At 71.4% G+C, this 55,511-nt stretch carries 58 protein-coding genes and 1 tRNA gene (1 of these 59 running past the window's edge); 13 read left to right on the top strand and 46 right to left on the bottom strand.

What is annotated here, in order from left to right:
• On the top strand, positions 1 to 77 hold the end of the coding sequence (locus tag J2W45_RS00295) for a tropomyosin (protein WP_310128034.1). 835 nt of this gene lie to the left of the window's left edge; only the last 77 of its 912 coding nucleotides appear in the window; the start codon falls outside the window, past its left edge; it ends in the stop codon at positions 75 to 77.
• A 102-nt stretch (positions 78 to 179) separates the two neighbouring features.
• Here the strand turns inward: J2W45_RS00295 and J2W45_RS00290 are convergent, their stop codons facing one another.
• Both J2W45_RS00290 and J2W45_RS00285 read right to left on the bottom strand, forming a co-directional pair.
• Positions 180 to 803, bottom strand: coding sequence for a hypothetical protein (locus J2W45_RS00290; RefSeq protein ID WP_310128033.1), 624 nt, complete (start codon positions 801 to 803; stop codon positions 180 to 182).
• An 8-nt stretch (positions 804 to 811) separates the two neighbouring features.
• A complete protein-coding gene (locus J2W45_RS00285; RefSeq protein ID WP_310128032.1) occupies positions 812 to 1,516 on the bottom strand; it encodes a hypothetical protein in 705 nt (234 codons plus the stop codon).
• A gap of 91 nt (positions 1,517 to 1,607) precedes the next feature.
• On the opposite strand from J2W45_RS00285, the gene J2W45_RS00280 reads away from it, so the two are divergent.
• A complete protein-coding gene (locus tag J2W45_RS00280; protein ID WP_310128031.1) occupies positions 1,608 to 1,778 on the top strand; it encodes a tyrosine-type recombinase/integrase in 171 nt (56 codons plus the stop codon).
• Positions 1,779 to 1,999: 221 nt separating this feature from the next.
• On the opposite strand, the gene J2W45_RS00275 is transcribed toward J2W45_RS00280, so the two are convergent.
• The 4 genes from J2W45_RS00275 to J2W45_RS00260 all read right to left on the bottom strand — a co-directional run bounded on the left by J2W45_RS00275 (position 2,000) and on the right by J2W45_RS00260 (position 6,876).
• Positions 2,000 to 2,076: transfer RNA gene (locus tag J2W45_RS00275), tRNA-Pro, on the bottom strand.
• Between the two features lie 81 nt (positions 2,077 to 2,157).
• Complete coding sequence (locus J2W45_RS00270; RefSeq protein ID WP_310128029.1) at positions 2,158 to 2,589, bottom strand: hypothetical protein; 432 nt, start codon at positions 2,587 to 2,589, stop codon at positions 2,158 to 2,160.
• 274 nt (positions 2,590 to 2,863) lie between these two features.
• Positions 2,864 to 4,498, bottom strand: coding sequence for a chitinase (locus J2W45_RS00265; protein ID WP_310128028.1), 1,635 nt, complete (start codon positions 4,496 to 4,498; stop codon positions 2,864 to 2,866).
• Positions 4,498 to 6,876 carry a glycosyltransferase family 2 protein gene (locus J2W45_RS00260; RefSeq protein WP_310128027.1) on the bottom strand — a complete coding sequence of 793 codons (2,379 nt, stop codon included), beginning with the start codon at positions 6,874 to 6,876 and terminating at the stop codon, positions 4,498 to 4,500. Before J2W45_RS00260 ends, J2W45_RS00265 begins: the two co-directional genes overlap by 1 nt.
• 262 nt (positions 6,877 to 7,138) lie before the next feature.
• On the opposite strand from J2W45_RS00260, the gene J2W45_RS00255 reads away from it, so the two are divergent.
• A complete protein-coding gene (locus tag J2W45_RS00255; RefSeq protein WP_310128025.1) occupies positions 7,139 to 9,091 on the top strand; it encodes a hypothetical protein in 1,953 nt (650 codons plus the stop codon).
• Between the two features lie 24 nt (positions 9,092 to 9,115).
• Here J2W45_RS00255 and der read toward each other — a convergent pair whose 3' ends face one another.
• From der to J2W45_RS00220, 7 genes are all read right to left on the bottom strand, one after another.
• Positions 9,116 to 10,621, bottom strand: coding sequence for a ribosome biogenesis GTPase Der (gene der, locus J2W45_RS00250; protein WP_310128024.1), 1,506 nt, complete (start codon positions 10,619 to 10,621; stop codon positions 9,116 to 9,118).
• Complete coding sequence (gene cmk, locus J2W45_RS00245) at positions 10,614 to 11,285, bottom strand: (d)CMP kinase (protein WP_310128023.1); 672 nt, start codon at positions 11,283 to 11,285, stop codon at positions 10,614 to 10,616. Before cmk ends, der begins: the two co-directional genes overlap by 8 nt.
• A complete protein-coding gene (locus J2W45_RS00240) occupies positions 11,282 to 12,370 on the bottom strand; it encodes a prephenate dehydrogenase (protein ID WP_310128022.1) in 1,089 nt (362 codons plus the stop codon). The genes cmk and J2W45_RS00240 overlap by 4 nt, the downstream gene beginning before the upstream one ends.
• Positions 12,371 to 12,490: 120 nt before the next feature.
• Positions 12,491 to 13,243, bottom strand: coding sequence for a pseudouridine synthase (locus J2W45_RS00235; RefSeq protein WP_310128021.1), 753 nt, complete (start codon positions 13,241 to 13,243; stop codon positions 12,491 to 12,493).
• Positions 13,233 to 13,865: an SMC-Scp complex subunit ScpB gene (gene scpB, locus J2W45_RS00230; RefSeq protein ID WP_310128020.1), complete on the bottom strand. Its 633-nt coding sequence runs from the start codon at positions 13,863 to 13,865 to the stop codon at positions 13,233 to 13,235. The genes J2W45_RS00235 and scpB overlap by 11 nt, the downstream gene beginning before the upstream one ends.
• Positions 13,855 to 14,715 carry a segregation and condensation protein A gene (locus J2W45_RS00225; protein WP_310128019.1) on the bottom strand — a complete coding sequence of 287 codons (861 nt, stop codon included), beginning with the start codon at positions 14,713 to 14,715 and terminating at the stop codon, positions 13,855 to 13,857. Before J2W45_RS00225 ends, scpB begins: the two co-directional genes overlap by 11 nt.
• Complete coding sequence (locus J2W45_RS00220) at positions 14,699 to 15,598, bottom strand: ParA family protein (RefSeq protein ID WP_310128018.1); 900 nt, start codon at positions 15,596 to 15,598, stop codon at positions 14,699 to 14,701. Before J2W45_RS00220 ends, J2W45_RS00225 begins: the two co-directional genes overlap by 17 nt.
• A 115-nt stretch (positions 15,599 to 15,713) precedes the next feature.
• Between J2W45_RS00220 and J2W45_RS00215 the strand changes: the two genes are divergently transcribed.
• Positions 15,714 to 16,238, top strand: a complete 525-nt coding sequence (locus J2W45_RS00215) for a GNAT family N-acetyltransferase (RefSeq protein WP_310134839.1) — start codon at positions 15,714 to 15,716, stop codon at positions 16,236 to 16,238.
• Between the two features lie 64 nt (positions 16,239 to 16,302).
• On the opposite strand, the gene xerD is transcribed toward J2W45_RS00215, so the two are convergent.
• The 8 genes from xerD to tyrS form a co-directional block, all read right to left on the bottom strand.
• Positions 16,303 to 17,208 carry a site-specific tyrosine recombinase XerD gene (gene xerD / locus J2W45_RS00210; protein ID WP_310128017.1) on the bottom strand — a complete coding sequence of 302 codons (906 nt, stop codon included), beginning with the start codon at positions 17,206 to 17,208 and terminating at the stop codon, positions 16,303 to 16,305.
• Positions 17,205 to 17,843, bottom strand: a complete 639-nt coding sequence (locus tag J2W45_RS00205; protein WP_310128016.1) for an NUDIX hydrolase — start codon at positions 17,841 to 17,843, stop codon at positions 17,205 to 17,207. Before J2W45_RS00205 ends, xerD begins: the two co-directional genes overlap by 4 nt.
• A complete protein-coding gene (locus J2W45_RS00200) occupies positions 17,843 to 19,588 on the bottom strand; it encodes a CTP synthase (RefSeq protein ID WP_396427043.1) in 1,746 nt (581 codons plus the stop codon). The genes J2W45_RS00205 and J2W45_RS00200 overlap by 1 nt, the downstream gene beginning before the upstream one ends.
• A gap of 50 nt (positions 19,589 to 19,638) precedes the next feature.
• Positions 19,639 to 21,381, bottom strand: coding sequence for a DNA repair protein RecN (gene recN / locus J2W45_RS00195; protein ID WP_310128014.1), 1,743 nt, complete (start codon positions 21,379 to 21,381; stop codon positions 19,639 to 19,641).
• The gene (locus tag J2W45_RS00190; RefSeq protein ID WP_310134833.1) at positions 21,374 to 22,291 is read right to left on the bottom strand and encodes an NAD kinase; all 918 of its coding nucleotides are present in this window, start codon (positions 22,289 to 22,291) and stop codon (positions 21,374 to 21,376) included. The genes recN and J2W45_RS00190 overlap by 8 nt, the downstream gene beginning before the upstream one ends.
• 97 nt (positions 22,292 to 22,388) lie before the next feature.
• Positions 22,389 to 23,186, bottom strand: coding sequence for a TlyA family RNA methyltransferase (locus J2W45_RS00185; RefSeq protein ID WP_310128013.1), 798 nt, complete (start codon positions 23,184 to 23,186; stop codon positions 22,389 to 22,391).
• A complete protein-coding gene (locus tag J2W45_RS00180) occupies positions 23,176 to 23,331 on the bottom strand; it encodes a hypothetical protein (protein ID WP_310128011.1) in 156 nt (51 codons plus the stop codon). The genes J2W45_RS00185 and J2W45_RS00180 overlap by 11 nt, the downstream gene beginning before the upstream one ends.
• Before the next feature lie 22 nt (positions 23,332 to 23,353).
• Positions 23,354 to 24,664 carry a tyrosine--tRNA ligase gene (gene tyrS, locus J2W45_RS00175; protein WP_310128009.1) on the bottom strand — a complete coding sequence of 437 codons (1,311 nt, stop codon included), beginning with the start codon at positions 24,662 to 24,664 and terminating at the stop codon, positions 23,354 to 23,356.
• A gap of 144 nt (positions 24,665 to 24,808) precedes the next feature.
• Here tyrS and J2W45_RS00170 point away from each other — a divergent pair, with 144 nt between their 5' ends.
• Together J2W45_RS00170 and J2W45_RS00165 are read left to right on the top strand one after the other, a co-directional pair.
• Positions 24,809 to 25,438 carry a DNA-binding protein gene (locus J2W45_RS00170; protein ID WP_310128008.1) on the top strand — a complete coding sequence of 210 codons (630 nt, stop codon included), beginning with the start codon at positions 24,809 to 24,811 and terminating at the stop codon, positions 25,436 to 25,438.
• Positions 25,435 to 26,043, top strand: coding sequence for a hypothetical protein (locus J2W45_RS00165; RefSeq protein WP_310128007.1), 609 nt, complete (start codon positions 25,435 to 25,437; stop codon positions 26,041 to 26,043). The genes J2W45_RS00170 and J2W45_RS00165 overlap by 4 nt, the downstream gene beginning before the upstream one ends.
• A gap of 19 nt (positions 26,044 to 26,062) precedes the next feature.
• On the opposite strand, the gene J2W45_RS00160 is transcribed toward J2W45_RS00165, so the two are convergent.
• From J2W45_RS00160 to J2W45_RS00110, 11 genes are all read right to left on the bottom strand, one after another.
• Entirely contained in the window at positions 26,063 to 26,692 is a 630-nt protein-coding gene (locus J2W45_RS00160) for a DNA-3-methyladenine glycosylase (protein ID WP_310128006.1), read from the bottom strand.
• A 1-nt stretch (position 26,693) separates the two neighbouring features.
• Entirely contained in the window at positions 26,694 to 26,816 is a 123-nt protein-coding gene (locus tag J2W45_RS00155) for a hypothetical protein (RefSeq protein WP_310128004.1), read from the bottom strand.
• Positions 26,816 to 28,282, bottom strand: coding sequence for an argininosuccinate lyase (gene argH / locus J2W45_RS00150; RefSeq protein ID WP_310128003.1), 1,467 nt, complete (start codon positions 28,280 to 28,282; stop codon positions 26,816 to 26,818). The genes J2W45_RS00155 and argH overlap by 1 nt, the downstream gene beginning before the upstream one ends.
• Positions 28,279 to 29,217, bottom strand: a complete 939-nt coding sequence (gene argF / locus J2W45_RS00145) for an ornithine carbamoyltransferase (RefSeq protein WP_310128002.1) — start codon at positions 29,215 to 29,217, stop codon at positions 28,279 to 28,281. Before argF ends, argH begins: the two co-directional genes overlap by 4 nt.
• A 40-nt stretch (positions 29,218 to 29,257) precedes the next feature.
• Positions 29,258 to 30,490, bottom strand: coding sequence for an acetylornithine transaminase (locus J2W45_RS00140; protein WP_396427042.1), 1,233 nt, complete (start codon positions 30,488 to 30,490; stop codon positions 29,258 to 29,260).
• Positions 30,487 to 31,410, bottom strand: coding sequence for an acetylglutamate kinase (argB, locus tag J2W45_RS00135; RefSeq protein ID WP_310128001.1), 924 nt, complete (start codon positions 31,408 to 31,410; stop codon positions 30,487 to 30,489). The genes J2W45_RS00140 and argB overlap by 4 nt, the downstream gene beginning before the upstream one ends.
• 5 nt (positions 31,411 to 31,415) lie before the next feature.
• A complete protein-coding gene (argJ, locus tag J2W45_RS00130) occupies positions 31,416 to 32,570 on the bottom strand; it encodes a bifunctional glutamate N-acetyltransferase/amino-acid acetyltransferase ArgJ (RefSeq protein ID WP_310128000.1) in 1,155 nt (384 codons plus the stop codon).
• Complete coding sequence (locus tag J2W45_RS00125) at positions 32,567 to 33,676, bottom strand: N-acetyl-gamma-glutamyl-phosphate reductase (RefSeq protein ID WP_310127999.1); 1,110 nt, start codon at positions 33,674 to 33,676, stop codon at positions 32,567 to 32,569. The genes argJ and J2W45_RS00125 overlap by 4 nt, the downstream gene beginning before the upstream one ends.
• A 441-nt stretch (positions 33,677 to 34,117) precedes the next feature.
• The gene (gene pheT, locus J2W45_RS00120; protein WP_310127998.1) at positions 34,118 to 36,664 is read right to left on the bottom strand and encodes a phenylalanine--tRNA ligase subunit beta; all 2,547 of its coding nucleotides are present in this window, start codon (positions 36,662 to 36,664) and stop codon (positions 34,118 to 34,120) included.
• Positions 36,664 to 37,704 carry a phenylalanine--tRNA ligase subunit alpha gene (gene pheS, locus J2W45_RS00115; RefSeq protein WP_310127997.1) on the bottom strand — a complete coding sequence of 347 codons (1,041 nt, stop codon included), beginning with the start codon at positions 37,702 to 37,704 and terminating at the stop codon, positions 36,664 to 36,666. Before pheS ends, pheT begins: the two co-directional genes overlap by 1 nt.
• A gap of 94 nt (positions 37,705 to 37,798) precedes the next feature.
• Complete coding sequence (locus J2W45_RS00110; RefSeq protein ID WP_310127996.1) at positions 37,799 to 38,599, bottom strand: TrmH family RNA methyltransferase; 801 nt, start codon at positions 38,597 to 38,599, stop codon at positions 37,799 to 37,801.
• A 75-nt stretch (positions 38,600 to 38,674) separates the two neighbouring features.
• Between J2W45_RS00110 and J2W45_RS00105 the strand changes: the two genes are divergently transcribed.
• Positions 38,675 to 39,007, top strand: a complete 333-nt coding sequence (locus tag J2W45_RS00105) for a hypothetical protein (RefSeq protein WP_310127994.1) — start codon at positions 38,675 to 38,677, stop codon at positions 39,005 to 39,007.
• Positions 39,008 to 39,071: 64 nt separating this feature from the next.
• Here J2W45_RS00105 and rplT read toward each other — a convergent pair whose 3' ends face one another.
• The 3 genes from rplT to infC are packed head-to-tail and all read right to left on the bottom strand — an operon-like array spanning position 39,072 to position 40,351.
• Positions 39,072 to 39,464, bottom strand: coding sequence for a 50S ribosomal protein L20 (gene rplT / locus J2W45_RS00100; protein WP_309857432.1), 393 nt, complete (start codon positions 39,462 to 39,464; stop codon positions 39,072 to 39,074).
• Positions 39,465 to 39,500: 36 nt separating this feature from the next.
• Positions 39,501 to 39,695, bottom strand: coding sequence for a 50S ribosomal protein L35 (rpmI, locus tag J2W45_RS00095; RefSeq protein ID WP_310127992.1), 195 nt, complete (start codon positions 39,693 to 39,695; stop codon positions 39,501 to 39,503).
• Positions 39,695 to 40,351, bottom strand: a complete 657-nt coding sequence (gene infC, locus J2W45_RS00090) for a translation initiation factor IF-3 (RefSeq protein ID WP_310134825.1) — start codon at positions 40,349 to 40,351, stop codon at positions 39,695 to 39,697. The genes rpmI and infC overlap by 1 nt, the downstream gene beginning before the upstream one ends.
• Positions 40,352 to 40,629: 278 nt before the next feature.
• Here infC and J2W45_RS00085 point away from each other — a divergent pair, with 278 nt between their 5' ends.
• Positions 40,630 to 41,004, top strand: coding sequence for a DUF1844 domain-containing protein (locus J2W45_RS00085; protein ID WP_310127990.1), 375 nt, complete (start codon positions 40,630 to 40,632; stop codon positions 41,002 to 41,004).
• Positions 41,005 to 41,006: 2 nt separating this feature from the next.
• A complete protein-coding gene (locus tag J2W45_RS00080; RefSeq protein WP_310127988.1) occupies positions 41,007 to 42,803 on the top strand; it encodes a gamma-glutamyltransferase family protein in 1,797 nt (598 codons plus the stop codon).
• A gap of 10 nt (positions 42,804 to 42,813) precedes the next feature.
• Here the strand turns inward: J2W45_RS00080 and J2W45_RS00075 are convergent, their stop codons facing one another.
• Positions 42,814 to 44,193: a pyridoxal phosphate-dependent decarboxylase family protein gene (locus tag J2W45_RS00075; RefSeq protein WP_310127986.1), complete on the bottom strand. Its 1,380-nt coding sequence runs from the start codon at positions 44,191 to 44,193 to the stop codon at positions 42,814 to 42,816.
• Between the two features lie 43 nt (positions 44,194 to 44,236).
• Positions 44,237 to 45,667 carry an amidase gene (locus tag J2W45_RS00070; RefSeq protein ID WP_310127985.1) on the bottom strand — a complete coding sequence of 477 codons (1,431 nt, stop codon included), beginning with the start codon at positions 45,665 to 45,667 and terminating at the stop codon, positions 44,237 to 44,239.
• Between the two features lie 230 nt (positions 45,668 to 45,897).
• On the opposite strand from J2W45_RS00070, the gene J2W45_RS00065 reads away from it, so the two are divergent.
• A complete protein-coding gene (locus J2W45_RS00065; protein ID WP_310127983.1) occupies positions 45,898 to 46,233 on the top strand; it encodes a DMT family transporter in 336 nt (111 codons plus the stop codon).
• Here J2W45_RS00065 and J2W45_RS00060 read toward each other — a convergent pair.
• The 7 genes from J2W45_RS00060 to J2W45_RS00030 form a co-directional block, all read right to left on the bottom strand.
• Positions 46,230 to 46,460, bottom strand: coding sequence for a hypothetical protein (locus J2W45_RS00060; RefSeq protein ID WP_310127981.1), 231 nt, complete (start codon positions 46,458 to 46,460; stop codon positions 46,230 to 46,232). The genes J2W45_RS00065 and J2W45_RS00060 overlap by 4 nt on opposite strands.
• Positions 46,460 to 47,011, bottom strand: coding sequence for a DUF2781 domain-containing protein (locus J2W45_RS00055; protein ID WP_310127980.1), 552 nt, complete (start codon positions 47,009 to 47,011; stop codon positions 46,460 to 46,462). The genes J2W45_RS00060 and J2W45_RS00055 overlap by 1 nt, the downstream gene beginning before the upstream one ends.
• Positions 47,012 to 47,030: 19 nt before the next feature.
• Entirely contained in the window at positions 47,031 to 47,378 is a 348-nt protein-coding gene (locus J2W45_RS00050; RefSeq protein ID WP_310127979.1) for a hypothetical protein, read from the bottom strand.
• Between the two features lie 23 nt (positions 47,379 to 47,401).
• Positions 47,402 to 48,097, bottom strand: coding sequence for a hypothetical protein (locus J2W45_RS00045; protein WP_310127978.1), 696 nt, complete (start codon positions 48,095 to 48,097; stop codon positions 47,402 to 47,404).
• Positions 48,098 to 48,185: 88 nt separating this feature from the next.
• Complete coding sequence (locus J2W45_RS00040) at positions 48,186 to 48,764, bottom strand: GNAT family N-acetyltransferase (RefSeq protein ID WP_310127977.1); 579 nt, start codon at positions 48,762 to 48,764, stop codon at positions 48,186 to 48,188.
• 63 nt (positions 48,765 to 48,827) lie between these two features.
• Complete coding sequence (locus J2W45_RS00035) at positions 48,828 to 49,520, bottom strand: uracil-DNA glycosylase (RefSeq protein WP_310127976.1); 693 nt, start codon at positions 49,518 to 49,520, stop codon at positions 48,828 to 48,830.
• Positions 49,521 to 49,527: 7 nt separating this feature from the next.
• Positions 49,528 to 50,049: a phosphoribosyltransferase gene (locus J2W45_RS00030; protein WP_310127975.1), complete on the bottom strand. Its 522-nt coding sequence runs from the start codon at positions 50,047 to 50,049 to the stop codon at positions 49,528 to 49,530.
• 42 nt (positions 50,050 to 50,091) lie between these two features.
• Here J2W45_RS00030 and J2W45_RS00025 point away from each other — a divergent pair, with 42 nt between their 5' ends.
• Both J2W45_RS00025 and J2W45_RS00020 read left to right on the top strand, forming a co-directional pair.
• Positions 50,092 to 51,552: an MFS transporter gene (locus tag J2W45_RS00025; RefSeq protein ID WP_310127972.1), complete on the top strand. Its 1,461-nt coding sequence runs from the start codon at positions 50,092 to 50,094 to the stop codon at positions 51,550 to 51,552.
• 2 nt (positions 51,553 to 51,554) lie between these two features.
• Complete coding sequence (locus J2W45_RS00020; protein WP_310127970.1) at positions 51,555 to 52,346, top strand: nucleotidyltransferase domain-containing protein; 792 nt, start codon at positions 51,555 to 51,557, stop codon at positions 52,344 to 52,346.
• Between the two features lie 12 nt (positions 52,347 to 52,358).
• Here J2W45_RS00020 and J2W45_RS00015 read toward each other — a convergent pair whose 3' ends face one another.
• Positions 52,359 to 53,129 carry a potassium channel family protein gene (locus tag J2W45_RS00015; protein WP_310127968.1) on the bottom strand — a complete coding sequence of 257 codons (771 nt, stop codon included), beginning with the start codon at positions 53,127 to 53,129 and terminating at the stop codon, positions 52,359 to 52,361.
• Between the two features lie 9 nt (positions 53,130 to 53,138).
• Complete coding sequence (locus J2W45_RS00010; protein WP_310127967.1) at positions 53,139 to 53,912, bottom strand: SDR family oxidoreductase; 774 nt, start codon at positions 53,910 to 53,912, stop codon at positions 53,139 to 53,141.
• Between the two features lie 140 nt (positions 53,913 to 54,052).
• Here J2W45_RS00010 and J2W45_RS00005 point away from each other — a divergent pair, with 140 nt between their 5' ends.
• Positions 54,053 to 55,375 carry a bifunctional o-acetylhomoserine/o-acetylserine sulfhydrylase gene (locus J2W45_RS00005; protein ID WP_310127966.1) on the top strand — a complete coding sequence of 441 codons (1,323 nt, stop codon included), beginning with the start codon at positions 54,053 to 54,055 and terminating at the stop codon, positions 55,373 to 55,375.
• Positions 55,376 to 55,511 lie beyond the last annotated feature (136 nt).

Raw genomic sequence — 55,511 nt, 5'->3', positions numbered from 1 at the left:
GTAGAGCGGTTTGGACGTTCTTCGGGACGGTGATAGTCACAATCGTCTTGGGCGTTCTTGTGAACCGAATTTCCTAGTTTCAATCGTCACGGCTGCGCCAAACAACTGCATTACCCGGGCGTACACCTTCGGCACCCGCACCCAATATTCGCGCTCTGACATGAGCAGATCCTCTCCGTTCACCACGTCAGGCCACCTCGCAGCTCGCGCGCAGCTCTCTTGAACATCCGCTCCGTGACAGCTTGAGCTTTCACGTCGATGTAGTTCGACAGATCGATGCCGCCCTTCGACTGGACCGTCACAGCTACATGCACAGGCTGTGCCCCGAGACCGGCTTGACGGTTCGCCATCTGCGCTACCTGCAAACGGTTCGCGCCACCATTGATCGCCTTCAACAACATGCGGTTGTTCGACGCCTGACGAAACCGGTTCGAGATAACCTCTTCAAGAGGAGCCAACATTGCCGGGATCGAGTCGATGTGCGAGCTGCCACCAGCAGAGAGGGTCATGCCCTCCGCGGCGTGCATGGTGCCGCCGTCACGGTTACCGTGGACCACACGCGGCGCTGGACCCGTCTGCGTGAAAATCTGGTTCACGTGAATGGTCAGATTTCGGGTAATCGCGTCATACGCAGCCTTCAACGCCGCCGCGTCAGCCATCGCCTGCGGGATACCCGAAGTGCTGAAATCCGCGTGCACATCCTTCGGCACCAACCCGTACTGTGTGGCCAATTTCTCCGCCGCATCACGCGACATGCCCGCAGCGACAGCAGCATTCACGAACTGGTCATGAACGGACTGCATTGTCCCGGTCAACTGCTCACCAGAAGCACCCGCCTTCGTCTGCGCGGAACCAACGCAATACCGGACGCTGCAAGGTCATCCAACGCCTGGCGGTTATCGCGGCCTTTTTGCGTGTTCAGATCCAGGGTTGCGCCGTTCTGCTGTAGCGAAGCCGTTGCGTCAGCAGTCGATTGCTGATATTGGATGTTGGCTTGGGACTGGTCAAGATTGACCCGGCCGATGCCAGCGATCTTCTGAGCGAGCTTGTCGGTTGCGTCAGCCGCCTTGTCAGTCGCCGCCCGCATGGCCCCCAACAGATCAACGTTGGTACCGATCTTCGAATTGGCTGCACTTACAGCGTCAGTGTTCTCCTGCTGAATGATCTTCGCCGCAGCGAGAGCCTTGGACTGCTCGCCCAACTGATCACGCACGTTGACAATGGCCCCAGCCGCTTCCTGTTGTTTCGCGGTCATCGCACCCGTCGAGCCACCCGCATTTCCTAGGCTCTTTTCGGCGGCCGCAAGTTGCGCGTTTACCCGCCTCAGCGCTTCCGCGTTCCCGAGCGAAGCTTCAGTCAGATCGGACGTGGAGATACCCAACTCGTGGGCCGACTTGATGGCCCCGGAGTCGTGCAGATTCTTCACCGCAGTGAGGCGAACGTTCTCCTTGATCGCCCCGTTATCCGCCTGCAACGCTTGGGCGTAATCGGAGGCGGCCTGAGACTGGTCCTGCATCGCAGAAACCGACACAGCAGCGACCGCAGCCAGGGCGGTTCTCCTGACATGGGGAGCGCAGCAACGCGCAGAGGCTGACGCCCTCGGGAGCGTGTGGGAAGACACCGGATACGTGTTCACCTACGAGGACGGCCAACCGTTGAAACCGCAGTACGTCACTCGCCTTTTCGACAAGCTGCGGATTCAGGCGGGACTACCGCGAATGACGTTCCACGGCCTGCGCCATGAACGCGCCTCTCTGCTGCTCGCAAGCGGCGCGTAGCTGGGGTTGGTGTCGAAGATGCTGGGCCATTCGTCGGTGGCTGTCACCGCCGATATCTACGCCCATTTGATCGGCCATGCGGCGCGGGAAGCCTCCGAAAAGGCGAACGCATCGATCCCCCGAGCGGCGAGTGCACACAGACTGCACACAGGGCAGGTCTAATCGCCCCTTAACGCAAGAAATCCCGGTCAGACAATTTCTCGTCTGACCGGGATTTTTATTGGTCGGGCTGACAGGATTTGAACCTGCGACCCCTTGACCCCCAGTCAAGTGCGCTACCAAACTGCGCCACAGCCCGTTACCGTCGATCGCGGCCGGAGCCGCGCGAGGCAACTCGACCATCCTACCGTGTCGCAGGGAGGGCTCGCGCACGCTCCGGTCAGATGTCCTTGGTCGACCAGTGGACGAGGGTGGGGGCGCCCTTCGTGCCGCCGATGTCGCAGATGACCACGACGCTGGCGGCCCCCTCCGGCGGCGGGTCGAGCGGGAAGCCGACGATCGCCCGCCAGGTTCCGTCGGCGTTCTTCGTCGGCGGAGTCTTCGGGTTGTACGGCGCCATCTTCGCGTTCGGCGCTTGCGAGACGTAGACCTCCTGCGCCAGCACGACGCACGCCGTCCAGGCGGTCAGCGCATCCATCGGGTCGTCCGGCGAGGCGGACGCCGGCGCGGGCGTCGCCGTCACGGTCGACGTGACGGTCACGGTCGGCGTCGGCGCGGCTGCGGCGCCGGTACCGGCGGCACAACCCGCCAGTGCGAGCACCGACACGATGGCGGTCGCCCCGACGAGGGCGGCCTTCGACGATCGATTCATGTTCCCCCAGTGTTCTGTTGTGCTGCTCCCCGCAGCAGCGTCAGCTTAGAGTCGGTGTCGCCGCCCCGGGGTCACGAAGCGATAACGCGGGCTCTAGCGTGCCGGCAGGGACGACGCGCACCACCCGAAGGCACGCGCATCCCCGCCGGCACTGCGCCGGGCACGCCGAGGGCGCGCGCGGGCGCCTGGGTGCTCCCGCCCCGCAGCGGGAGTCCAGGTCGAGTCGGCGACGGGACACGATGGGGGGAGTCAGCGTCCCGCCGCCGATCCTGGTTCAGCGGCCGGAGCCGCCGATGATCTGGTCGATCTCGTCCTGCGTGAGCGGAGCCCACGGCGACGAGTCGGGGTCGGCGCTGGCGGCCTCGGGGCTGTCGCCCTGCGTCCACCACTTGGCCTCGAAGGGCACGCCGTCGAAGAGGATGCGCTGGCCCTTGTCGTACGCCGCCGTCCCGCTCCACGTCGGGTACGTCCCGGCGGGCAGCGTCGGCTGCGGGATGGGCGTCTCATCCGGCAGCACCGGGCCCACCAGCTCCCACGGCGTCTCCCACGCGTTCAGCACGGGGTTGTCCGGAACGTCGCCCTTAGTCCACCACTTCGCCTGGTACACGTTGTGGTGCCAGACCACCTTCGCGCCCTTCAGGTACGAGTTCTTGGTGGCCCAGATCGGGTAGGGCGAGGTCGCCGGGTCGTCCGCGGCCGCGGTCGAGGTCGGCTCGGCGGTGGTGACCGCCGACTCCCCCAGCGAGATGTGGCCGTCGAAGCCCTTCGCCAGCACGCCCGCGAACGTCTTCTTGCCCTGCGAGACGCCGCTGCACGCATCCGACACCGCGGTCAGGTCGACGTAGTTGGAACCGCACGTCTTGTCGCGGTTCGCCGACCACATCGACATCCGGCCGAGACCGTTCGACACGGCCCAGCTGTTGAAGGATGCGGCGTCGGCGAGCGAGAAGACCTCGCCCGGCGTGTCGTTCTGGCCGATCATCGGGGTGGCGCCGAGCTTCGCCCACAGGCTGGGGTCGCTCTGGTGCAGCTTCGCCCGGTCGTACAGAACGCCGAGCTGGCGCTGGGCGGCGGAGACGGCGGACTCGGCCGCCTTCGCCATCGACGTCTTCGCGTCCTTGGCGTCGCCGAAGTCCATGGTCATCACGTTGACGCCCGCGATGTCGACCTTCGCCTTGAGCATGGCGGCGATGGCGTCCGTCCCATCCGAGGTCATGCCGGACGGTGCGACGGGCAGCGTCAGCCACACGGCGAGGCCCTTCCCTGCGGCACGGCGCTCCTGCTGCAGGGCGGCGATGGCCTCGGCGCGGCGCTCGGACGCATCCCGGTCGGTGAGGCCGGCGCCCTCCAGGTCGAGGTCGATCGTCCCGATCTTGTAGCGGTCGACGACCGACGCGTACGCCTCCGTCAGCGCCGACGGGTCGTCGCAGCCGACCGCGAGCTCATCGTTCAGCAGGCCGCCGAACGAGACCGCGACCGTGCCGCCCTGCTGCTGCAGCCGGGCGATGCGGCGGTCCAGGTCGAGCGAACCGCGGGCCTCGTCGAGCGAGTAGGCGGCGCCCCAGCTGGGTGCGCACGGGTCCGTCTTCGACGACACGACGAACGAGAGCACAGCATCCTTGGTGGAGGTGCCACCCAGGTTCTCGAACGCGAACCGCGGGGTCGCGGTCACGTCCACGTAGGAGGCGAACCACGGCTTCGCGTCGACGGCGGCGCGGGCGCTCCACCACTGGAAGCCGACGGCTCCGACCGACACCACGACGATGGCGACGAGGGCCGCGCCGATCACGCGCCAGGGCGAGAGGCGCCGACCGCCCGAGGATTCGGGGGCCTGTGCGCGCTCGACGGCGTCCGCGGAGGACGGGGCGGTGGATGCGGCGTCCGGCGACGCCTTCTTCTGCCGGGCCATCAGGCGGCCTGCTTCTCACCGGAGACGGACGAGGACGACGAAGACGACGACGCTGCCTCGGGCGTGGAGCCCGACTCGGCGACCGCGTCGGCCACGTCGCTCTCGGCGACAACGGCGCCGACACCGGCCAGGTGCGGAACCTCCCCGCCCGCGTGACCGTGGTAGAGCACCGAGCGCCAGTTGAGCGACGCCGTGGCGGGAGCGGCCTCCTCGGCCACCCGCTTGCGCGACTTGTCCACGTAGAGCGGCTTCGTCATCCCGAGCCAGATGTCGACGATCGTGTTGCCGATGCCGATGTAGGCGACGATCGCCCAGATGGCGAGGGTGGCGTTGAACGCGGCGAACGCGGCGTTGCCCCAGTTGTGCGCGTTGACGTCGCGCCACAGGGTGAAGAGCGAGAACGCGACGATCGCGAGCGGCGCGATCACGAAGAGCAGCGGCGACGCGGTGCGGTTCTTCACCTTCGGCGTGCGGGCGAACGGGATCTTCTTGCCGGTCAGCGACTGCTGGATCGACTTGAGCACGCCGGCCAGGTTCACGGGCAGCAGGATGAGGTTGAAGCCGTAGATCCGGAAGATGTCGGTGGCCTTGTACCCGCTGTAGCGGAGGTCCGCCGCCTGGCTGATGAAGTACGGCAGCGCGGCGAGCAGCACCATCGGGCTGAGCAGCCGGCCGTCGTACGGGTACGCCAGCAGGAAGATCAGGCCGAAGCTGGCCCAGCTGATCGACGCCATGTAGTTGACGCGCAGCAGCAGCTCGATGCGGGACACGGTCTCACCCCGGCGCTTGCGCTCCTTCACCTGACGCCACAGCTTCGGCAGGATGAGCAGTCCGCCGTTCGCCCAGCGGCGCCGCTGGACGATCAGCGAGCCGAAGTCCGGCGGGGTGGCCGAGTAGCTGAGGCGCTCCGGGTAGTTGGACAGCGTCCAGCCGTGCGTGCCCAGGTCGATGCTCGACTCGGTGTCCTCGATGACCGTGCGGTCCTGGATGTAGCGGCGCACCTCGAAACCGCCGACGAACTCGGTCTCGACGATGTCGTCCAGCGCGCGCTTGCGGATGACCGCGTTCGCGCCCACCCAGAACGTGGCGCCGTAGTACGACTTGCCCTGGTGCAGGATGTGCTGGATGTCGGTGGTCGCCCCGGCCAGGCGCTCGATGCGGGTGCCCGCACCGCGGAACGACGAGTACGGCGTCTGGGTCACGGCGACGCGCGCGTTGTCCGGCTGCTGCAGGAAGTAGGTGAGCCGGAGGCAGTACTCGCGCAGCAGGATGGAGTCGGCATCCAGGGTGAGGAGGAAGTCGCTGTCCGGGATCTCGATGTCGCCCGGGCGGCGCTGGCCGGCGGGGACCGGGGTGAGGATGTGACCCTCCGGCGTCTCCTCGACCCGGTACGTGCCGCCCATCAGGCCGATGTAGGCGTTCAGGTTCATCGCCTTGTTGGCTTCGTGCGAGAGGGACGCCCACTGCTTGCGCTCGAACACGGCGAGGTCGGCGTCGAACGTCCAGGCGAGGCGGCGGTAGAGCTGCGCGACGCGCTTGGCGGTGAGGGTCGCACCCTCGGCGATGGCGGCGGCGACCGCCTCGCCGGTGAGGGCGAGGTCGTCGCCGAGGGCGCGGAGGACCTGGTCGGCGAAGAAGACGTCGACGTGGTCGTCGATGCTGTGCGCGTCCGCCTGCTCGTAGAGCCACTGGGCCGCCCAGCGGTAGTGGTCGGCCAGCTCGAGCGCGGCGTCGTCGGTGGCGTAGACCCCGGCGTCGCCGAGCTCGTAGCGCATGAGCGCGTCGGAGAAGCGGAAGCGCGGCTCGGCGAGCATGGCGCTGATGTCGTGCGCCAGGTCGCGGGTGGCGTCGAGGCGCTCGCGGACCGCGGGATCGGTGGGGTTCGGGTTGTCGTCGAGGAGGAGGACGACGCGCTTCGAGGGGAACTCCTGCAGCGCGGCGGAGAGCAGGGTCATCCGCACGACGGCCGGCTCCTCCGCGTACGACGGCACCAGCACGGTGATGCTGGGCTGGTTCTCGGCGAAGTGGCGGTCGAGCTCGGCCCGCGGCACGCGCACGTGCTTCTGGAACCGCTGCAAGGCGCCCTGCCGGGCGACCAGGTACATCAGCGCCGAGAAGGTGAGGAAGGTGACGACGACCGTGTAGCCGATGGCCTCCATCGTGAAGCGGAAGTTCTGGCTGCCGCTGTCGATGAACTGACGGATGATCGTGGTGACCACGTAGATCGCCCAGAAGAGGACGGTCAGCACGATGGCGACGCGGCTCCAGGTGATCTTCCGGTCGGAGGGCTTCGGGTGGGCCGTCGGGAGCGGTTCGGTGCGCTTCTCGGAGCCGAGCTGGCGCTTTCGGGCAGGGGTGTAGGAGGTGTGAGAACTCATGATCGGGTATGCGTCCTTGAAGTCAGGAGCCCGGCCCTCGGGTGGGCACGGTCGGGTGGCTCCTGGTTGTCCACACTAGTGAGGACAAACCGGGGTACAAATACCCCTCTTGTGGTCGCCCCTTCTTTGGGGGTGCCTTCCCGCGAAGTTGCACACGCCGCGCTGGTGTGTCGCTCTTGCATGGCGACGTTTCCATACATACATACGCATCGAGCCGCGCGGGACCCGGGGAGTGTCGGAGGCCCGGGGCTAGGCTGGCGGCATGCCGTCGCAGCCGTCCCCGCAGCTGTGGCCGCCGGAACTGTGGCGCCCGGAACTGTGGCGGGGCCGGACTGCGCTGGGCCGCGCCGCGCTCGTGCTCGGACTGGTCGTCGGCGTCCCGGTCGCGATCGCACTGGGCCTCGTGCTCGCGGCCCTCGGAGTCGTCGGGGCCGTGCTCGCGGTCGTCGGCTGGCTGATCGGCGCGGCGGCCGCCTGGGTCTGGTTCGCACTGCAGCGGCGGGCGCGCACCCCGTACCCGTTCGCGACTCCCCCGCCGTCGAGCCGCCGCGCCCGGCGTATTGCGCTCAGCGCGCTGTATCTGTCGCTGGTCCCGCGGACCATCGGCGGCACAGCGCGGGTCTCGGGCGTGCTGTTCGCGCCGCTCGCGTTGCTGGCCTCGCTCGTCGGCGTGTTCCGGCCGAAGTGGCGCGCGCGGCCGTACGTCGCGGTGTTCACGCTGCCCGCCATCCTGCGCAAGGTCGTCCGCCTGGGCCGGCGGCGCGGCCTGCTGCGTGACGGCCAGGATGCGCTGCTGCTCAGCTACGACGACTTCCTGGCGCGCGCGTTCCCGCAGATCCGTGACGTGCTCGACTGGTGGAACGACCCGTCGCGCGGCGACGACTACGTGCCGACGCCCGGTCTCCCCGACATCCCCGCCGGACTGCTCGGGCTGCCGCTCGGCCCCTCCCCCGACCCGCTCGGTCAGCCCGGGATCGCCGCGGGCGCGATGCGCCGTCGCTCGGTGCGATCGCTGCGCGAAGTGCTGCTCAGCCAGCGCGAGATCGACGACCTCTGCGACCCGGACCTCGACGACCGGGCGGATGTGGGACTCGTGCGGATCATCGAGGTCGGAGCGCCGGGCTCACGGCGGTGGATGGTGCAGTTCGCGAGCACGAAGTCGTGGCACCCCCGCGCGGGCGCGGCGCCGAACGACCTGACCGCCGACCTGCTCATCGGCGGCGGCGAGGAGCCGACCGTCACCCGGGCGGCGCTCGACACGATGCGGGAGGCGGGCATCCTGCCGGGCGAACCGGTGCTGCTCGCGGGCTTCAGCCTCGGCGGGATGGTCGCCGCCCAGCTGGCGACGACGGCCACCGCGGCCGGCTTCACCGTCACTCATCTGCTGGTCGCGGGGTCGCCGCTCGGCCGCATCCCGGTGCCGGATACGGTGAGCGTGCTGGCGCTGGAGCACGTGCTCGACCCGGTGCCGCGGATCGAAGGTCGCGAGAACCCGCTCAGGGAGGCCGCGGGCGCGCCGTTCCTGACCGTGAAGGGACGCCCGCCGCTGTCGCACGGGTTCCGGATCGGCGAGCTGCACCAGTCGACGGCCTACGCGGACACGGCGGCCGCCGTCGAGGCGGATCCGCCCGACGAGCGGGTGCGCGCGCTCCTGGCGGACGTGGCCGCGGCGTTCTTCACGGGAGCGCAGCGCATCCACGACCACGCCACGGCGCGTGCGGGCGGGCTGCCGCCGCGGCCGTCGGTGCCGCTCTACCTGCACAGCACGGTCGAGGAGGGCATCACCCGCGGCACGCTCAAGCGCACGGTCCGGCGCCTGCCCGGTGTGGTGGCCGTGGATGTGTACCAGTCGCGCAGCGGGTTCGCCACGACGATCCTGTGGAACGCCGACCTGCTCGTGCGCGAACTCGACCCGTGGCTGATCGTCGCGGGACGGACCGCGGTCTACCGGGGACTGCTGTCGCTGCTGGCGCGGCAGCGCGCCGTGGGCATCCACCTCCGGCTGCAGGCCCGCGCGACGCCCGGCATCACCTGGGAGGCGACGGTGCAGCGGCTGACCGACGGGCGCTGGCAGGAGACGGTGGATGTGACCCTCGACGACCGCGCCGACCCGGCCGACGTGGCGCGGCTGTTCCCCGAGGGCACGACGACCGTGGTGGTCATCCACCCGCCGGACGCGTTCGCCCCCATCCTCGACGTCGCCCGCCAGCGCTGAGCGGGGGTGCCGGCGCCACGCCGGTCAGCGCTTGCGCTTCTCGCGCACCCGCATGTTGAGCACGATGGGCGTGCCCTCGAAGCCGTACACCTCGCGCAGCCGGCGGATGATGTACCGCCGGTAGCCCGGGTCGAGGAACCCGGTCGTGAACACCACGAATGTCGGCGGACGGCTCGACGCCTGCGTCCCGAACAGGATGCGCGGCTGCTTGCCGCCGCGGACCGGGTGCGGGTGCGCCGCGGTCAGCTCGGCGAGGAACGCGTTGAACTTGCCGGTCGGGATGCGCGTGTCCCACGACTCGAGCGCCAGCTCCAGCGCGGGAACCAGCTTCTCCAGGTGCCGGCCGGTGCGGGCCGAGATGTTGACGCGCGGCGCCCACGAGACGTGCGCGAGGTCCTGCTCGATCTCGCGCTCCAGGTAGCGGCGGCGCTCGTCGTCGAGGAGGTCCCACTTGTTGAACGCGAGCACCAGGGCGCGACCGGATTCGAGGACCAGGTCGATGATGCGCACGTCCTGCTCGCTGATCGGCTCGCTGACGTCGAGGACGACGACGGCCACCTCGGCCTTCTCCAGCGCGGTGGAGGTGCGGAGCGAGGCGTAGAAGTCGGCGCCCTGCTGCAGATGCACGCGACGGCGGATGCCCGCAGTGTCGACGAAGCGCCAGACCCGCCCGCCCAGCTCGACCTGCTCGTCCACCGGGTCGCGCGTGGTGCCGGCGAGGTCGTTGACGACGACGCGCTCCTCCCCCGCGGTCTTGTTGAGCAGGGACGACTTGCCGACGTTGGGGCGCCCGATGATCGCGACGCGGCGCGGGCCGCCGATCTCGCGCTTGGCGAAGGCGGACTCCTCGGGGAGCACCTTCAGCACCTCGTCCAGCAGGTCGGCCACGCCACGGCCGTGCAGTGCCGACACCGGATGCGGCTCGCCGAGTCCGAGCGACCACAGCTCGGTCGCGAACGGCTCCTGGCGGGCGTCGTCCACTTTGTTGGCGGCGAGGAAGACCGGCTTGTCGGTCTTGCGGAGCAGGCGGACCACGCGCTCGTCGGTGGCGGTCGCGCCGACCGTCGCATCCACCACGAACAGCACGGCGTCGGCGAGGTCGATCGCGACCTCGGCCTGCGCGGCCACGCTGGCGTCGATGCCGCGCGCGTCGGGCTCCCAGCCGCCGGTGTCGACGATCGTGAACCGGCGGCCGTTCCATTCCGCCTGGTACGAGACGCGGTCGCGGGTCACGCCGGGCGTGTCCTCCACGACGGCCTCGCGGCGGCCCAGGATGCGGTTGACGAGCGCAGACTTGCCGACGTTCGGGCGTCCGACGATCGCCAGGACGGGAAGCGCGGGCAGGTAGGTGATGCCCTCGACGTCCTCGCCGGCGATGTCGAGCAGGTCGAGGTCGCTCTCGTCGAGCTCGTACTCCTCGAGGCCGCTGCGGAGCGCGTTCGCGCGCTGGACCGCGAGGTCCTCGTCGAGCGTGGAGAGCCGGGCGACGAGGTCGTCGTCGCCGACGGGCTCGTTTTCGATGTCAGACATGGGCTGCTTTCTGTACGACCTGGATGACCGCGTGGACGGTCTGGTCGAAGTCGAGGTCGGTGGAGTCGACGGTGGTCACACCGTCCGCGGCGTTCATGAAGTCGACGACGCGGGCATCGGCCGCGTCGCGCCTCCGCAGTGCCTCGCCGACGTGGGCGGCGGAATGGTCGGCCAGCTCCGCGGAACGCCTGGCCATTCTAACGGCTTCGTCGGCGGTGAGCAGGATGCGCACGGGCGCATCCGGGCAGACCACGGTCGTGATGTCGCGCCCCTCCACCACTATGCCGTCGCGATCGGTGCCACGGATGATGTCCCGGAAAAGCTCCGTCAGGAACGTCCGCACCTCGGGGACGCGCGCGATAGCGCTCACCACCGACGTCACCTCGGGCGTACGGATGGCCTCCGTGACGTCGTGGTCGCCCACGAACACGTGATAACTCGCCGGGTCGGTACCGATCCGGTAGTCGAAGTCGGGAAGGGCGTCGATCACCGCGGCGGCGTCGGTCGCGTCGATCCCGCGCTCCACGACGTACCAGCTGAGGGCGCGGTACGCCGCGCCGGTGTCGAGGTACGCCCAGCCGAGACGGCCGGCGGCCGCCTTGCTCACGCTCGACTTGCCGCTCCCGGCCGGTCCGTCGACGGCGACGACGATCGTGTCGGTCATCCGGTGATCCTCCATCCTCGTTCGGTCAGGTCGGAGACCGTGCGGTGCGCCACCTCGGGCAGCACCGCGATGTCGGCGAGGCCGAACGGTGCGCCGGGCGAGTGCTCCAGCCGCAGGTCCTCCATGTTCACGCCGAGCTCGCCGAGCTCGTGCAGCAGCCGCGCGAGCTCACCGGGCCGGTCCTCCACCATCACGACGAAGCGCGAATATCTCCGGTCCTGGCCGTGCTTGCCCGGCAGGCGCGAGACGCCGATGTTGCCGCCGGCGATCTCCTCGGCGATCGTCCGCCGCGCCCCGGAGGCGTCGACGTCGCCGAGGGCGACGAGCACGCGGTCGAGGTCGTCGCGGTAGGCGCGCAGGATCTCGACGATCGCGGGCGCGTTGGCGCCGAGGATCTGCACCCACAGCTCGGGCTCGCTCGCGGCGATGCGGGTGACGTCGCGGACGCCCTGACCGGCGAGCGCGAGGGCGGCGTCCGGCGAGTCGGCCAGCCGCTTCGCCATGAGCGACGAGACGATCTGGGGCGCGTGCGAGACGAGCGCGACGGCGGCGTCGTGCTGGTCCGCATCCATCTCGATGGGGGTCGCGCCGAGGTCGAGGATGAGCGCCTCCACGAGGCTCACCGCCGAACGCGGGTTCTCGGGGCGCGCAGCCACGACCCACGGCCGGCCGATGAACAGGTCGGCGCGGCCGGCCGAGGGGCCGCCGCGCTCGCGTCCGGCGAGCGGGTGGCCGCCGACGTAGCGCGCGAGGTCGAGGCCGGACGCCTCCAGCTCGGCGAGCGGCGCGACCTTCACGCTGGCCACATCCGTGACGATCGCCTCGGGATGCTTCGCCAGCTCCTCCGCGATCACCCGGCCGGTGAGGTCGGGCGGGACCGCGACGACGATCAGGGCGGGCTCCACTCCCCCGTCGTCGATTCGGCCCGCGCCGTAGTCCGCCGCCAGCCGCAGGTGGGCGGGCGAGGCGTCGGCGAGCAGCACGTCAACACCCCGGGCGCGCAGCCCGAGTCCGACGGAGGCGCCGAGCAGCCCCGCGCCGACGACGCGGACGGGACCGGCGAGGCGGGCGGTGGAGTCAGTCACCCGTCCACCTTAGAGGCTGCCCCGGACGTCCGTCGGCCGACGGCATCGAGGGGACGCGACACGCCGTTATCCATGTCGGATAGCGGCGCGTTGCGACCCCTCGATCACGGAGAAAGCGCGTCAGCCCTGGCGCGAGATGGTCAGGAGCTGGCCGAGCTCGGCCTTCGTCAGGTCGCGCAGCTGGCCCGCCTTCAGCGTCCCGAGGTGGAGCGGGCCGAACTGCCGCCGTACGAGTTCCAGCACGGGATGCCCGACCTCCGCGAGCATCCGCCGCACGATCCGGTTGCGGCCGGAGTGCAGCGTGATCTCGACCAGCGAGTCGTCGCCGCGCGGGTTCGCCTGCAGCAGCTTGGCGCGGTCGGCCGCGATCGGGCCGTCGTCGAGTTCGACGCCCTTAGTCAGCCGCCCGATGGTCTGCGGCGTGACGACGCCGCGCACGCGCGCGATGTACGTCTTGGTGACGCCGAAGCTGGGGTGCGCCAGCACGTGCGCGAGCTCGCCGTCGTTGGTGAGGATGAGCAGGCCCGAGGTCTCCGCATCCAATCGCCCGACGTTGAACAGGCGCTCCGGGTACCCGGCGGTGAAGCGCGAGAGGTCCGGACGCCCCTGCTCGTCGCGCATCGAGCTCACGACGCCGACCGGCTTGTTGAGCATGACGTAGCGGCGGGTGGTGTCGAGCTGCACGGCGGTGCCGTCGACGGCGACCTTGTCCGTGAGCGGGTCGACGCGCGTCCCGAGCTCCTGCACGACCGTGCCGTTCACGGTCACCCGCCCGGCGACGATCATCTCCTCGGAGACGCGGCGCGACGCGACGCCGGCGGCCGCCATCACCTTCTGCAGGCGCTCGCCCTGCCCCGTGCCCTCAGCGGACATCGCCCTCGAACCCGTCTGCGCCGTCCGCCAGGAGCGGGGAGATCTTCGGCAGCTCGTCGACCGAGTTGATGCCCAGCTGGCTGAGCAGCAGGTCGGTCGTTCCATAGTTGATGGCGCCGGTCTCGCTGTCGGTGAAGAGCTCGGTGATGAGGCCACGGCCGAGCAGCGTGCGCACCACCGAATCCACGTTGACGGCACGGATGGACGCGATCGCGCCGCGGCTGATCGGCTGCTTGTACGCGATCACGGCCAGCGTCTCGAGCGCCGCCTGGGACAGCTTGGTCGGATTCTGCTGCAGCACGTACCCGGAGACGACCGCGTCGTACTCCTCGCGCACGTAGATGCGCCAGCCGCCACCCACCTCGCGCAGCTCGAAGCCGCGCCGGACGCCTCCCGCCTCGCCGTCGAAGTCGGCGACCAGCGCCGCGATGGCGGCGCGCACGCGCTTGACCGGCGCTCCGACCGCGGTGGCGAGCGTGACGACGCTCATCGGCTCGTCCGCCACCATGAGGATGGCCTCCAGCGCGCGTTCGATCTGCGCGTCGTCGACGGGCGCGGGCACCTCGGTGGTGTCCGTCACCTCCGTGCCCTCCGCGATCTCGGCCGTGTTCTCAACCGTCATAGTCGGCTCCCAGATTCGACAGGTTCTCCTCGGACCAGTGCTCCGCCGTCCACCGCAGCGTCAGCTCGCCGAGCGGCTCCAGTTGCTCGAACGCGAGCGCGGCGCGGCGGTACAGCTCCAGCACGGCGAGGAACCGCGCGACGACGACGCCCTTCTGCTCGGCGCCGGCTACCAGCTGGCGGAAGCTCATCGGCTCGCCGTGACGCAGCATCCCGACCACGATCGCCGCCTGCTCCCGGATGCTGACCAGCGGCGCGTGCAGGTGGTCGAGCCCGACGACGGGCACCTCGCGCGGGGTCATCGCGAGAGTGGCCAGCGCCGCGAAGTCGTCGAGGCTCAGCGTCCACACCAGCTCCGGCGTGCGCTGGCGGAACTTGTCCTCCAGCCGCACGAGCCGCGCGTGCCGTGCGCCCTCCGCTTCGAGCCGCTCCGCGAACCACGACGACGCCTCCTTGAAGGCCCGATACTGCAGCAGCCGGGCGAACAGGAGGTCGCGGGCCTCCAGCAGTGCGACATCCTCCGCATCCACCAGCTCGCCCTGCGGCAGCAGTCCGGCCACCTTGAGGTCGAGCAGGGTCGCGGCCACGAGGAGGAACTCGCTGGCCTCGTCCAGGCTCTCCTCCGTATCGAGCGCGCGCAGGTAGGCGATGAACTCGTCGGTCACCCGGCTCAACGAGATCTCGGTGATGTCGAGCTCGTGCTTCGTGATCAGCGACAGGAGCAGGTCGAACGGGCCCTCGAACTCGCCGAGCGAGACGCGGAAGCCCGCGGACTCCGGCTCGGTCGTGCCGGAGCCGGGCGTGCCCGGTTCGGTCGTGCCCGGTTCTGTCGTATCAGGCGACGGCGCCACGGAACACCAGTTCCCGCGCCAGCTGGCGGTACGCCTCCGCCGCCTGGTGCTCGGGCGCGAACTGCGTGATCGGGGTGGCCGCGACCGACGCGTCCGGGAACTTCACCGTGCGCGAGATAACGGTCTCGAGCACGCGGTCGCCGAAGGCGTCGACGACGCGCTCCAGCACCTCGCGCGAGTGCAGCGTGCGGGAGTCGTACATGGTGGCCAGGATGCCATCCAGCTCGATCGCCGGGTTGAGGCGCTCGCGCACCTTGTCGATGGTCTCGATCAGCAGGGCGACGCCGCGCAGTGCGAAGTACTCGCACTCCAGCGGGATGAGGACGCCGTGGCTCGCGGTCAGCGCGTTGACGGTCAGGATGCCCAGCGACGGCTGGCAGTCGACCAGGATGACGTCGTAGTCGTTCGCGACCTTGCGCAGCACGCCGGCGAGGATCTGCTCGCGCGCGACCTCGTTGACAAGGTGCACCTCGGCCGCGGAGAGGTCGATGTTGGCCGGGATGATGTCGAGGCCGGGCGTCGACGTGGACTGGATGGCCTCCTGCACGTCCGCGTGGCGGTTCAGCAGCAGGTCGTAGATCGTCGTGGCGTCGTGCGTGCGCGCGCCGAGCCCGGCGGAGAGGGCGCCCTGCGGGTCGAAGTCGACCGCGAGGACGCGGCGGCCGTACTCGGCGAGCGACGCGCCGAGGTTGATGCTCGTCGTCGTCTTGCCGACGCCGCCCTTCTGGTTGCAGAGGGCGATGATCTTCGCCGGTCCGTGCTGCGCCAGCGGGGCGGGCACCGGGAACGCGCGCTGGGGGCGACCGGTGGGGCCGGGCTTCACGGCGATGGATGCGGCATCCATGCCCGGAAGCTGGGTCTCGACCTCGTCGTTGCGCGTCACCTGGGTGTTCCTCGTCCCTCTCGTGGGCGGTCTTTCAAGGGGACAGTCTATCCGCGCCGTGCCCCGCTTGCGGGGCGTGCGCCCGGCGGTTCGGTACGCTGGCCGCGTGCAGCCGATGCCGTCCGCCCTCGAGACCCCGCGCCTGCGTCTGCGCCCGCGCGAGGGGCGCGACGCCGAATGGAACCTCGCGCTGCTCGCCGAGCATCCCCTCGGCCGCGCGCCGGGATCGCTCGAGGAGGAGCGGGAGCGGCTGGATGCTCAGCGCCGCCGCTTCGACGAACAGGGCTTCGGGCTCTACACGATCGAGCTCCAGGAGACCGGCGAGGCCGTCGGCTACTGCGGGCTGGTCGTCGGCCGGGCCAGCGCCGCCCAGCCCGAGCTGGCCTACGAGCTGCTCCGCGCGCACGTCGGCGGCGGCTACGCGACCGAGGCGGCGTCGGCGGTGGTGGATGCGGCGTTCGACGCCGGCTTCCCGATCCTCTGGGCGACCGTGGCAACCTGGAACGCCCCGTCGTTCGGCGTGCTGCGGAAGCTCGGCTTCACCGCCACACGCCGCGCCGGCGGAGACGCGCGCTCGGTCTACGTCTGGCTGCGCCGCCGCGCACCGCGGCGCACCCACCGCGCGCTGCCGAGCGACTGACTGCCGCGTTCCGTCACGTCTGCGGGTGTTCGCGCAGCCGCAGACGTGACGAACGGCAGCAGACTCACCGGGCGCGGGGGTGGGAGGTCGCGTAGACGTCGCGCAGGGTGTCGGCGGTGACCAGCGTGTAGATCTGCGTCGTCGCGACCGACGAGTGGCCCAGCAGCTCCTGCACCACGCGCACGTCTGCCCCGCCGGCCAGCAGATGCGTGGCGAAGGAGTGCCGCAGCGTGTGCGGCGAGATCTCGACGTCGAGCTTCGCCCGCTCGGCGGCTGCGCGGATGATGAGCCAGACGTTCTGGCGCGAGAGCCGCGCCCCGCGCATCCCGAGGAAGAGGGCGGGTGTGGCCTTCCCCTTCGCCGACAGCACCGGCCGTGCTCGCACGAGGTAGGCGGACACGGCCTCCTGCGCGTAGCTGCCGAGCGGCACGATCCGCTGCTTGCTGCCCTTGCCGGTGAGGCGAACGATGTCGGAGTCGATCACGTCGTCCACGTTGAGGTTCACGGCCTCGCTGACGCGAGCGCCGGTGGCGTACATCAGCTCGAGCAGCGCCTTGTCGCGCAGCGCGGCGACATCGTCGCCGTCCGTCGCCGCCAGCAGCGCCGAGACCTGCTCCACCGAGATCGCCTTGGGCAGCCGGCTGGGGAGCTTCGGCGGGCGGAGGTCGCGGGACGCATCCACCTCGACCCGGCCCTCGTCGAGCAGGAACCGGTGGAAGCCCCGCACCGTCGACAGCATCCGGGCCAGAGAGGATGCGGTGAGCGGCGACTCCTCGCGCGTCCCGAGGTGCACGGCGAAAGCGGACAGGGTGGCGGGCGTCACCTGCCGCACGTCGCCGATGCCCTCCTGGTCCAGCCACGCCGCGTACACCGCGAGGTCGCGGCGGTAGGCGGCGACGGTGTTCGCCGAGAGCCCGCGCTCGATGGCGACGTGCCGGAGGAACCCGTCGACATCGGCCGCGACGGTCATCTGCTCAGCTTGGGATGGCTCGGCCAGGGCTCGGTGGCGGCGCCGAGCGTGCTCCAGTCCTGCTCCCGCGCGGTGCGCGCCGCGAGCAGCGCGATGATGAGCGGCGCGTTGTGCACGCGCCGCTGCAGCACGGCCTCGACCGCCTCGTCGAGCGGGACCCAGCGCACCTCGATGTCGGCCTCCTCCGCCTCGCGGGCGAACGCGGAGCCGGTCGAGCGGATGCCGCGGGCGAGGTAGATCCGGATGGCCTCGTCGTTGCCGCCCGGGCTGGTGAAGACGTCGGCGAGCACGTTCCACTCGTCGGCCTCGAGGTCGGCCTCCTCGCTCAGCTCGCGCTGGGCCGCCGTCAGCGGGTCCTCGGCGTGCTGGTCGAGCAGCCCGGCCGGGATCTCCCAGTCGCGGTGGCGCACCGGGTGCCGGTACTGCCGGATGAGCAGCACCTGACCGTCGTCGCCCATCGCGAGGATGCCGACGGCGCCGGTGTGGTCGACGTACTCGCGCGTGATCTCCTCGCCGTTGTAGCGGAAGACGTCGCGCCGCACGTTCCAGATCTTGCCCTCGAAGGCGGTCTCCGACCGCACGATCTCGGGACGGAACGGCTGGTCGTTCAGGTCGGCGCCGGGCGCGTCGGCCATCAGGCCTCCGCCACCATCTCGGCGTCCGCCTCGGCGACCTCGAACAGCAGGCTCGCCTTCTGGCGGTCGAGCGCCGCGCCGACCAGGCCCGCGAACAGCGGGTGCGCGCGGTTCGGGCGCGAGCGCAGCTCCGGGTGCGCCTGGGTGCCCACGTAGAACGGGTGCACGTCGCGCGGCAGCTCCACGTACTCGACCAGGTGGCCGTCGGGCGAGGTGCCCGAGAACCAGAGGCCGGCGTCGGCGATCTGCTCGCGGTAGTTGTTGTTCACCTCGTAGCGGTGGCGGTGGCGCTCGGACGCCTCGTCCGCGCCGTACAGTTCCGCGACCAGCGAGCCCTCGGCGAGGGTCGCGGGGTAGAGCCCGAGGCGCATGGTGCCGCCCAGGTCGCCGCCCGCGATGATGTCCACCTGCTCCGCCATGGTCGCGATCACCGGGAACTCGGTCTCCGGGTCGAACTCCGACGACGACGCGCCGGCGAGGCCGGCCTCGTGCCGCGCGTACTCGATGACCATGCACTGCAGGCCCAGGCACAGGCCGAGCGCGGGGATGCCGTTCTCACGGGCGAAGCGGAGGGCGCCCACCTTGCCCTCGATGCCGCGCACGCCGAATCCGCCCGGGACGCAGATCGCGTCGACGTCGGACAGCTGCGCGGCGGCGCCTTCCGGCGTCTGGCACTCGTCCGACGGGATCCACTTGAGCTTCACCTTCGTGCGGTGCGCGAAGCCTCCCGCGCGCAGCGCCTCCGTGACGGAGAGGTACGCGTCGGGCAGGTCGATGTACTTGCCGACCAGGCCGATCGTCACCTCGTGCTTGGGGTCGTGCACCGACTCGAGGAGCCGCGCCCAGCCGTCCCAGTCGACGTCGTTCGCCTTGTCGAGGCCGAGCTGGTCGATGATGTAGGCGTCGAGGCCCTGCTCGTGCAGCATGGTCGGGATGTCGTAGATGCTCGGGACGTCGACCGCGTTCACGACGGCCTGCTCGTCCACGTCGCACATCAGCGCGATCTTGCGCTTGTTGCCCTCGGAGACCGGTCGGTCGCTGCGCAGCACCAGCGCGTCCGGCTGGATGCCGATGGAGCGGAGCGCGGCGACCGAGTGCTGCGTCGGCTTGGTCTTCTGCTCGCCCGAGGCGTTCATGAACGGCACGAGCGAGACGTGCACGAAGAAGCAGTTCTTGCGCCCCAGCTCGTGGCGCACCTGGCGCGCCGACTCGATGAACGGCTGCGACTCGATGTCGCCGACCGTGCCGCCGATCTCGGTGATGATCACGTCGGGTGCGGGCTCGCCGTCCGGGCCGGGCTGCGCCTGCAGCCGCATCCGGCGCTTGATCTCGTCGGTGATGTGCGGGATGACCTGCACGGTGTCGCCCAGGTACTCGCCGCGGCGCTCCTTGGCGATGACGTTCGAGTAGATCTGGCCGGTGGTGACGTTGGCGGACTGGCCGAGGTTGATGTCGAGGAAGCGCTCGTAGTGGCCGATGTCGAGGTCGGTCTCGGCGCCGTCGTCGGTCACGAAGACCTCGCCGTGCTGGAACGGGTTCATCGTCCCCGGGTCCACATTGAGGTAGGGGTCGAGCTTCTGCATGACCACCCGCAGACCGCGGGCCGTCAGGAGGTTGCCGAGGGAGGCGGCTGTGAGACCCTTCCCCAACGAAGAAACGACACCACCCGTCACGAAGATGTGCTTGGTAGTGCCGTTAGTTGAACTTTTGCCGTTTGAAGGGCCCGCGTCTGAATAATCCACCACGGGCTCTCAGCTTATCACCTGTGGATGCGCGTCCCGCGCGCCACGGCCGGTCAGCGTCGCGCGGCGGACGCCATCTCGACCAGTTCGCGGGCGTGGGCGAGCCCGCTCTCGGAGTCGGGGAGGCCGGAGAGCAGCCGCGCCATCTCGGCGATCCGCTCGTCGCCGTCCAGACGGCGGACGCTGGAGGCGGTGACCGCGCCGTCGCTGCCCTTGACGACCGTGAGGTGGTTGTTCGCGAAGGCGGCGACCTGGGCGAGGTGCGTCACGACGATCACCTGCGCCGACTCGGCGAGCCGGGCGAGCCGCCGCCCGATCTCGATGGCGGAGGCGCCGCCGACGCCCGCATCCACCTCGTCGAAGATGAACGTCGGCACCGGGTCGCTGCCGGCGATCACGACCTCGATCGCGAGCATCACCCGCGACAGCTCGCCGCCGGAGGCGCCCTTGCCGAGCGCACGCGGCTCGGCCCCCGGATGCGGCTGCAGCAGGATGGCGACCTGGTCGCGTCCCGTCGCGCTGTACGTGCCGAGGTCCTCCGGGTCGCGCTGCGACACCTCCACGACGATGCGCGCATCCGGCATCGCGAGGGCCGACAGCTCGTCGCTGACCGCCTCGGAGAGCCGGACCGCGGCCGCCGTCCGCTGAGCGCTCAGATCAGCCGCCAGCTCCGCCACCAGGGCGGCGTCGTCCTCGACCTCGCGGGTCAGCTCACCGATCCGGTCGGCGTCGCCGTCGAGCTCGAGCAGGCGGAGGCTGCCGGTCTCGAGCGTGCGGATCACGTCGTCGAGCGTCGGGCCGTACCTGCGCACCAGGCCGGCGAGCTCGGAGCGGCGCGCCTGCACGACGTCGAGCTCCTGCGCGCCGTCCGCGTCGAGCGCGGCCAGGTAGGTGGACAGCTGGGCGGCGATGTCCGAGATCAGGTAGTTCGCCTCGGCCACGGACTCCGCCAGCGGCTGCAGGGCGCTGTCGTGCGGCGCGACGCGCTCGAGCTGGCGACGCGCGTTGTCGAGCAGGCCCAGCGCATCCATCCCCTCCGACTCCTCGGCGCTCAGCAGCTCGCGGGCGGCGGAGGCGGCGAGCCGCAGCTCCTCCAGGTTGGTCAGTCGCTCGGCGCGGTCGGCCAGCTCGTCGTCCTCACCGGGCTGCGGGGCGACGGACTCGATCTCGGCCATCGCGGCGCGCAGGTCGTCGGCCTCGCGGGCGCGGCGGTCCTGGTCGGCGATCAGCTCGTCGAGCTCCGCGCGGTTGTCGCGCCAGCGGTTCCAGACCTGCTCGTAGGCGGCGAGCGCCTCGGCGAACGCCGGGCCGGCGAACCGGTCGAGCGCGGCCCGTTGCGCGACGGCGGACCGCAGCCGGATCTGGTCGGACTGCCCGTGCACCACCACCAGCTGCTCGCCGAGCTCGGTCAGCACGGCGACCGGCGCGCTGCGGCCGCCGACGACCGCCCGGGACCGGCCCTCGGCCGAGACCGACCGGCTGAGCACCAGCTCGGCCTCCGCGGCGTCGATCGCATCCACGTCTCCCCCTGCGTCGCGCACGCGCTCGACCACGTCGCCCGACGACGGCACGCGCCAGCGGCCCTCCACCCACGCCTGCGGGCTGCCGAGGCGGACGGCGCCCGAGTCGGCGCGCTCGCCCAGCAGCAGGCCCAGGGCGGACACCACCATGGTCTTGCCCGCGCCGGTCTCGCCGGTGATCGCGGTGAAACCGGACCCCAGCGGAAGGGAGGCGTCGGCGATGACGCCCAGGTCTTTGATCGAGATCTCCTCGATTCCTCCGCGCGCGTCAGTCACGGCCCGCCGGCCCCCTCCAACCGGTAACGGGGAGGTCGAACTTGTGCACCAGCCGGTCGGTGAACGGACCGGGGTGCAGCCGGGCGAGCCGCACCGGGATGGGCGAGCGCCGCACCACGACGCGCGCCCCGCGGGGCAGATCGAAGGGACGACGCCCGTCGCACCAGAGGATGCCCGCTCCCCCGGCGCGGTCGAGCAGTTCGACGGCGAGGGACGAGTCGGCATCCACGACGAGTGGACGCGAGAACAGGGCGTGCGCGCTCAGCGGCACCAGCAGCAGCGCGGCGACGCCCGGCCACACGACCGGGCCGCCTGCGGAGAAGGAGTAGGCGGTCGAGCCGGTGGGCGTCGACATCACGACGCCGTCGCAGCCGAAGCTCGACATCGGCCGGCCGTCGACCTCGATCACGACCTCGAGCATCCGCTCGCGGCTGGCCTTCTCGACCGTCGCCTCGTTGAGGGCCCAGCTCTCGTAGACGACCTCGCGGTCCACCTTGACCCGGGCGGAGAGCGTCATGCGCTCCTCCACCTCGTAGTCCTTCGCGAGCCCGCGGGCCACCGCGGTCTCCAGGTCGTCGCGCTCACTCTCGGCCAGGAAGCCGACATGGCCGAGGTTCACGCCGAGAAGCGGCGCCGAGCATCCCCGCACCAGTTCGGCCGCGCGCAGGATGGTGCCGTCTCCGCCCAGCACGATCACCAGTTCGAGCTCGCTGGCCGGAACGTCGTCACCCAGCACGAGCACCGCATCGAGCGACGGGTCCGCCTCCAGGATGTCCCTGCGCTCGTCCGCGCTCAGCACCGGGACGACGCCCGCGTCGAGCAGCTGCCGGGACACCCGGACACCCGCCTCGAGGGAGTCCTGACGACCGGTGTGCGCGACGACGAGGATGTACCGCGTCGCTGCACCCATCAGTGTCACGTCCCCTCCTCTCGAAAGCCGTCCTCCCATTCTGTCTGTTTTCTCGCCGAGGACGAGGCCGCAGGCCGGGTTTGTGGAGAACGTTCACCTAGCGCGAAAGTCTTGCGATCTCCTCGCGGCGTTCCGACGGGTCGGGGGCGCCGCTGCGCAGCCAGGCCAGGAACTCCCTGTTCCCGTGCCCTCCGGCGATCGGCGAGGCGATGAGCCCGGCCGTCCCGAGGCCCGCGTCGTGGGCCGCCCAGAGCACGTCGGACACCGCGTCCGCCCGCAAGCCGGCGTCCTTCACGACGCCCTCGCGGATGCCCTGCCTGCCCACCTCGAACTGCGGCTTGATCAGCACGACGAAGTCCGCGCCGCGCGCGGCCGTCGCCACGAGCGCGGGAAGCACCTGGGTGAGCGAGATGAACGACAGGTCGGCCACGACCAGGTCCGGACGGGCGTCGTCGCCGGTGAGGGATGCGAGCGCGTCGGCGGTGAGCGACCGGACGTTCACGCCCTCGTACGACCGCAGCCGGTCCTCGCCGGCGAGGACCGGCGAGAGCTGGCCGTGCCCCACATCCACCGCGATCACCCGGGCGGCGCCGCGCTCCAGGAGCACCTGGCTGAAGCCGCCGGTGGACGCTCCCGCGTCGAGCGCGACGCGGCCGGCCGGGTCGATGCCGAAGGCGTCGAGAGCGGCGATCAGCTTGTGGGCCCCGCGGCTCACGTAGTGGTCCGCACCGGCGACCTCGATGCGCTGGTCGTCACCGACCTTGAGCGCCGGCCGCACGGCGGGACGTCCATCCACCGTCACCAGGCCCTCGGCGATGACCGCCGCCGCATGCGAGCGCGAGCGCGCCAGACCGCGTTCCGCGAGCGCCACGTCGAGGCGGCGCTCAGCGGCCATGGCCGTCGTCGCCCTCCAGCGTGCGGCGGAGCTGCTCGTGCAGCTGGGCGTAGGCGTCCGCGCGCGCATCCAGCGGCTGGCCTTCGATCACCTCCAGGCGGTCGACGAGGCCGTCCTCGTCGTCGCCGTGCGGTTCGTCCGTCATGACCCCACCGTACGTCAGCCCGTCACGCGACGAAGACACCCGCGAGCGTCTTCTTCCCGCGTCGCAGCACGACCATGTCGCCCGGGAGCACGTCGCCGCCGATGGGCTGGTCCGCATCCTCGACCTTCGTGTTGTTGACGTACACGCCGCCCTGCGCGACCGCCCGGCGGGCCTCGCTGAGGCTCGACGTCAGCCCGGTGTCGACCAGCGTCTGCGCCACCGTGGCCGAGGGCTCGGTCGTCGTGGTGTTGGGCAGCTCGCGAAGGGCGGCCTCGAGCGTCACCGTGTCGAGGTCGGTCAGCTCGCCCTGCCCGAACAGCGCCTGCGAGGCCGCGATGGCCGCCTCGGTCGCCTCGACGCCGTGCACCAGCGCGGTCACCTCGAACGCCAGGCGGCGCTGCGCCTCGCGCTTGAACGGCTCGTCGGCGACCTTCTGCGCCAGCTCGTCGATCTCGGCGCGCGTCAGGAAGGTGAACACCTTGAGACGGTCGATCACGTCGGCGTCGTCGGTGTTGAGCCAGAACTGGTACATCGCGTACGGGGACGTCAGCGCCGGGTCGAGCCAGACCGCATTGCCCTCGCTCTTGCCGAACTTGGTGCCGTCGCTGTTCGTGATCAGCGGCGTACCGATGGCGTGCACGTGGACGCCCTCGACCTTGCGGATGAGCTCGGTTCCGCTGGTCAGGTTGCCCCACTGGTCGCTGCCGCCGGTCTGCAGCACGCAGCCGTACTGGCGGTACAGCTCCAGGAAGTCCATCCCCTGAAGGATCTGGTAGCTGAACTCGGTGTACGAGATGCCCTCGTCGGAGTTGAGACGCGCGGCGACCGCATCCTTCTTCAGCATGGTGCCGACGCGGAAGTGCTTGCCGATCTCGCGCAGGAAGTCGATCGCCGACATCGGCGCCGTCCAGTCGAGGTTGTTCACCAGCCGCACGGCGCTGTCGCCCTCGTCGGAGAGGAAGCGCGTGACCTGCGCCTGCAGGTAGCCCACCCACTCCGCGACGGTCTCCTTGGTGTTCAGCGTGCGCTCGGCCGTCGGCCGGGGGTCGCCGATGAGGCCGGTGGAGCCGCCGACGAGGCCCAGCGGGCGGTGGCCGGCCAGCTGCAGGCGGCGCATGGTGAGCAGCTGCACCAGGTTCCCGAGGTGGAGGCTCGGGGCCGTCGGGTCGAAACCGCAGTAATAGGTGATCGGCTCCCCGGACAGGAGCTCTTTCAGCGCGGCCTCATCCGTCGACACGTGGATGAGCCCGCGCCAGACGAGCTCATCCCAGACGTCGTCGAAGGACGCGTCGTTGGACTGGGCGGTCAGGCCGGAGAGGGCGGTTTCGGACACCCGTCCAGGCTAGCAGCGGGCCCGGGGGCGGAAAGCGGGGGGGTCCATCGGCAGATCAGGGAATCAGACCTGATCTCCTATACATCGGGCCTCTGGGCCTGATACACTCGGCATCAGGCCAGCAGCCCTGATGAAGGAGACGGGATGTTCGTAATCACCGCCGACCAGGTCGACAGCAGACGACGTGCCGACATCGTCGCGCCGGAGATCGAGACCATCGACGCCCGCTACGCGGCACGCCTGACCCTGCCGCCTGACCGGAACGCCGGCGACGAGCTGCAACTGCTCACGGCCGATGCCGGCGCCGCCCTCGATCTCGTCCTGCACCTCACCCGTGAGGGCGTCTGGAGCGTCGGACTCGGTATCGGCGCCGTCCGCCTCCCCCTCCCGGAGAACACCCGCGAGGCGACCGGCGACGCGTTCATCGCCGCCCGCACCGCCGTCTCCCGCGCCAAGCGGACGCCGGCCCGCTTCGCCGCCGCGGCCGTCGCGGACGAGGAGGCCGCGGCCGACGTGGAGGCGCTCCTCACCCTGCTGCTGACCCTGCGCGAGGGCCGCACCCGCGCCGGGTGGGAGCTCTACGATCTGGTCTCGGCGGGCCTCACGCAGGCGGAAGCCGGTGCACGCCTGGGTATCACGCCGCAGTCGGCGAGCGACCGGGCCCGAGCGGCGGGGCTTCGCGCCGAACTGGCGGCGCTGCCTGCGCTCACTAGGCTGTTGGAACGAGCCGACGCGGCGCAGAGCGCTCCGAAGAGACCGGAGGAGGACGCATGACGATGGCCTGGCCGCCGCTCCCCGTGTTGTTCGCCCAGACGGCGCCGCAGGCGCTCTGGGTGCTCGCCCTCCTCCTGCTCCTCGCGTCGCTCGGCTGCATCGCGGCCACCCTGCGGACGCCGCGACGCCCGTTGGTGTACTCGGCGGCAGGCCTGCTCGCGGCCGCTTTCGTCGTGGTCCTGATCCCGGCGCAGCATGCGCCGCTCGCCGTGCGGCTGCTGATCGGCGTCGTGGCTCTCGCTCTGGCCGTCCTCGGCGGCTGGCCCGTATCCCAGCTGGTGCTCGCTCTCGCGACCCGGAGCTCGGTCGAACCGAGCGCGCACGGCGGCATCCTGGTGCGGGCGATGACCGCGGAGGGCGGGACCACCACCCGCGAAGTCCTCCGCGGCGGCACGACGATCGGCCTGCTGGAGCGGCTCGCCGCCGCCGGGACGATCATGGCGGGCTTCCCGGAGGGGCTGGCCGTGCTGATCGCCATCAAGGGCGTCGGCCGGTTCACCGAGCTGGACGAGGCGGAGGCGCGGGAGCGTTTCATCATCGGCACGCTGACGAGCGTCATCTGGGCGTGCGCCTGCGCCGGTGTGTTCCGGATCGTGGCGGGCTGACCCGCTCCGCTCGACCGCGTCAGTCGTCCGACTTCGGATGCCGCTTGTACGGCGACACGGTCGGGTCGCCCGGCAGCCAGTAGCGCCACGGGAACGCCAGCCCGCCTCCCGCGCCGGAGACTCCCGTGCGGGGGCCGGTCGCGTACTCGGCCTGCTCGGCCGGCAGCAGGAGCTCGAACGGCGGCCGGTACAGGTCGGCCCCGTCGTCCGCGAGGCTCATCCCCGCGGCGACGACCAGCCGCGCCGGTCCCCGGGCGAGATCGCGGTGCGGGATGAGGCGCCCGCTGGCCCCGACGCGCCGGCGCTCGGCGAGGTCCTCCCCCTCGACCACCTCGCCGGCGCGGAGCAGCACGGCGGAGGCCTCCCCCTCCGGGGAGCAGACGATGTTGGCGCAGACGTGCATCCCGTAGGTGAAGTACGTGTAGACGTGCCCGGGCGCGCCGTACATGACGGCGTTGCGCTTCGTGCGACCGCGGAAGGCGTGCGAGCCGGGGTCCAGTCCGTCGCCGATGTACGCCTCCACCTCGGTGATGCGGATCGCGACGGCGCCCTCCGGCGACTCGTGGCGCAGCACGGCGCCGAGCAGCCGCGGCGCGACCTCCAGCGACGACGCCAGGAACTCGTCGCGCTCGGGCCGGTACAGCGTCACGTCAGAAGATCCGGCCGCCCGCGGCGACGGTCACGATCAGGCCGACCACGACCACGACGATCGCCACGACGACGATGGCCGGGATGATCCACGGGCGCTTGCGCTCCGGGGCGAAGCGGGCCATCAGACGAGATCCCGTCGCGAGGCGTGCAGGTGGAGGGCGGCCTTGCGCACGTGCTCGGTGAGGGCGGCGAGCTGCTCCGCGACCCGGTCGGGCGCGGTGCCTCCCACGCCGTCGCGGCTCGCCACCGAGCCCTCGACGGAGAGCACCGAGCGCACCTCCGGTGTCAGCAGCGGCGAGACCGCCGCGAGCTGCTCGTCGGACACCTCGTGCAGCTCCAGCCCGTTCTCCTCCGCGACCCGCACCAGGCTGCCGCTCAGCTCGTGGGCAGTGCGGAACGGGACGTGGCGCTTCACCAGCCACTCGGCGACGTCCGTGGCGAGCGAGAAGCCCTGCGGGGCGAGCTCCGCCATCCGATCGGTGTGGAAGCGCAGCGTCGCGACCATCCCGGTGAACGCGGGCAGCACCGTCTCGAGCGTGCGGACCGAGTCGAACACCGGCTCCTTGTCCTCCTGCAGGTCGCGGTTGTACGCGAGCGGGAGGCCCTTCAGCGTGGTGAGGAGGCCGGTGGCGTTGCCGATCAGCCGGCCCGCCTTGCCGCGGGCGAGCTCCGCGATGTCGGGGTTCTTCTTCTGCGGCATGATCGACGACCCGGTCGAGTACCCGTCGTCGAGGGTGACGAAGCCGAACTCGCGCGTGTTCCAGAGGATGATCTCCTCGGCGAAGCGCGACAGGTCCACGCCGATCTGGGCCGCGACGAAGGCGAACTCGGCCACCACATCCCGTGCCGCGGTGCCGTCGATGGAGTTCTCGGAGCTGCGGGCGAAGCCGAGCTCGCGGGCGACGAGCAGCGGATCGAGCCCGAGCGTCGAGCCGGCCAGCGCTCCCGAGCCGTACGGCGAGACGTTCGCCCGCGCATCCCAGTCGGCGAGACGGTCGAGGTCGCGCACCAGCGGCCAGCAGTGCGCGAGCAGGTGGTGGGCGAGCAGCACGGGCTGCGCGTGCTGCAGGTGCGTCCGGCCCGGCATGACGGCGGTGGGATGCGCGCCCGCCTGGGATGCGATGGCGTCCACCAGGGCGATCAGCTGCTCGGCGATGACGCCGGCGTGGTCGCGGAGGTAGAGGCGGATGAGCGTGGCGATCTGGTCGTTGCGGCTGCGGCCGGCCCGGAGCTTGCCGCCGAGGTCGGCGCCCGCGCGCTCGATCAGGCCGCGCTCCAGGGCGCCGTGCACGTCCTCGTCGGTCTCGAGCGCGGCGAACGCGCCGGAGGCGACGTCGCGGTCGAGGGCGTCGAGGGCGGACAGCATCCCGTCGAGCTCCTCCGGCGTCAGGTAGCCGGCGGCCGCCAGGGCCTTGGCGTGCGCCCGGGAGCCGGCGATGTCGTAGGCGGCCAGCTCCCAGTCGAAGTGGGTCGACTTGCTGAGCGCCGCCAGCTCGGGCGAGGGGCCGCCGGCGAAGCGGCCGCCCCAGAGGGAGCCCTCGCCGGTGCGGCCGACGCCCGACGGCGTCCGTTCGGTGCTGTCGGTCATGCGGCGGCCTCCGTGTTCTTCGCGAGCAGCCAGGCGAGCAGGGCCTTCTGGGCGTGCAGACGGTTCTCGGCCTCGTCCCAGATCACCGACTGCGGGCCGTCGAGCACCTCCGCGCTGACCTCGTAGCCGCGGTAGGCCGGGAGGCAGTGGAGGAAGATCGCGTCGGGGTCCGCCAGCTCCATCAGGCGGGAGTCGACCGTGTAGTCGCCGAAGACGGCGACCCGCTCGGCCTTCTCGTCCTCCTTGCCCATCGACACCCAGGTGTCGGTGACCACGACGTCCGCGCCGGCCCCGGCCTCCGCCGGGTCAGTGAGCACGGTCACGGAGCCGCCGGTGCGCTCGGCGATCGCGCGGGCGTCCGCGACGACCGCGTCGGACGGCGCGTACGCGGCCGGGGCGGCGATGCGGACGTGCATGCCCGCGGTGGCGCCGCCGAGCAGGTAGGAGTGCGCCATGTTGTTGGCGCCGTCGCCGAAGTAGCTCATCGTCAGCCCGGCGAGCTCGCCCTTGTGCTCCTGCACGGTCAGCAGGTCGGCCAGGATCTGGCAGGGGTGGAAGTCGTCCGACAGGGCGTTGACGACCGGGACGCGCGTCCCCGCGGCCATCTCCTCCAGCCCCGCCTGCGCGAAGGTGCGCCACACGATCGCCGCCACCTGACGCTCCAGCACCCGGGCCGTGTCGGCGAGCGACTCCTTGCCGCCGAGCTGGCTCTCGCCGCTCTGGATGATCAGCGGGCTGCCACCCAGATCGGCGATGCCGACGGCGAACGACACACGCGTGCGGGTCGACGTCTTGTCGAAGATCACGGCGACCGTCTGCGGCCCGGCCAGCGGCTTCGCCGAGAAGCGGTCGCGCTTGAGGTCGGCCGCGAGGCGCAGCACCTCGGCCTGCTCGGCGGGCGAGAGATCGTCGTCGCGGAGGAAGTGCCGGGTCATGCTGGCGCCCTTTCGTCAGGGTTCGGGAGGTGCGGGGTGGTCAGAGGGAGGCGAGGGCGCGGCCGAACCGCTCGCGGAAGTCGGCGATCTCGGTGTCGCCGACGATCAGCGGAGGGGCCAGGCGGATGCTCGACTCGTTCGGCGCATTGATGATCAGCCCCTGGGAGAGTGCCGCGTCCGAGAGCCGGTGCGCCTCGCCGTCGGTCAGCCCGATGCCGATCAGCAGCCCGTGCCCGCGCACGTCGCCGATCAGCGGCGAGCCGAAGCCGCGGATGATCTGCTTGAGCTCCTCGCCGCGACGTGCGGCGTTGCCGACGAGGTCGGACCGCTCGATCTCGGTCAGGACCGCGTTGCCGGCGGCGGTCGCCAGCGGGTTGCCGCCGAACGTCGAGCCGTGCTGGCCCTGCGAGAACAGATCGGACGCCCAGCCGAACGTGACGAGCGCGCCGATCGGCACGCCGCCCGCGAGGCCCTTCGCCACCGTGACGGCGTCGGGGACGATTCCGGCGTGCTGGTAGGCGAACCACTCGCCGGTCCGTCCGATGCCGGTCTGGATCTCGTCGATGATCAGCAGCACGCCGTGCTGCTCGGTGAGCTCGCGCGCCCGGCGCAGGAAGCCGTCCGGGAGGTCGAGCACGCCCGCCTCGCCCTTGATCGGCTCCACGAAGAGGGCGGCGACATGGTCGTCGATGGCCGCCTCCAGCGCCGCGATGGTGGAGTCGATGTGCACGACCCCGCCCGGGAGCGGCTCGAAGGCCTCGCGCATCGGCGGCTTGCCAGTGAGGGCGAGCGAACCCATGGTGCGCCCGTGGAAGGCGTTGTGCAGCGCGACCACACGCGTGCGGCGGCCGTGCGGTCCGCGGTTCAGGCGCGCCAGCTTGAAGGCCGCCTCGTTCGCCTCGGCGCCCGAGTTGCCGAACAGCACCCGGCCCTGCGGGCCTGCGCCGGTGATGACGCGCAGGCGCTCGGCCAGCTGGAGCTGCGGCGGTGTCGAGAAGTAGTTGGACACGTGGGCGAGCGTCCCGATCTGGCTGCTCACCGCATCCACCAGGGCAGGATGCGCGTGCCCGAGCGCGTTCACGGCGATGCCCGCGAGGAAGTCGAGGTACTCGGTGCCGTCGATGTCCCACACCCGGCAGCCCTCGCCGCGGACGAGCATCCGCTTCGGCGTCGCCAGTGTGCGCATGATGGCGTCGGTGAACGGGCCCTTCCAGGCCCCGTCGCGCCACTCTTCGGTGTTGATCGTCACGTTCTCCTCCAGTGCCTCGCTCACGCGGGCACCACCTCCGTCCCGATTCCGGACTGCGTGAAGACTTCGAGCAGGATCGAGTGCGGAACCCGTCCGTCGATGATCGCAGCCTTCGCGACCCCGCCGTCGACCGCATCCAGACAGGCGGCCATCTTCGGGATCATCCCCGACTCGAGCGACGGCAGCAGCTCGCGCAGCTCGTCCGCCGCGATCTTGGACAGCAGCGAGTCGCGGTCCGGCCAGTCGCTGTAGAGCCCGGCGACGTCGGTCAGGATCACCAGCTTCGCCGCCCCGAGCGCCACGGCCAGCGCGGCCGCGGCCGCGTCGGCGTTGACGTTGAGCGCCTGGCTCGCGTCGTCGATGTCCGGTGCGATCGACGACACGACCGGGATGCGGCCGGCCGCCAGCTGGGCGAGCACCGCCTCCGGGTCCACGGCCACGACGTCGCCGACCAGGCCGAGGTCGACCTCCTCGCCGTCGATCACCGCCGCGCGCCGGCGGCCCTGGAACAGTCCGGCGTCCTCGCCCGAGAGCCCGGCCGCGAGCGGCCCGTGCTTGTTGATGTTGCCGACGATGTCGCGGTTGATCCGGCCGGTCAGCACCATCCGGACCACCTCCATCGCCTCCGGCGTGGTCACGCGGTAGCCGCCGCGGAACTCGGAGGCGATGCCGAGCCGGTCGAGCATCGCGGAGATCTGCGGCCCACCCCCGTGCACGACCACCGGGCGGAGCCCGGCGTAGCGCAGATAGACCATGTCCTCGGCGAACGTACGCTGGAGCTCCTCGTTCACCATGGCGTTGCCGCCGAACTTCACGACGATGATCCGGTCGTGGAAGGCCTTGAGCCAGGGCAGCGACTCGATCAGGGTCGCCGCCTTCTCCGCTGCGGCGGCGTGCTCCGTCGCCGCCCGTTCCGCGTCCTCGGTCGTCACGTTCTCCGCCATCGCCATCAGCTCGCGTACGCGCTGTTCTCGTGCACGTAGTCGTGCGTGAGGTCGTTGGTCAGGATGGTCGCGGTCTCGTCGCCCGCGTGCAGGTCGATGAGCACGTGCACCTTCCGCGGCGTCAGGTCGACGAGCTCCCGGGGCTGGTCCGGCTGGCCGGCCGTGCACACCTGCACGCCGTTGATCGCGACGTCGATGCCGTACGGGTCGAACTCGGCGTCCGTCGTGCCGACCGCCGCCAGCACGCGGCCCCAGTTCGGGTCGTTGCCGAAGATGGCCGCCTTGAAGAGGTTGCTGCGCGAGACGGCGCGTCCGACGACCACCGCGTCGTCCTCGGAGCGAGCGTTGAGCACCTCGATGGAGATGTCGTGCGAGGCGCCCTCGGCGTCGGCCTGCAGCTGCTCGGCCAGGTCGCGGCAGACGGCGGTGAGGGCCGACGCGAAGTCGGACTCGTCGGGTTCCACGCCGCTCGCGCCGGAGCCCAGCAGCGCGACGGTGTCGTTGGTGGACATGCAGCCGTCGGAGTCCAGGCGGTCGAACGTGACGCGCGTCGCCGAGCGCAGGGCCCGGTCGAGCTGCTCGGAGGTGAGCACGGCGTCGGTGGTGATCACGACGAGCATCGTCGCGAGGCCGGGCGCGAGCATCCCGGCGCCCTTCGCCATGCCGCCGACGGTCCAGCCGTCCGGCGAGCGGTACTCGGACTGCTTGGGGCGCGTGTCGGTCGTCATGATGGCCTCCGCAGCGCCGAGACCGGCGTCCGGGGCCAGCGCTGCGGCGGCGGACGAGACACCGCCGAGCAGTACGTCGAGGGGCAGCTGCTCCCCGATCAGGCCGGTGGAGCAGACCAGCACGTCGCCGGCGGAGACGCCGAGCTCCGTCGCCACGGCCTCCGCGGTGGCGTGCGTCGTCTGGAAGCCCTGCGCTCCGGTGTAGCAGTTCGCGCCTCCGGAGTTGAGGACGATCGCGGACACCACGCCGTCCTGGATCACCTGCTCGCTCCACAGCACCGGGTTGGCCTTGCACCGGTTCGTGGTGAACACGGCGGCGGCGGCGTTCAGCGGGCCGCGGTTCTGCACCAGCGCGAGGTCGCGGGCACCGCTCGACTTCAGGCCGGCGACGACACCGGCCGCGGCGAATCCGGATGCTGCGGTGACGCTCACGGCGCGACTCCGTTCACGGTCAGGCCCGTCGTCTCGTCGAGGCCGAGGGCGATGTTGACGGACTGGATGGCCGCGCCGGCCGTCCCCTTGTACAGGTTGTCGAGGGCGAGCACGGTGACGACGCGACCCGCGGCCGCGTCGAGCGCGACGCCGATCAGCACCGTGTTGGCGCCGAGCACGTCCGCGGTGCGCGGCAGCGTCCCCGCGGGGAGCACGTGCACGAACGGCTCGTCCGCGTACGCCTCCTCCCAGACGGCCTGCACCTGCTCGGCGGTGACGCCCGGCCGGACGCGCGCGGTGGAGGTCGCCAGGATGCCGCGCGACATCGGGACGAGCACCGGGGTGAAGCTGACGGTCGGAGCCCCTGCCCCGGCCTTGCGGAGGTTCTGCTGGATCTCCGGGATATGGCGGTGCGTGCCGCCGACGCCGTACGGGTTGGCGGACCCGAGGATCTCGCTCGCCAGGTACATCGTCTTCAGCGACTTGCCCGCGCCGGACGGGCCGACCGCGAGCACCGCGACGATGTCCTCGTCGTCGATGACTCCGGCGCGGATGCCGGGGGCGAGCGCGAGGGACACGGCGCTGGCGTTGCAGCCCGGGGCCGCGATGCGGCGGACGCCGAGGAGGGCGTCGCGCTGCTTGCCGGTGGAGGCGGTGCTGGCGGCGTGCGTGCCTGCCGCGGGTGCGTCGACGCTGCCTGCTGCTGCGTCCGTGGCGAGCGGCAGCTCGGGCACGCCGTACGCCCAGGCGCCGAAGTGCTCGCCGCTGTAGAACGCCGCCCAGTCGGCCGGGTCTTCGAGGCGGTGGTCGGCGCCGCAGTCCACGACGACCGTGTCGTCGGGCAGCTGCGCGGCGATCTCGCCGGACGCGCCGTGCGGCAGCGCCAGGAACACGACGTCGTGACCGGCGAGGTTCTCCGCCGTGGTCTCGAGCAGCGTCAGGTGCGCGAGCGAGCGCAGGTGCGGCTGGTGGGCGATCAGCGGGTGACCGGCGTTCTGGTGCGCGGTGACCGTGCGGATCTCGAAGTCGGGGTGCCCGGCGAGGATGCGCAGCAGCTCACCGCCCGCGTATCCGGATGCGCCTGCGACAGCGACCGAGAAAGTCATGCTTCTTCCTTTTCGAGTGGACGACAGGTGTCTCGGCGACGGCGGCGCCCACGTCGATCCACAACTCGAGGACCGCCCGGAACGCCGCCTAGCTTCGGCGGTCGCGCAGGCGTCGGCGCAGGGCGCGGGCGGCGAATGCCGCACGCGTCGAAGCGGTGCGCCGGACGGAAAGCATGGGACAACCCTAGCGCTCCCTCCCCGGCCCCCGCCAAATCGGGCCGCCTGGCGGTCGCACGTGCCGCCGGCGCGCCCTGCGGCGGCGCCGCGACTGCTGCCTCCCGGAACGTCTGCGGCTGCTCGCGCACGCGCGGACGTTCCGGACGGCGGCAGTTGCGTCGCGGGGGCTCGGTGGGCGTTGCGGACTGCGCCTGTTCGGAACGTCTGCGGCTGCTCGCGCAGGCGCAGACGTTCCGAACGGCAGCAGTCGCCGCCCGCGGGCGGCTACTCGCGGATGGTGGCGCCGAAGAGGTCGCCCGCGCGGGCGGAGCCGGCCAGCTTCGCCTCGCTCGCCTGCGCCGCCGTGAGGGTGCGGTCGTCGGCGCGGAAGCGGAGGGCGAACGTCAGGCTCTTGCGTCCCTCGGGCAGGCCGGGGCCGCGGTAGTCGTCGACCAGGCGGATGTCCTCGAGCAGGGGTCCTGCGCCCTCGCGGACCGCGCGGAGCACGTCCCCGGCCGGGACGTCGAGCGGCACGACGAGCGACAGGTCCTGCGTCGCCGCCGGGAAGCCGGCGATGACGCCCGCCACGACCTCCGGCGGAGCGACGGAGATCAGCGCGTCGAGGTCGAGCTCGAACACCGCGACGACGCGCGGCAGGTCGAGCTCGTGCGCGAGCGCGGGAAGGAGCTCTCCGGCGTAGCCGACCGGCGTGGACGAGCCGTCCGCGCCGAGTGCCAGCAGCCGGGCGGTGCGCCCAGGGTGCAAAGCCTGGTGGGACGACTGCTCGAGGTCGACGGTGACGCCGACGGCGGCAGCGGTCTGGCGGACCATGTCGAGCGCATCCACGAGGCCGGCGGGCACCGGAGGCGTCTCCGGCTGCTTCTCGACGGCGTCGCCGACGACCAACCCCGCGAGGTGCCGCGGCTGGGCGGGGATGCCGGCGTTCAGCCCGGCGAGGATGTCCGGTCCGGGCAGCGCGGCGCCCGGCGGGAGCGTCTCGCTGCCGATCGAGCCGTCGGAGGGGCGGAACACCGTGCCCAGCTCGTACACGCGGAGGTCGACCAGGCCGCGGGCCAGGTTCCGCTTCGCGATGTCGAGCAGCCCCGGGAGGAGCGAGGTGCGCAGGTACGGGGCGGTCGCGTCGAGGGCGTTGGCCAGGCGGACGGCGGGCACGTGGCCGGACACCTCGGGCAGGCCGAAGCGGTCGTTCTGGGCCTCGCTGACGAACGGGAACGACAGCACCTCGGTGGCGCCGTTGTCCGCGAGCGTCTGCGCGACGGCGCGGCGCAGCCGCTGCTCGCGCGTGAGGCCACGGCCGGGAGGAGCCACCGGCAGGACGGAAGGGATGCGGTCGTACCCGAGGATGCGGGCGACCTCCTCCGCCAGGTCGGACTTGTCGCGCAGGTCCGGACGCCACGTGGGCGGGACCACGAGCAGGCCGCCCTCGGTCTCGGTGACCGTGCCGCCGATCTCGGCGAGCGCACCGCGCACCTCGTCGTCGGAGAAGTCGACGCCGATCAGCGAGGAGATGTAGCCCTCCGGAAGCCGGATGGCGTCCGCCTCCTCCGAGGCGTCGAGGAGCGAGCCGAGCTCGTCGGCGTGGCCGCCCGCGAGCTGCTCGAGCAGCTGCACGACGCGGGCCGCCGCGGCGACGGCCACCTGCGGGTCGACGCCGCGCTCGAACCGCTTGGACGCCTCGCTCGGGAGTTTGTGACGGCGGGCCGTGCGTGCGATGGACACCGGGTCGAAGTTCGCCGCCTCGATCAGCACGTTGCGCGTGCCCTCGCGGATCTCCGTCGAGGCTCCGCCCATGACGCCGGCGAGGCCGATCGCGCCGGAGTCGTCGGCGATCACCAGGTCTTCGGGGTCGAGCTTCCTCGTCTGGTCGTCGAGCGTGACCAGGGTCTCGCCGGGCGTCGCCCGGCGCACCACGATGCCGCCCGACAGCCTGTCCAGGTCGTAGCCGTGGATCGGCTGGCCGAGCTCGAGCATCACGTAGTTGGTGATGTCGACGATCAGCGAGATCGAGCGGATGCCGGCGAGCTTGAGGCGCGCGATCATCCACGCGGGGGTGCGACGGGAGCCGTCGACGTCGCGGACGACGCGGGTGACGAACACGCTCGCCCCCACCCGGCCGCGGATCGGTGCGGTGTCCTCGATCGTCACGCTGAAGCCGCTCGCGTGCGCATCCCCCGTGCTCACCGGTACGGCCTCCGCGGGGTCGCGGAACGCCGCGCCCGTCGCGTGCGAGTACTCGCGTGCGATGCCGCGGATGGAGAACGCGTAGCCGCGATCGGGCGTGACGTTCACCTCGACGGCCGCGTCGTCGAGCCCCAGCAGCGACACCGCGTCGGTGCCGACCTCGGGGTCGAGCCCGAGCGTCGCGAGCCGCAGGATGCCGTCGTGCTCCTCGCCCAGACCGAGCTCGCGCGCCGACGCGATCATGCCGTCGGAGATGTGACCGTAGGTCTTGCGGGCGGCGATCGGGAACGGCCCGGGCAGCACCGCACCCGGGAGCGTCACGACGACCTTGTCGCCCTCGAAGAAGTTGCGGGCTCCGCAGACGATGCCGCGCACGTCGGCGCCGCCGTCGGCCGCGGTCTCACCCTCGGGCGCGACGCGGACCTGGCACCAGCGGATGGTCTTGCCGTTGCTCTGCGGCTCCTCGACGAACTCGAGCACCTGGCCGACGACGATCGGCCCGCTGAGCTCGAAGGTGTGGATGTCCTCCTCCTCGAGCCCGACGGACACGAGGGCGGCATGCACCTCCTCCGGGGTCGTTCCGGGCTCCAGGTCGACGAACTCGCCGAGCCAACTCAGGGGGACGCGCATCAGACCACCATTCCGAACTGCTGGGAGAACCGGACATCGCCCTCGGCCATGTCGCGCATGTCCTTGACGTCGTTCCGGAACATCAGGGCGCGCTCGACGCCCATGCCGAACGCGAAGCCCGAGTACACGTCGGGGTCGATGCCCGCGGAGCGCAGCACGTTCGGGTTGACCATGCCGCAGCCGCCCCACTCGATCCACCGGGCGCCGCCCTTGAACGAGGGATGCCACAAGTCGAGCTCGGCGCTGGGCTCGGTGAACGGGAAGTAGTTGGGGCGCAGGCGCACGCGCGCCTCGTCGCCGAACAGCGACTTCACGAAGTGGTCGAGGGTGCCGCGCAGGTGCGCCATCGTGAGGCCCTTGTCGACCGCGATGCCCTCCGTCTGGTGGAACACGGGCAGGTGGGTCGCGTCGAACTCGTCGGTGCGGAACACGCGGCCCGGCGCGATCCGGTACACCGGCAGCTCGTCGCCCAGCAGGGCGCGCAGCTGCACCGGCGAGGTGTGCGTGCGCATCACCAGGTGCGCATCCGTCGGCTCGACGAAGAAGGTGTCCTGCATCGCGCGCGCCGGGTGGTCGGCGTCGAAGTTGAGCGCGTCGAAGTTGTACCACTCGCTCTCGAGCTCGGGGCCTTCCGCGACCTCCCAGCCCATGCCGACGAAGACGTCGGCGATGCGCTCCTGCAGCAGACTCAGGGGGTGGCGTGCGCCGGGCGTCCAGCGCGAGGGCAGCGCCGTGACGTCGACCGTCTCGGCGGCGAGCTGCGCGGCCTCCTCTGCGGAGGCGATCTCGGCCTCCTTGGCGGCGAACGCCTGGTTGACGCGCGCGCGGGCGCCGCCGACCAGCTTGCCCGCCGCGGCCTTCTGGTCGCCGGGGAGCGAGCGGATGCCCGCGTTCAGGCGGGCGAGCGGCGAGCCTTCCGCCGTGTGGTCGTGGCGCACCGTCTTCAGGGCCGCCGAGTCGCTGGCGGCGTCGATGGCGGCGAGGGCCGCATCCACCGCTGCCGCGACGGCGGATTCGGTGATCTCCGTGGTATCTGACACGGTCACCCAGTCTAGTCGGCGCTCGAACCGCCTCCCGGACCGGTGCAGAACGGTGGATGAGCCGTCTGAGGCCGTCTGCTGTGGAGGGATGCGGTCAGGCGCGCTGCGCGAACGCGGACTCGTAGAGGCAGACCGACGCCGCCGTCGCCAGGTTCATCGACTCGGCGCGGCCGTAGATCGGAACGGTCACGACGCGGTCCACGAGAGCGAGCAGCTCGTCCTCCAGACCGTGCGCCTCGTTGCCGAACACCCAGGCGGTCGGCCGGGCGAGCTCGCCGTCACGGCGGGCGGCGAGGAGGTCCTCCCCCTTGATGTCGGCGGCGAGCACCTGCAGCCCGGCCGAGTGCGCACGGCCGATCACGTCGGCGAGATCGGCGCCCACCGCGACGGGGACGTGGAACAGCGACCCGCTGGTCGAGCGGACCACCTTCGGGTTGTACAGGTCGACGGTGCGACCGGTCAGCACGACGGCGTCCGCACCGGCCGAGTCGGCCGCGCGGATGATGGTCCCGGCGTTGCCCGGGTCCCTGACCTCCTCCAGCACGGCCACCAGCTTGGAGGAGTCGGAGAAGATGTCGCGGATGGACGTCGGGAACTGGCGCGCGACGGCCACGAAGCCCTGGGGCGTGATGGTGTCGGCCATGGCGTCCAGCACGTGCTCGGAGACGAACTCGACCTCCACGTCGGCGTCCTCGGCCGCGCGCGCGATCTCCGGGTACCGCTCCAGCGCCGTCGGCGTCGCGAACAGGTCGACCATGAGATCCGGCCGGAAGGTCAGCGCCTCGGACACGGCCTGCGGCCCTTCGAGCAGGAACAGCCCCGTCTCGGAACGGGCGGAGCGCTTGGCGAGCTTGGCGACGGCCCTGACGCGCGGTGAGCGCGGGTTGTCCAGCATGGCACCAGCATATGGGGCCGGTGATCCGAACGGCGCTGCGTCTCGTGTTAAGGGAAAGCGGATGGAGGCTGAACGATGAGAACACTCGGACGAGCGGCACTGATCGCGGGCGGCGCGGCCCTCGCCCTCGGGCTCGGCACAGCGGCGGCGGTCGCGGCGACCGGCGACGGAGGGGGCGACGACGTACGGGTCGTGCAGCCGACGGGGACGCCGAGTCCCACGGTGGAGGACCGCATCGCGCGGCCGACGCCCAGCGACCCGCCGAGCGCGGTCCCGCTCCCCGGCGACGACCACGGCGCCGACGACCCCGCCACACACGACATCGGCGACGACCACGGCGCCGACGACCCCGCCACACACGACATCGGCGACGACCACGGCTCCGGCGGCCACGGCTCCGACGACTGAGCCCCGGACACACGGAACGGCCCGGTCGACTGCTGTCGACCGGGCCGTTCCGTGTGTCCGGGTGTTACGCCGCGGCGTCCGCCTTCGGGGCCGACGTGTCGGCCGGCAGCGCCTTCTTGGCGGTCTCGACGAGCGCCGCGAAGGTCGCGGGCTCGGTCACGGCCAGGTCGGCGAGGATGCGACGGTCCACCTCGACGCCCGCCAGGCCCAGGCCCTGGATGAAGCGGTTGTAGGTGAGGCCGTTGGCACGGGAGGCCGCGTTGATCCGCTGGATCCACAGACGACGGAAGTCGCCCTTGCGCTTGCGGCGGTCGTTGTACGAGTAGACCAGGGAGTGGGTGACCTGCTCCTTAGCCTTGCGGTAGAGGCGCGACCGCTGCCCGCGGTAGCCCTCGGCGCGCTCGAGGATGACCCGACGCTTCTTGTGGGCGTTGACGGCCCTCTTCACTCTTGCCATTAGTCGATTTCCTTCTTAAAAGTGCGTGTCGAGTCGTTACTTGCCGAGCATCCGGCGGATGACCTTGGCGTCCACCTCGGGGACGACCTGGTCCTGGTTCAGCCGGCGGGTGCGACGGCTGGACTTGAGCTCCAGGTTGTGGCGCATGCCGGACTGCTGCTTCATGACCTTGCCGCTGCCGGTGATCTTGAAGCGCTTCTTGGCGCCGGAGTGGGTCTTCTGCTTGGGCATTACTTCTCCTCGTTCGTCGCCTGGGCGGGCGAACTCTCATCGGACTGAGCAGCATCGGCTGCGTCAGCAACCGCATCCTGGTCGCGCCCCTGGGCGCGGGCCTTCGTTGCGGCACGTTGTGCGTTTGCCTCGGCCTTGGCCTCGGACTTGTTCTTCAGCGGGCTGATGATCATCACCATGTTGCGCCCGTCGATCGTGGGGTTCGACTCCACGGTCCCGAGCTCGGCGACGTCTTTCGCGAAGCGCTGGAGGAGGCGGACGCCCTGCTCCGGACGCGACTGCTCGCGGCCGCGGAAGAGGATCATCGCCTTCACCTTGTCGCCGGACTTCAGGAAGCCCTCGGCGCGCTTGCGCTTGGTCTCGTAGTCGTGCTTGTCGATCTTGAGGCGGAACCGCACCTCTTTGAGGATCGTGTTCGCCTGGTTGCGCCGGGCCTCCTTGGCCTTCTGCGCAGCCTCGTACTTGAACTTGCCGTAGTCCATGATCTTGGCGACCGGCGGCTTGGAGTTGGGCGCGACTTCGACCAGGTCGAGGTCGGCCTCCTGCGCGAGTCGCAGCGCGACCTCGATCTTGACGACACCGACCTGCTCTCCGCTGGGGCCGACGAGTCGAACTTCGGGGACGCGGATACGGTCATTCGTACGGGGATCGCTGATGTCTGTCTCCTCTGATCAAGCGATGGTTCTCGGCCACGGCCCGTCGGTGACGGTCCGGCGAAAGAGGAGGTTCCACGCACCAGCACGCCCGCGATCCGGATCTCGTGAGATCGCATCGCAGACTGGTACAGCACCCTGACTACCCCCGCGTTCACACGCGATGGCGGAGTGCAACGACCCGGTAACCTGTAAAACGGTCAAGCGCGGGTGGGAGGAATCTCCACTTTCGTACCGGGACAGATGTCCCGGAGCCCGAACGATTCTAACAGAGGAAAGCAGTGAGCGACACATCCTTCACCTTCGACGAGTCCGGCAGCGACCAGGACGACGTCGCCGAGGCCACCCGCGACATCGCGGAGGTGCCCGCCGTCGAGGTGATCACCACCACCGCCGTGCACCTGATGAGCGCGGCCGCCGTGAAGTGCGGCCTGGCCGACGACCCGGAGCACCAGACCGATCTGGATGAGGCGCGCAAGCTGATCGACGCCCTCGCCGGCCTCGTCACCGCGAGCGCGCAGCACGTCGGCGACCAGCACGCGCGCAGCCTGCGCGACGGCCTGCGGTCGCTCCAGCTGGCCTTCCGCGAGGCGTCCGCGATCCCCGACGAGATCGGCAAGGGCCCGGGCGAGAAGTACACGGGTCCCGTCGGCTGACCATGGCCTTCACCGCGCCTCCCGCCTTCACCACGCGCCCCACCCTGCAGGGCCGGTTCGGGATGTCCGCCTCGACGCATTGGCTGGCGACCGCGGCCGCCCAGGCGGTGCTGGAGCGCGGCGGGAACGCGTTCGACGCGGCGACGGCCGGCGCGTTCGTGCTGCACGTCGTCGAACCGCACCTCAACGGCCCGGGCGGCGACCTGGTCGCGCTGTTCGCCACGGCGGACGACCCGACGCCGGTCGTGCTCTCCGGCCAGGGACCGGCGCCCGCGGGCGCCACACGCGAGCATTACCTGGCCGAGGGCCTGGAGCTGGTCCCCGGGTCCGGCGCCCTCGCGGCGGCGGTGCCCGGCGCGGTGGATGCGTGGCTGCTGCTGCTGAAGGACCACGGCACGTGGGAGCTGGCGGACGTGCTGGCGTTCGCCATCGAGTACGCCGAGCAGGGCCATCCGGTGCTGGAGCGCGTGTGCGCGACCATCCGGGCCGTCGCCCCGCTGTTCACCGAGCACTGGCCGACCTCCGCCGAGCGGTGGATGCCGGGCGGCCGCATCCCGGAGCCCGGCGAGCTGGTCGTCGACCCGGCGTACGCGCGGGTGCTGCGCGGGCTGATCGCCGCGGGCTCCGCGGACGGCAGCCGCGAGGACCGCATCGAGGCGGCGCGCACCGAGTGGGCGACCGGGACCGTCGCCCGGGCGGCGGCCGCCTTCGCCCGGACGCCGCACCGGCACTCCGACGGGGCCGACCACGCCGGCGTCATCGCCGAGCCGGACTTCGCCGCGTACCGGGCGCACTACGAGGACGCGGTCACGCTCGACTTCCGCGGCGCGACCATCGCCAAGACGGGCGCCTGGGGTCAGGGGCCGGCGCTGCTGGCGACGCTGGCCATCCTGGACGGCTTCGACGACGAGCGGCTCGACCCGTCCACGGAGCTCGGCGCGCACACCATCCTGGAAGCCCAGAAGCTCGCCTACGCGGATCGCGACGCCTACTTCGGCGACGACCGGGTGCCGGTCGAGACGCTGCTCTCCCCCGGCTACGCCGGCGAGCGACGCGCGCTGATCGGCGAGACAGCGTCGGCCGAGTTCCGGCCCGGTCGTGTCCCGGGCGTCGAGCCGTTCCGGCCGCCGCTGCGCACCGAGTACACGCCTCCGAGCGGCGTCGCGAGCGAGGGCGTCGGCGAGCCGACGGTCTCGCGCTCCGGCGAGACGCGCGGCGACACCTGCCACATCGACGTGGTGGACCGGTGGGGCAACATCGTCTCGGCCACGCCGTCCGGAGGCTGGCTGCAGTCCTCGCCGACCATCCCGGAGCTCGGCTTCTGCCTGGGCACGCGCCTGCAGATGACCTGGCTCGAGGAGGGCTCCGCCGCCACGCTCGAGCCCGGTAAGCGGCCGCGCACGACGCTCACGCCCACGCTGGTGCTGCGCGACGGCATCCCCGTGACCGCGCTCGGCTCGCCGGGCGGCGACCAGCAGGACCAGTGGCAGCTGCTCTACCTGCTGCGCACGCTGGTCGGCGGCTACACACCGCAGCAGGCGATCGACGCGCCGGCGCTGCACACGACCTCGATCGCCGAGTCGTTCTGGCCGCGCACCTGGGAGCCCGCGGGAGCGGTCGTGGAGGGCCGCCTCGGCGACGAGGTGATCGCGGGGCTGGAGGCACGTGGCCACCGCGTCACGCGCGCCGGCGACTGGACCCTGGGGCGGCTGAGCTCGGTCGGACGCGACCCGGAGACCGGCCTGCTCTCGGCCGCGGCGAACCCGCGGGGGATGCAGGGGTACGCGGCAGGTCGCTGATCCGCCCCGGTCAGCCGGCGGCGTCGACCGCGCGGCGGACGGCGGCGACGGTCCGGCCCGCCTCCTCCGCGTCGGTCAGCCAGTTGCTCACCGAGAACCGCAGGACGGCCCGTCCGTGCCACACCGACGGCGAGGCCAGCGCCTGGCCGTCGGCGAGCAGCGCGGCGCCGACCGCCCGGGTGCGCTCGTCGGCCCCGAACGCCGCGCAGACCTGCGTGTATACGACGTCGTTGAGCACCTCGGCCCCCGGGATCCCGGGGATGCCCTCGGCGATCACCTGCGCCGAGTCGGCCAGCTGCTGCACGAGGCCCGCCACGCCGTCGCGCCCGAGCTGGGCGAGCGTGGCATAAACCGGCACACCGCGCGCGCGGCGGGAGAGCTCCAGCACGCGGTCCGCCGGGTCGGCGACGTCGTCCGATGACGCCAGGTACGCGGCGTGCTGCGCAACCGCGCGGTGCAGCGCCTCCGGGTCGGCCACCGCTGCGATCCCGCAGTCGTACGGCACGTTCAGCGTCTTGTGCGCATCCGTCGCCCACGAGTCGGCGCGCTCGAGCCCGGCGGTCAGATGGCGCAGGCCCGGCGCGGCCTCGGCCCACAGCCCGAAGGCGCCGTCGACATGCACCCACGCGCCCGCCTCGTGCGCGATGTCGGTGAGCTCGCCGAGCGGGTCGAAGGCGCCCGAGTGGATGTTCCCCGCCTGCAGGCAGACGATCGCCGGGCCGCTGCCCTCGGCGAGCGCCGCGCGCAGGGCGTCCGCGCGCATCCTGCCCTGGTCGTCCGCCTCCACGACCTGCCCTCGGCCGAGGCCGGCGACCAGCCCCGAGCTGTCGACGGAGCCGTGCCGCTCCGCGCCGACGAAGAACCGGATGCGGGGACCGCCGGCGAGGCCGCGTTCGGCGGCGTCCCAGCCCGCACGCCGCAGCACCTCATCCCTCGCCGCCACCAGCCCGACCAGGCTGGCGACGGTGGCGCCCGTCACGAAGCCGACCTCCGCGGAGGGTGGCAGCCCGAGCAGGTCCGTGAGCCAGGCCGCGGCCAGTTCCTCCGCGGCGACGACCCCCGGGGTCACGGTGCGGAGCCCGGTGTTCTGGTCCCACGCGGAGACGAGCCAGTCGGCCCCGAGCGACACGGGCTGCGCGCCGCCCATCACCCAGCCGTGGAAGCGCGGCGACCCGATCCGCATCAGCCCCGGCTCGATCGCCTCGGCCATGCGCTGCAGCACCTCCGGCGCCAAGGGGCCGCGGTCGGGCAGCTCGCGCCCCAGCGCATCCTTCACCGCATCGATGTCGGCGGTCGGCGGGATGCGCTCGTCGCGGGTGCCGCCGAGCCACCGCCCGGCGAGCGCGACGGCCTCGTCGAGCGCGGGACCGAACGTCGCCGGATCGCTCACACGGGCATGCTAGCGGCGCACTGCGCGATGGTGGATGCGGGATTCACCAGACCGGCGGACGGCGTTCCTGCCACCGAACCCGGTGCTCCAGCTGGGTCGCCAGCGACAGCAGCGTCCGCTCGCCGCCCGGCCGTCCGATCAGCTGCACGCCCATCGGCAGACCCTCCGCCGTCTGCGAGATCGGCAGCACGACGGCGGGCAGCCCGGTCACGTTCAACATCGACGTGAAGGGGGTGTACTGCACCTGCTGGGCGAAATTGCGCTCGCCGTCCTCCTGGTCGTACCAGCCGACCGGCCGCGGGGTCATCGCCATCGCGGGCGTCAGCACGGCGTCGAACGACGACAACTGCCGGATGAACGAGCGCTCGTAGGCGGTCAGCGCCGCCAGCGCCTCGCTGAGCTCCCGGGCGCTGAGGGCGCGGCCGCGTTCGACCAGCCACGCGGTCAGCGGTTCGAGCAGGTCGAGCACCTCGCCCTCTGCCGGGATGCGCGCGGCGCCCGCCTGCCAGATCGTGCGGAACGCCGGGGCGTAGGTGTCGTCCGGCTCGAGCTCCGCGTCCTCCAGCCCGTGACCCATCGAGTCGAACGCCTCGGCCGCCGTGACCAGCGCATCCATCGCCTCGGGCGCGATCGTGATGTCGTAGGCGCCGTCCCAGGCGGAGGACGTCATCACGCCCAGCTGGAACCGGCCCTCGCCGCGCACGGCCGTGCCGAGGAACGGCCCGTCGTCGTCGTACGGCGCGCGGAGCGTGTAGTGGTGGTCGATGGCGCCGTCGGACCGTTTCGCGATCATCCCGTCGAGCAGCAGGGCGGCGTCCGTCGTCGTCCGCGCGATCGGACCGTCGACCACGAGGCCGGCCAGCGAGGCGATGCCGCTCCCGGCGGGCACCAGCCCGCGCGACGGCTTCAGCCCGACCAGACCGCACGCGGCGGCCGGGATGCGGACGGAACCGCCGCCGTCGGACCCGGGGGCGAACGGGAGCATGCCGGACGCGACGGCGGCCGCCGCTCCCCCGCTGGAGCCTCCGGCGCCGAGTTCCGGGTTCCAGGGGTTGCGCGCGGGCGGCGCCGCGAGCGACTCCGTGTACGCCGGCAGCCCGAACTCCGGAGCGTTGGTCTTGCCGAGGCTGACGGCGCCCGCCGCATCCAGCGTCTCGACGATCTCGTCGCTGGTCTCCGGCACGAAGTCGGCCATGGCCCGCGACCCGAACCCGGTGGGCACGCCCGCGCGCATCCACAGGTCCTTGTCGCCCGAGGGCAGCCCCCACAGCGGAGCGGTCCGCGGCACGCGCTCGGCCACCTCGTCCGCGCGCCGCAGCGCCGCGTCGCGCGTGACCGTGATGAAGGCGCCCAGCTGCGGGTTCAGGCGTTCGACGCGGTCCAGGTAGTGGGAGGCGAGCTCGCGGGGCGACACGCGTCCCGTCTGGAGTTCCTGCCAGAGTTCGAGGGCGGTCAGCTCGTGGAGGTCGGCCATGCGCTCAGGCTATCCGAGGCGGTGGCCAGCTTCGGAGATGTCGATGAGCACCTGGGCATGGACGTGGCCGGGAGCTGTGCGCCCCCGGCCACGGTTTGATGCCATCGGCCTCACTCGCCCGGAGCGGTGCCCGCTCCGTTCGACGATGTCGGTGCCCTCACGCTACGACGCTCCGGCCTCCCGGAACGGAACGCCCGGTGAACTCATAGCGGACCGCTAGCGTGTGTCAGGTGCTGGGCTATGTCTTTCTTGCGGTCGCCATCGCGACCGAGGTCGTCGCGACCACGTTCCTCAAGTTCACCGCGGGCGAGAACGCCAAGTGGTGGGCGTTCGTCATCGTCGTCGTGGGCTACGTGGCGTCGTTCTTCGCGCTGTCGCTCGCCCTGGGGCGCGGCGTGCCGCTCGGGATCGCCTACGCGATCTGGTCCGCCGTCGGCGTCGCGGCGATCGCGATCATCTCCTGGGTGTTCTTCAAGGAGTCGCTCACCTGGGTGCAGATCGCCGGCCTCGTCCTGGTGATCGGCGGCGTCGGGCTGCTCGAGCTGGGCGCCAAGCACACGGCCTAGGCGGATCCGACGAACGCGGCGAGCGCCTCGTCCAGCGTGCGCGCCGGCGCGATGTACTCGTACACCGCCCCGTCACCCGTCGGCACGTACTCCCCCTCGGTGGTCACCGTGACCGCGCCAAGCAGGCGGCCGCGGCCGAGCTCCGCATCCTCGTCCGGGTACGAGTGGTCGTACACGTCGTAGCGGTCGCCGTCCTCGTAGACGGTCAGGTCTTCCAGCAGCGGCATCAGAACCTCCTCGTGAACGGCAACGGCTTCCGCATCCGGATGAGCAGCAGGAGCGGGACGAGCACGTACGGCCCGTTGTACAGCAGGAACACGACCGGGTTGGGCGTGCGATCGCCGACCGGGCCGAAGAACTCCACCCCGAAGATCGGGATGGCGGTGAGGCTGATGATCATCGTGGCGTAGATCACGGCGAACAGCTGGATCCAGTTGTAGCCCTTCACCAGGCAGACGATCAGCAGCACGTAGAACGGCAGGTAGACGAACGCGCTCGTCCCGGTGATGAAGCGCAGCCAGAGCGGCTCGTGCATGTACAGCGGGTCGTACTGGGATGAGTACGTGTAGTTCCACTGCGCCAGGATGTTCGTCGTCGTGGCCGTCTGCGGGATGCCGAGCGTCGGGATGGCGTCGCTGATGATGCACGTCACGATGAACAGCGAGAACATGACGATGAAGAAGATGTCGACCGGCCGCTTGCGCAGCGGCAAATTGGCAGGAGTGGCCGGCGCGGCGGCGACGCGGCCCGCCGCGGTCCCGGGGTTCACGGTGCTCACGCGGCGAGCCTAGCGCCCGTCAGCCGGTGAAGCCGACGTTCGCGAGCACCCGTTTCGCGATCGTCACCTGCTCCTCGTCGTTCGCGCCGTCGCCCTCCACCTGAACCCAGCCGCCCGCCGCGATCACATCCAGCGTGGTCCCGGAGCGGTAGGCCGAGTCGCCGACGCCCGTCACGTCGACCGCACCGGCGGGTCGCGTCTTCTGCGCGTAGACCGCTCCGCCCGGGAGGACCGCGACGGAGAGTCCGGAGGAATCCTGCGTCGTCCAGGCGCACCAGTACGAATGGACGACACTGTTGATCCCCAGGGTCGACAGCGCATCCTCACCCCCGTCGGCGCGGACCTCGGACACCTCCGTCCCGATCACGCCGCCGAGGTCGGCCGCGGTGATCAGGCCGTCGCAGTCCTGCGCCCCGCGCAGTGTGCGTCCCGCGGGCTGCCAGAGCGGCGCCGGGCGGGGAGGGCGCGCACCGCGGGCAGCGCCGCGGCGGAGACCGCCTCGACCCACGCCGACTGCGTGTCGTACGTCGCCGCGCCGTAGTCCCAGACGCCGGCCTTGACCCCGTAATCGCGGGTCAGCGCGAAGAAACCGCAGAACTGGAAGGCGTTCTGCGGGCACATGGAGTATGTGTCCGGTTCGGAGCCGAGCGGCTCATCGAACCCACCGACGTCGATGCCCGCCCGGAAGTCCTCGAACCCTTCGCGGGTGACGCCGGGAACGACGGTCACCCAGCCGTAGAGCTGCTTCTCCGAGACCGGCTGGGACGGGTCGCCCTCGCCCCACATGCACATCAGAGCACCCGCCCGCTCGTCCGCGTAGGACGCCGGGTTGCGCGGCGTCTCGGTCGTGACCCGGTTAGCAGGGACCCGGAACGCGGCGGCCACGACGGCCGGCGGCACGAGCTGGTCGCACGTCAGCGGCACCCGGGCGGTCGGAGCAGTTGCGGCGGCGGCGGTGGGAGTCGGCGTCGGCGACGCGGTGCGAGTCGACGGTGCGGTCCAGGCCGGTGACGGCGCGGCGCACCCCGTCAGCAACGCGGCGACGACGGTCAGCGCGGCGATGGCGCCGGCCCGGATGCTCTTCATATTCCCCCCTCGGTATGCGTCACGAATCGGACGCTCAGGAGGACGCTAACGCATCGCGAACCCGCGTCGTGCCGCCGTTGCCGAAGCGTTATTTGAGGGACTTCTGCATCAGCACGGTGCCCAGCCAGCGGTCGAACTTGTAGCCGACGCGACCCATGCGGCCGATCTCGGTGAAGCCGAAGTTCTCGTGCATCCGGATGGACGCCTCGGCCCCCTTGTCGGCGATGACCGCGATGATCTCCTTGAGCCCCGCGGCCTTCGACCGGTCGATCAGCTCCTGCATCAGCACCGGCCCGAGGCCCTTGCCGGTGGACGCCGCCCCGAGGTAGATCGAGTTCTCCACCGTGAACCGGTAGGCCCGCTTCTGCTTCCACGGCTGGACGAGCGCGTAGCCGAGGATCTGCCCGCTCGGCGACTCGGCGACGATGAACGGCATCCCGAGCTTCGTGAGGTACGCGAACTTGCTCTTCCACTCGCGCAGCGTCATCGCATCCTCGTCGAAGGTCACGGTGCTGTTGGCGACGTAGTGGTTGTAGATCTCGCGCACGTACGGCAGGTCCTCCGGCCGCGCCTCGCGGATCGAGTACTCGAAGGGGGCCTCCGGCGGCTCCGTCTTGCGGAGGTGGCGCGGGAGCACGCGTCGCTCTTGGTATTCCTCTTCCAGCACAGCATCAAGGGTACGTCGCCCGTGTTGCCACGACGTTACGAATGCGCCCTCACGATTGCAGCGTCACGGCTGCAGCGTCCAGTCCACGGGCTTCTCGCCGACCTGCTCCAACAGGGCGTTCGCGCGCGAGAACGGCCGGGAGCCGAAGAACCCGCGCGACGCGGAGAGCGGGCTCGGGTGCGGCGACTCGATCACCGGGTTGCCGTCGAGCAGCGGCTTCAGGGTGGCGGCGTCCCGTCCCCAGAGGATGGACACGAAGGGCCGGCCGCGCGCGACGAGCGAGCGGATGGCGTGCTCGGTCACCGGCTCCCAGCCCTTCCCCCGGTGCGAGGCCGGCTCGCCGGGGCGCACGGTGAGCACGCGGTTGAGCAGCATCACCCCGTTGTCGGCCCACGCGCTGAGGTCGCCGTGCGGCGGTGGCGTCACGCCGAGGTCGTCGCGCAGCTCGCGGTAGATGTTCTGCAGGCTCTTCGGGAGTGGGCGCACGTGGCGCTCAACCGCGAACGACAGCCCGATGGGATGCCCGGGGGTCGGATACGGGTCCTGGCCGACGATCAGCACCCGGACGTCCGCCAGCGGCGCGCGGAACGCCCGCAGCACGGCGTCGCCCGCCGGCAGATAGTGCCGCCCGGCGTTCACCTCTCCGCGCAGGAAGTCGCCCATGTCGGCGATGCGGTCGGCCACCGGTTCCAGCGCCCGGGCCCAGCCGGGATCGATCGAGCCGTCGGCGGCGAGCTCGGTCAGCGTCTTCGCCACGGCCGGGTCAGTGGGTCGCGGCGGTCACCGGCGGGAGGGCCGACCACGGGAAGGTGATCCAGCGGTCGGTGCGGCGCCAGACGAAGTCGGGCTCCAGCACGGTGCGAGGCTTCGAGTAGAGGCAGACGGTGCGCACTTCGGCGCCCGAGGCGGCCATCAGGTCGACGACCATGGCCAGCGTGCGTCCCGAGTCGGATACGTCGTCCACGAGCAGCACCCGCTTCGACTCCAGGGCGGCGGCGTCGAGCATCGGCGGGAGGACGACCGGCTCCGGGAGGCGCGTGTCCACTCCGGTGTAGAACTCGACGTTGAGCGCTCCGCAGGCCTTGATGCCGAGCGCGTAGGAGATCGCTCCGGCGAGCAGCAGGCCGCCGCGGGCGATGGCGACCACCATGTCCGGCTCGTACCCGGACTCGACCACCTCGCCGGCCAGGTGACGGGCCGCCTCGCCGAACTCCAGCCAGCCGAGGACCTCCCGTTCCGTCTCTTCGAGGACGTCTGCTCCGGAATCGTCGAGTTCGCTGGCCATTGCTCTACCGTACCGGGGCCGCGCGGGTGTTAGCATCCGCGCATGACCTCGGAGAAGACGTCGACCCAGGGCCGGGCGACCGTCGCGATCGGCACCACGGCAGCCCTCATCGGATGGCTGGCTCTGGTCGAGCTGACGAGCGGCATCCTGCAGGGGTACTACGTGCCGCTGATCTCCGACATCGTCCGCCACCTCGGCATCCACGACGCCGACTACAACTGGTTCGAAGCGGCCCAGCTCCTGGTCTCCGCGCTGGTCGTCCCCGTGCTCGCCAAGCTCGGCGACATGTTCGGGCACAAGCGCATCCTGCTGGTGGCCACCGCCCTCACCGCGCTGGCCACCTGGGCGCTGGCGTTCTCGGGCGACTTCGTGAGCTACCTGCTCGCCTTCGCGCTGCAGGGGTTCTACGTGGTGTGGCTGCCGCTGGAGGTGGCGCTGATCTTCGACCGCGGACGGCGCAGCGGGACGGCGGCGTCCCGCACCCGGCGCGCAGCAGGGCTGCTCGTCGTCGCGCTGGAGGCCGGGGCGATCCTCGGAGCGGTCGGCGCCGGCCTGCTGTTCGAGGCGCTCGGCGGCAACGTCGCCCTCACGCTGATGGTGCCGGCGGTCGCCGTGACGCTCGTCTTCTTCGCCATCCTGTTCGGCGTCCCCGAATCGGAGCCGGTGGAGGGGCGGACGCTCGACGGCGTGGGCTTCACCCTCCTCGCCCTCGGGCTGCTGCTCATCACCTCGGGCCTCACGTTCCTGCGCCTCAACGGCGTCGGAACCTGGTGGGTCTGGGCGCTCATCCTGCTCGGGGTGCTGACGTTCATCCCGTTCGGCCGGTGGGAGCTGCGGCAGGGCGATCCCGCGATCGACCTGCGGGTGCTGCGCCAGCCCGCGATGTGGCCGGTCCAGCTGACCGCGGGCCTCATCGGGATCAGCCTGCTCGGCGCGCAGGCGCCGCTCAGCACGTACGCGGGCACCGACCCGGCAAACGGCTACGGTCTCGGCCTCTCGGCCGGCCAGCGCAGCATCCTGATCGGCGCCTACCTCATCTCGATGATCGTCGGCGCGCTGCTGTTCCCGCTGGTGTCGTCGTGGCTGACGCCGCGCGTGACGCTGATCGGCGCCTCCTTCCTCGTCGCGATCGGGTACCTCCTGTTCCTGCCGTTCCACCAGCAGACCGGGGAGGTGTTCGTCAACATGGCGATCGCGGGCCTCGGCTCGGGCGCCCTCGTCGGCGCGCTCCCCGCCGCCGCGGCCGCCGCCGCCCCGCGCGGGCAGACCGGCGTCGCCACGGCGCTGACGAACACTACGAAGACCATCGGCGGATCGTTCGCCTCCGCGGTGTTCGGCGTGGTGCTGCTGACGGGCGCCGCGACGGTGACCGCCACCGCCGCGAGCCTGTTCGGTTACATGCTCGTCTGGACCATCTGCGGCCTGGGCGCGCTCGTCGCCGCCGTCCTCCTCTTCTTCGTCCCGCGCCTCGCCTTCGCCGACGCCGAACCCTCCTTGGAGTAGCCATGTCCGACCAGCTCCCACCCGCCGTCGCCGAGGCCCTCACCCGGTTCCTCCTGGAGCAGCGCCGGGTGGCGCCCGGGCTGGTCAGCCGCGCGATCGTCACCGGCTCCGCCGTCGCCGGGGACTGGCATGCCGGCGTGAGCGACATCGACGTGGTGTTCGTCGTCACCCGCGACCCGGTCGACGACCTGCCGGCCCTCGCCGAGCTGCACGCCGCCTCCGAGCCGCACATCGACGGCGTGTACCTGACCGAGTCCGAGCTCTCCCGCGGCCCGGACGTGGTCACGACCGCGCCGCAGGTCGTGGAGGGCGTCCTGGTGTCGGAGCTGCCGGGCGCCCAGCTGAGCTGGATCACCTGGCGGGAGCTGGAGTCCGGCGTGCAGGGGGTCGTCGACGGCGGGGACGTGATCTGGTCGCCCACCGCGGACCGCCACCCGCGGGCGGCGGAGGGCGTCGTCGCGTTCTCGCGCGACAACCTGCTCGACTACTGGCAGCGCATCGGCGACAGCGCCGAACGCGAGCTCGCCGACCGTCCGGACGACGGGCCCATACGCGCCGAGACCGTGCGCTGGGTGGCCCTCGGCCCGATCCGGCTCGTGGCGACCATCGAGACCGGCGACGTGCTGTCGAAGACGGCCGCGGCCGCCTTCGCCGCCGAGCGCTGGCCCGAGCACGCCGAGCTGCTGGAGCGGGTGGTCCGCGACCGCGCGGGCGAGCGGCAGGAGTTCACCGCCGCCGACGGCCGGGAGGCGCTCACGCTGCTGCGCAAGTGCGTCGCCGTGGCGGAGAGCTGACCGCGGGACGGATCAGCCGGCGGCGCCGGTCTCCTCGCCGCGGTCCGCGGTCCGCTCGTCGGGAGCCTCGTGCACCCGCTGGCCCTCGCGCGCCTCACGCACCTCGCGGGCGTCGCGCATGTCCCGGTCGTGCTGCTCGTGGTGCCGCAGGTGCTGCGTCCGGTCGTTCAGGTAGCTCACGATGGTCGCGCTCGAGGTTCCGACGATGGCGATGCCGCCGATCATGAGGATCACGGCGAGGATGCGGCCGGGGATCGTCACCGGGTAGTAGTCGCCGTAGCCGACGGTCGCCATGGTCACGCACGCCCACCAGACCGAGTCGCCGAAGCTCTTGATGTTGGAGCCCGGGGCGTACCGCTCGACCCGGAACTCGGCGAGCGCGATGACGTAGATGAACATGATCACCGCGGTGCCGGCGATGATCACCACGCGGCGGCGCAGGTGCGAGGCGGTGTTGCCCCGCAGCGCCCGGACGTGCCGCAGCCCGGTCAGGAGCCGGAACGGCCGCGCCAGCGGGAGGAAGACGCTCAACAGGTCGATCAGCGAATGGCGGACGAAGTCGCCCTTGTGCTCGGCGAGCACCAGACGCACCGCGTAGTCGAGCACGAAGAAGGCCCACACCGCCAGCAGCACCACCAGGAGGCCGATGCGCAGCGCCTGCGGCGGGTGCTCGTCGAGGACGCTCCACGAGTACGCGACGAGGAACGCGGCCGACGCCACCAGCGCCGGCCAGGCGGTCGCCCGCTCCCAGCGCTCGCGCTTCGCGTCGTCGGGGATCCTCATCGCATCCCCCTAGCCGCGGACCGTGAGCTCGCCCTTGTGCAGCCGATACGGCGCCGCCTGGGCGACCGGCTTCACCACGATCAGGTCAAGGTCCACGTGCCGGGGCAGCGTGAGCGCGTGCACGATGGTCTCCGCCACATCCTCGGCCGACAGCGGCTCCGGCACATCCTCGTACACAGCGTCGCGGCGCGCCTTGTCGCCGCCGAACCGCACCAGCGAGAACTCCTCCGTCGCCACCATCCCGGGCGCCACCTCGACCACGCGGATGGGCTCGCCGTTCAGCTCCAGCCGCAGCACCTCGGTGAGCGCGTGCTCGGCGAACTTCGCGGCGTTGTACCCGCCGCCGCCCACGTAGGCGGTGAGCCCCGCGATGGAGGTGACCACCGCGATGTCGGCGTGGCCGGACTCCGCCGCTCCCTGCCGCAGCAGCGGGAGCAAGGCGGAGATCACCCGCTTGGTGCCGATGACGTTGATCTCGTACATCCACACCCAGTCGTCGACGCTCGACGCCTCGACCGAGTCGAGGCCGTGCGCGCCGCCCGCGTTGTTGACCAGGGCGTGCAGCGGGCCGGTCGACGCCAGGTGGTCGCGCAGTGCATCCACGTCGTCCTGCTTCGTCAGGTCGGCGACGACGTAGGCCGCGCCGGTCTCCTCGGCGAGCGCGCGCAGCCGGTCCTCGCGGCGGGCCACGGCGACCACGTCCCAGCCCTCGGCGCGGAAGGCGCGGACCGTCGCCGCACCGATACCCGAACTCGCTCCCGTCACGACCACACGTCTGCTCATGCCCTCATTGTTACGGGTTACGGCGTGTTTCGGATACGTTGCCCGCCTCCCCCGGCGCGTCTAGCCTGCTGACAACGGCGGTGGCCGACCGCTCGCAGACCCTGCGCTCCATGCGCCCCCAGACCCGAAGGAGAGACGCCATGACCGACGCCGCCGACTGGCAGTTCGAAACCAAGCAGATCCACGCCGGAGCCGCGCCCGACCCCGTGACCAACGCGCGCGCCACGCCGATCTACCAGACCACCTCCTACGTGTTCAACAACGCGGAGCACGCCAAGAACCTGTTCGCGCTGGCCGAGTTCGGCAACATCTACACGCGCATCCAGAACCCGACCCAGGCCGTCGTCGAGGAGCGCGTCGCCGCGCTCGAGGGCGGCACCGGCGCCCTGCTCGTCGCTTCCGGCCAGGCGGCCGAGACGTTCGCCGTGCTGAACATCGCGCAGGCGGGCGACCACATCGTCTCCTCCAGCTCGATCTACGGCGGCACCTACAACCTCTTCAAGTACACGCTCGCGAAGCTCGGCATCGAGACCACGTTCGTCGAGAACCAGGACGACGCCGAGGAGTGGCGCCGCGCGGTCCGCCCGAACACGAAGCTGTTCTTCGCGGAGACCATCGGCAACCCGAAGATCAACATCCTCGACATCGAGCTCGTCGCGGGCGTCGCGCACGAGGCCGGCGTTCCGCTGATCGTCGACAACACGATCGCGACCCCGTACCTGATCCGCCCGTTCGAGTCCGGCGCGGACATCGTCGTGCACTCGGCCACCAAGTTCCTCGGCGGCCACGGCACCGTCATCGGCGGCGTGATCGTCGACGGCGGCAAGTTCGAGTGGTCCAAGAACGTCGAGAAGTTCCCGGGCCTGACCGAGCCCGACCCGTCGTACCACGGCGCGAGCTACACGGCCGCGGTCGGCGACGCGCTCGCCTACATCATCAAGGCGCGCGTGCAGCTGCTCCGCGACCTCGGCGCGGCGATCGCCCCGGCGAGCGCATGGCAGCTCATCCAGGGCATCGAGACCCTCTCGCTCCGCGTCGAGCGCCACACGCAGAACGCGCAGGAGATCGCGGAGTTCCTCGAGTCGCACCCGGACGTCGCCTCGGTGAACTACTCGGGCCTGCCGACGAGCCCCTGGTACGCGGCCGCCAACAAGTACGCCCCCAAGGGCGTCGGTGCGGTGCTGTCCTTCGAGCTCAAGGGCGGGGTGGATGCGGGCGCAGCGCTCGTCGACAACCTGTCACTGTTCAGCCACCTGGCCAACATCGGCGATGTCCGCAGCCTCGTCATCCACCCGGCGTCGACCACGCACTCGCAGCTGACCCCGGAGCAGCAGCTCACCGCGGGTGTCACCCCCGGTCTCGTGCGCCTCTCCGTGGGCCTCGAGAACGTCGACGACCTGAAGGCCGACCTGTCCGCCGGCCTCGCCGCCGCCCGCTCCGTCGCCGAGGCCGCCCGCGCCTGACCAGCCCCCGTCGAGTACACGAAAAGTGCACGCGACACGCCGCCGAAACGTGCACATTTAATTGAAAAAGCTGGGGGGCGGGCGGGGGGGGGTAAATAAGGGGGGCCGGAAGCAGCCCAACCGTGGATATGTAGCA

This window comes from Leifsonia shinshuensis, assembly GCF_031456835.1.
In the GTDB taxonomy this organism is placed as follows: domain Bacteria; phylum Actinomycetota; class Actinomycetes; order Actinomycetales; family Microbacteriaceae; genus Leifsonia; species Leifsonia shinshuensis_C.
Note: the sequence above shows the minus strand (reverse complement) of the source record. Positions and strands in the feature narration are given on the sequence as shown.

Coding starts and splice junctions, on each gene's coding strand:
- der (WP_310128024.1), bottom strand. CDS start 10,621: ATGTCTGACATCGAAAACGAGCCCGTCGGCGACGACGACCTCGTCGCC.
- J2W45_RS00170 (WP_310128008.1), top strand. CDS start 24,809: ATGTTCGTAATCACCGCCGACCAGGTCGACAGCAGACGACGTGCCGAC.
- J2W45_RS00060 (WP_310127981.1), bottom strand. CDS start 46,460: ATGCCGCTGCTGGAAGACCTGACCGTCTACGAGGACGGCGACCGCTAC.
- xerD (WP_310128017.1), bottom strand. CDS start 17,208: ATGACCGTCGCGGCCGATGTCGACGGGTTCCTCCGGCACGTCGCCATC.
- J2W45_RS00110 (WP_310127996.1), bottom strand. CDS start 38,599: ATGCTGGACAACCCGCGCTCACCGCGCGTCAGGGCCGTCGCCAAGCTC.
- J2W45_RS00190 (WP_310134833.1), bottom strand. CDS start 22,291: ATGGGTGCAGCGACGCGGTACATCCTCGTCGTCGCGCACACCGGTCGT.
- argH (WP_310128003.1), bottom strand. CDS start 28,282: ATGACCGACAGCACCGAACGGACGCCGTCGGGCGTCGGCCGCACCGGC.
- J2W45_RS00020 (WP_310127970.1), top strand. CDS start 51,555: ATGTCCGACCAGCTCCCACCCGCCGTCGCCGAGGCCCTCACCCGGTTC.
- J2W45_RS00270 (WP_310128029.1), bottom strand. CDS start 2,589: ATGAATCGATCGTCGAAGGCCGCCCTCGTCGGGGCGACCGCCATCGTG.
- J2W45_RS00185 (WP_310128013.1), bottom strand. CDS start 23,186: ATGGCCGCTGAGCGCCGCCTCGACGTGGCGCTCGCGGAACGCGGTCTG.
- J2W45_RS00045 (WP_310127978.1), bottom strand. CDS start 48,097: ATGAAGAGCATCCGGGCCGGCGCCATCGCCGCGCTGACCGTCGTCGCC.
- J2W45_RS00285 (WP_310128032.1), bottom strand. CDS start 1,516: ATGCAGGACCAGTCTCAGGCCGCCTCCGATTACGCCCAAGCGTTGCAG.
- J2W45_RS00255 (WP_310128025.1), top strand. CDS start 7,139: ATGCCGTCGCAGCCGTCCCCGCAGCTGTGGCCGCCGGAACTGTGGCGC.
- J2W45_RS00125 (WP_310127999.1), bottom strand. CDS start 33,676: ATGACTTTCTCGGTCGCTGTCGCAGGCGCATCCGGATACGCGGGCGGT.
- rpmI (WP_310127992.1), bottom strand. CDS start 39,695: ATGCCCAAGCAGAAGACCCACTCCGGCGCCAAGAAGCGCTTCAAGATC.
- J2W45_RS00165 (WP_310128007.1), top strand. CDS start 25,435: ATGACGATGGCCTGGCCGCCGCTCCCCGTGTTGTTCGCCCAGACGGCG.
- J2W45_RS00025 (WP_310127972.1), top strand. CDS start 50,092: ATGACCTCGGAGAAGACGTCGACCCAGGGCCGGGCGACCGTCGCGATC.
- J2W45_RS00290 (WP_310128033.1), bottom strand. CDS start 803: ATGCAGTCCGTTCATGACCAGTTCGTGAATGCTGCTGTCGCTGCGGGC.
- scpB (WP_310128020.1), bottom strand. CDS start 13,865: ATGACGGTTGAGAACACGGCCGAGATCGCGGAGGGCACGGAGGTGACG.
- J2W45_RS00205 (WP_310128016.1), bottom strand. CDS start 17,843: ATGGCCGACGCGCCCGGCGCCGACCTGAACGACCAGCCGTTCCGTCCC.
- J2W45_RS00070 (WP_310127985.1), bottom strand. CDS start 45,667: ATGGCCGACCTCCACGAGCTGACCGCCCTCGAACTCTGGCAGGAACTC.
- argF (WP_310128002.1), bottom strand. CDS start 29,217: ATGACCCGGCACTTCCTCCGCGACGACGATCTCTCGCCCGCCGAGCAG.
- J2W45_RS00030 (WP_310127975.1), bottom strand. CDS start 50,049: ATGGCCAGCGAACTCGACGATTCCGGAGCAGACGTCCTCGAAGAGACG.
- J2W45_RS00260 (WP_310128027.1), bottom strand. CDS start 6,876: ATGAGTTCTCACACCTCCTACACCCCTGCCCGAAAGCGCCAGCTCGGC.
- J2W45_RS00015 (WP_310127968.1), bottom strand. CDS start 53,129: ATGAGGATCCCCGACGACGCGAAGCGCGAGCGCTGGGAGCGGGCGACC.
- rplT (WP_309857432.1), bottom strand. CDS start 39,464: ATGGCAAGAGTGAAGAGGGCCGTCAACGCCCACAAGAAGCGTCGGGTC.
- J2W45_RS00010 (WP_310127967.1), bottom strand. CDS start 53,912: ATGAGCAGACGTGTGGTCGTGACGGGAGCGAGTTCGGGTATCGGTGCG.
- argB (WP_310128001.1), bottom strand. CDS start 31,410: ATGGCGGAGAACGTGACGACCGAGGACGCGGAACGGGCGGCGACGGAG.
- J2W45_RS00105 (WP_310127994.1), top strand. CDS start 38,675: ATGAGAACACTCGGACGAGCGGCACTGATCGCGGGCGGCGCGGCCCTC.
- J2W45_RS00235 (WP_310128021.1), bottom strand. CDS start 13,243: ATGTCCGCTGAGGGCACGGGGCAGGGCGAGCGCCTGCAGAAGGTGATG.
- pheT (WP_310127998.1), bottom strand. CDS start 36,664: ATGCGCGTCCCCCTGAGTTGGCTCGGCGAGTTCGTCGACCTGGAGCCC.
- cmk (WP_310128023.1), bottom strand. CDS start 11,285: ATGACCGACACGATCGTCGTCGCCGTCGACGGACCGGCCGGGAGCGGC.
- J2W45_RS00155 (WP_310128004.1), bottom strand. CDS start 26,816: ATGGCCCGCTTCGCCCCGGAGCGCAAGCGCCCGTGGATCATCCCGGCC.
- J2W45_RS00265 (WP_310128028.1), bottom strand. CDS start 4,498: ATGGCCCGGCAGAAGAAGGCGTCGCCGGACGCCGCATCCACCGCCCCG.
- J2W45_RS00180 (WP_310128011.1), bottom strand. CDS start 23,331: ATGACGGACGAACCGCACGGCGACGACGAGGACGGCCTCGTCGACCGC.
- J2W45_RS00080 (WP_310127988.1), top strand. CDS start 41,007: ATGGCCTTCACCGCGCCTCCCGCCTTCACCACGCGCCCCACCCTGCAG.
- J2W45_RS00215 (WP_310134839.1), top strand. CDS start 15,714: ATGCCGTCCGCCCTCGAGACCCCGCGCCTGCGTCTGCGCCCGCGCGAG.
- J2W45_RS00005 (WP_310127966.1), top strand. CDS start 54,053: ATGACCGACGCCGCCGACTGGCAGTTCGAAACCAAGCAGATCCACGCC.